This is a genomic window from Pseudomonas sp. AC016 (assembly GCF_979253365.1).
This window is the reverse complement of record NZ_CEEDCC010000002.1, coordinates 1-51,529: the sequence shown is the minus strand read 5'-3', so window position 1 is coordinate 51,529 and position 51,529 is coordinate 1. Positions and strand designations below refer to the sequence as shown.

69 protein-coding genes are annotated in these 51,529 nt (G+C 52.9%); 5 read left to right on the top strand and 64 right to left on the bottom strand.

Annotated features, from left to right (window positions below):
- From AC0IXS_RS27390 to AC0IXS_RS27310, 17 genes are all read right to left on the bottom strand, one after another.
- Positions 1 to 931 (bottom strand): ATPase, T2SS/T4P/T4SS family (locus tag AC0IXS_RS27390; RefSeq protein WP_471826418.1); only part of this gene is annotated, 931 nt, incomplete at its 3' end.
- Positions 931 to 1,494 (bottom strand): type 4 pilus major pilin, encoded by a 564-nt coding sequence (locus AC0IXS_RS27385; protein WP_471826416.1) that lies wholly within the window; start codon positions 1,492 to 1,494, stop codon positions 931 to 933. The genes AC0IXS_RS27390 and AC0IXS_RS27385, both read right to left, overlap by 1 nt.
- A gap of 29 nt (positions 1,495 to 1,523) precedes the next feature.
- Positions 1,524 to 2,636, bottom strand: coding sequence for a type II secretion system F family protein (locus AC0IXS_RS27380; RefSeq protein WP_449124726.1), 1,113 nt, complete (start codon positions 2,634 to 2,636; stop codon positions 1,524 to 1,526).
- Complete coding sequence (locus AC0IXS_RS27375) at positions 2,636 to 4,165, bottom strand: GspE/PulE family protein (protein ID WP_449124725.1); 1,530 nt, start codon at positions 4,163 to 4,165, stop codon at positions 2,636 to 2,638. Before AC0IXS_RS27375 ends, AC0IXS_RS27380 begins: the two co-directional genes overlap by 1 nt.
- A gap of 9 nt (positions 4,166 to 4,174) precedes the next feature.
- Complete coding sequence (gene pilP, locus AC0IXS_RS27370) at positions 4,175 to 4,726, bottom strand: type IV pilus biogenesis protein PilP (protein ID WP_122423040.1); 552 nt, start codon at positions 4,724 to 4,726, stop codon at positions 4,175 to 4,177.
- A complete protein-coding gene (gene pilO2, locus AC0IXS_RS27365) occupies positions 4,716 to 6,026 on the bottom strand; it encodes a type 4b pilus protein PilO2 (RefSeq protein ID WP_471826414.1) in 1,311 nt (436 codons plus the stop codon). Before pilO2 ends, pilP begins: the two co-directional genes overlap by 11 nt.
- Before the next feature lie 3 nt (positions 6,027 to 6,029).
- Positions 6,030 to 7,763 (bottom strand): PilN family type IVB pilus formation outer membrane protein, encoded by a 1,734-nt coding sequence (pilN, locus tag AC0IXS_RS27360; protein ID WP_471826412.1) that lies wholly within the window; start codon positions 7,761 to 7,763, stop codon positions 6,030 to 6,032.
- The gene (locus tag AC0IXS_RS27355) at positions 7,760 to 8,512 is read right to left on the bottom strand and encodes a TcpQ domain-containing protein (RefSeq protein ID WP_471826411.1); all 753 of its coding nucleotides are present in this window, start codon (positions 8,510 to 8,512) and stop codon (positions 7,760 to 7,762) included. The genes pilN and AC0IXS_RS27355 overlap by 4 nt, the downstream gene beginning before the upstream one ends.
- Before the next feature lie 50 nt (positions 8,513 to 8,562).
- Entirely contained in the window at positions 8,563 to 9,519 is a 957-nt protein-coding gene (locus tag AC0IXS_RS27350) for a TrbL/VirB6 family protein (protein ID WP_471826409.1), read from the bottom strand.
- 10 nt (positions 9,520 to 9,529) lie between these two features.
- Positions 9,530 to 9,889, bottom strand: coding sequence for a hypothetical protein (locus tag AC0IXS_RS27345; RefSeq protein WP_471826407.1), 360 nt, complete (start codon positions 9,887 to 9,889; stop codon positions 9,530 to 9,532).
- Positions 9,890 to 9,907: 18 nt separating this feature from the next.
- On the bottom strand, positions 9,908 to 10,585 hold the full coding sequence (gene virB5 / locus AC0IXS_RS27340; RefSeq protein ID WP_449124721.1) for a P-type DNA transfer protein VirB5: 678 nt from the start codon (positions 10,583 to 10,585) through the stop codon (positions 9,908 to 9,910).
- Complete coding sequence (locus tag AC0IXS_RS27335) at positions 10,575 to 13,133, bottom strand: VirB4 family type IV secretion system protein (RefSeq protein WP_471826405.1); 2,559 nt, start codon at positions 13,131 to 13,133, stop codon at positions 10,575 to 10,577. Before AC0IXS_RS27335 ends, virB5 begins: the two co-directional genes overlap by 11 nt.
- Positions 13,036 to 13,470: a VirB3 family type IV secretion system protein gene (locus tag AC0IXS_RS27330; RefSeq protein WP_471826403.1), complete on the bottom strand. Its 435-nt coding sequence runs from the start codon at positions 13,468 to 13,470 to the stop codon at positions 13,036 to 13,038. The genes AC0IXS_RS27335 and AC0IXS_RS27330 overlap by 98 nt, the downstream gene beginning before the upstream one ends.
- A 28-nt stretch (positions 13,471 to 13,498) precedes the next feature.
- Positions 13,499 to 13,819: a conjugal transfer protein gene (locus AC0IXS_RS27325; protein WP_163019859.1), complete on the bottom strand. Its 321-nt coding sequence runs from the start codon at positions 13,817 to 13,819 to the stop codon at positions 13,499 to 13,501.
- Positions 13,809 to 14,495, bottom strand: a complete 687-nt coding sequence (locus tag AC0IXS_RS27320) for a lytic transglycosylase domain-containing protein (protein ID WP_122423094.1) — start codon at positions 14,493 to 14,495, stop codon at positions 13,809 to 13,811. Before AC0IXS_RS27320 ends, AC0IXS_RS27325 begins: the two co-directional genes overlap by 11 nt.
- 3 nt (positions 14,496 to 14,498) lie before the next feature.
- Positions 14,499 to 14,939, bottom strand: a complete 441-nt coding sequence (locus AC0IXS_RS27315) for a hypothetical protein (protein WP_449124719.1) — start codon at positions 14,937 to 14,939, stop codon at positions 14,499 to 14,501.
- A 144-nt stretch (positions 14,940 to 15,083) separates the two neighbouring features.
- Entirely contained in the window at positions 15,084 to 15,665 is a 582-nt protein-coding gene (locus tag AC0IXS_RS27310; protein WP_471826400.1) for a transcription termination/antitermination NusG family protein, read from the bottom strand.
- Between the two features lie 240 nt (positions 15,666 to 15,905).
- On the opposite strand from AC0IXS_RS27310, the gene AC0IXS_RS27305 reads away from it, so the two are divergent.
- Together AC0IXS_RS27305 and AC0IXS_RS27300 are read left to right on the top strand one after the other, a co-directional pair.
- Positions 15,906 to 16,256 carry a helix-turn-helix domain-containing protein gene (locus AC0IXS_RS27305; protein ID WP_122423092.1) on the top strand — a complete coding sequence of 117 codons (351 nt, stop codon included), beginning with the start codon at positions 15,906 to 15,908 and terminating at the stop codon, positions 16,254 to 16,256.
- Between the two features lie 38 nt (positions 16,257 to 16,294).
- On the top strand, positions 16,295 to 16,765 hold the full coding sequence (locus AC0IXS_RS27300) for a DUF6392 family protein (RefSeq protein ID WP_471826398.1): 471 nt from the start codon (positions 16,295 to 16,297) through the stop codon (positions 16,763 to 16,765).
- A 52-nt stretch (positions 16,766 to 16,817) separates the two neighbouring features.
- On the opposite strand, the gene AC0IXS_RS27295 is transcribed toward AC0IXS_RS27300, so the two are convergent.
- The 3 genes from AC0IXS_RS27295 to AC0IXS_RS27285 all read right to left on the bottom strand — a co-directional run bounded on the left by AC0IXS_RS27295 (position 16,818) and on the right by AC0IXS_RS27285 (position 17,803).
- Positions 16,818 to 17,060 carry a hypothetical protein gene (locus tag AC0IXS_RS27295; RefSeq protein ID WP_471826396.1) on the bottom strand — a complete coding sequence of 81 codons (243 nt, stop codon included), beginning with the start codon at positions 17,058 to 17,060 and terminating at the stop codon, positions 16,818 to 16,820.
- A 13-nt stretch (positions 17,061 to 17,073) separates the two neighbouring features.
- A complete protein-coding gene (locus tag AC0IXS_RS27290; protein ID WP_471826394.1) occupies positions 17,074 to 17,283 on the bottom strand; it encodes a hypothetical protein in 210 nt (69 codons plus the stop codon).
- Between the two features lie 106 nt (positions 17,284 to 17,389).
- Entirely contained in the window at positions 17,390 to 17,803 is a 414-nt protein-coding gene (locus AC0IXS_RS27285; protein WP_471826392.1) for a PapB/FocB family fimbrial expression transcriptional regulator, read from the bottom strand.
- Between AC0IXS_RS27285 and AC0IXS_RS27280 the strand changes: the two genes are divergently transcribed.
- Together AC0IXS_RS27280 and AC0IXS_RS27275 are read left to right on the top strand one after the other, a co-directional pair.
- Positions 17,802 to 18,347 carry a GNAT family N-acetyltransferase gene (locus AC0IXS_RS27280; protein WP_471826390.1) on the top strand — a complete coding sequence of 182 codons (546 nt, stop codon included), beginning with the start codon at positions 17,802 to 17,804 and terminating at the stop codon, positions 18,345 to 18,347. The genes AC0IXS_RS27285 and AC0IXS_RS27280 overlap by 2 nt on opposite strands.
- The gene (locus AC0IXS_RS27275; protein WP_017707807.1) at positions 18,344 to 19,303 is read left to right on the top strand and encodes a tyrosine-type recombinase/integrase; all 960 of its coding nucleotides are present in this window, start codon (positions 18,344 to 18,346) and stop codon (positions 19,301 to 19,303) included. The genes AC0IXS_RS27280 and AC0IXS_RS27275 overlap by 4 nt, the downstream gene beginning before the upstream one ends.
- Positions 19,304 to 19,656: 353 nt before the next feature.
- On the opposite strand, the gene AC0IXS_RS27270 is transcribed toward AC0IXS_RS27275, so the two are convergent.
- From AC0IXS_RS27270 to AC0IXS_RS27155, 24 genes are all read right to left on the bottom strand, one after another.
- A complete protein-coding gene (locus AC0IXS_RS27270) occupies positions 19,657 to 20,136 on the bottom strand; it encodes a hypothetical protein (RefSeq protein WP_471826388.1) in 480 nt (159 codons plus the stop codon).
- A gap of 14 nt (positions 20,137 to 20,150) precedes the next feature.
- Positions 20,151 to 20,474: a hypothetical protein gene (locus AC0IXS_RS27265; RefSeq protein ID WP_471826387.1), complete on the bottom strand. Its 324-nt coding sequence runs from the start codon at positions 20,472 to 20,474 to the stop codon at positions 20,151 to 20,153.
- Positions 20,475 to 20,569: 95 nt separating this feature from the next.
- The gene (locus AC0IXS_RS27260; protein ID WP_471826385.1) at positions 20,570 to 20,965 is read right to left on the bottom strand and encodes a hypothetical protein; all 396 of its coding nucleotides are present in this window, start codon (positions 20,963 to 20,965) and stop codon (positions 20,570 to 20,572) included.
- Positions 20,966 to 21,064: 99 nt separating this feature from the next.
- Entirely contained in the window at positions 21,065 to 21,262 is a 198-nt protein-coding gene (locus AC0IXS_RS27255; RefSeq protein WP_471826383.1) for a hypothetical protein, read from the bottom strand.
- Complete coding sequence (locus tag AC0IXS_RS27250) at positions 21,259 to 21,438, bottom strand: hypothetical protein (RefSeq protein ID WP_471826381.1); 180 nt, start codon at positions 21,436 to 21,438, stop codon at positions 21,259 to 21,261. The genes AC0IXS_RS27255 and AC0IXS_RS27250 overlap by 4 nt, the downstream gene beginning before the upstream one ends.
- A 29-nt stretch (positions 21,439 to 21,467) precedes the next feature.
- Entirely contained in the window at positions 21,468 to 21,758 is a 291-nt protein-coding gene (locus AC0IXS_RS27245; RefSeq protein WP_471826379.1) for a hypothetical protein, read from the bottom strand.
- Positions 21,759 to 21,789: 31 nt separating this feature from the next.
- Positions 21,790 to 22,380, bottom strand: a complete 591-nt coding sequence (locus AC0IXS_RS27240; RefSeq protein WP_471826377.1) for a hypothetical protein — start codon at positions 22,378 to 22,380, stop codon at positions 21,790 to 21,792.
- 147 nt (positions 22,381 to 22,527) lie between these two features.
- Positions 22,528 to 22,863, bottom strand: coding sequence for a hypothetical protein (locus AC0IXS_RS27235; RefSeq protein ID WP_471826375.1), 336 nt, complete (start codon positions 22,861 to 22,863; stop codon positions 22,528 to 22,530).
- 31 nt (positions 22,864 to 22,894) lie between these two features.
- Positions 22,895 to 23,167, bottom strand: a complete 273-nt coding sequence (locus AC0IXS_RS27230) for a hypothetical protein (RefSeq protein ID WP_449124752.1) — start codon at positions 23,165 to 23,167, stop codon at positions 22,895 to 22,897.
- Positions 23,168 to 23,320: 153 nt separating this feature from the next.
- Positions 23,321 to 23,518, bottom strand: a complete 198-nt coding sequence (locus AC0IXS_RS27225) for a hypothetical protein (protein ID WP_449124751.1) — start codon at positions 23,516 to 23,518, stop codon at positions 23,321 to 23,323.
- Between the two features lie 93 nt (positions 23,519 to 23,611).
- Positions 23,612 to 23,854 carry a hypothetical protein gene (locus AC0IXS_RS27220; protein WP_471826372.1) on the bottom strand — a complete coding sequence of 81 codons (243 nt, stop codon included), beginning with the start codon at positions 23,852 to 23,854 and terminating at the stop codon, positions 23,612 to 23,614.
- 42 nt (positions 23,855 to 23,896) lie between these two features.
- Positions 23,897 to 24,511 carry a hypothetical protein gene (locus AC0IXS_RS27215; protein WP_471826370.1) on the bottom strand — a complete coding sequence of 205 codons (615 nt, stop codon included), beginning with the start codon at positions 24,509 to 24,511 and terminating at the stop codon, positions 23,897 to 23,899.
- Positions 24,512 to 24,535: 24 nt separating this feature from the next.
- Positions 24,536 to 24,760, bottom strand: a complete 225-nt coding sequence (locus AC0IXS_RS27210; protein ID WP_471826368.1) for a hypothetical protein — start codon at positions 24,758 to 24,760, stop codon at positions 24,536 to 24,538.
- Positions 24,761 to 24,775: 15 nt separating this feature from the next.
- Positions 24,776 to 25,078, bottom strand: coding sequence for a hypothetical protein (locus AC0IXS_RS27205; RefSeq protein WP_471826366.1), 303 nt, complete (start codon positions 25,076 to 25,078; stop codon positions 24,776 to 24,778).
- Positions 25,068 to 25,718 (bottom strand): ParA family protein, encoded by a 651-nt coding sequence (locus AC0IXS_RS27200; RefSeq protein WP_122423077.1) that lies wholly within the window; start codon positions 25,716 to 25,718, stop codon positions 25,068 to 25,070. The genes AC0IXS_RS27205 and AC0IXS_RS27200 overlap by 11 nt, the downstream gene beginning before the upstream one ends.
- Positions 25,719 to 25,823: 105 nt before the next feature.
- Positions 25,824 to 26,048 (bottom strand): hypothetical protein, encoded by a 225-nt coding sequence (locus AC0IXS_RS27195; protein WP_122423076.1) that lies wholly within the window; start codon positions 26,046 to 26,048, stop codon positions 25,824 to 25,826.
- A gap of 349 nt (positions 26,049 to 26,397) precedes the next feature.
- On the bottom strand, positions 26,398 to 26,808 hold the full coding sequence (locus tag AC0IXS_RS27190; protein ID WP_122423075.1) for a hypothetical protein: 411 nt from the start codon (positions 26,806 to 26,808) through the stop codon (positions 26,398 to 26,400).
- A 682-nt stretch (positions 26,809 to 27,490) separates the two neighbouring features.
- Entirely contained in the window at positions 27,491 to 27,721 is a 231-nt protein-coding gene (locus AC0IXS_RS27185) for a hypothetical protein (RefSeq protein WP_471826364.1), read from the bottom strand.
- 17 nt (positions 27,722 to 27,738) lie between these two features.
- Positions 27,739 to 27,978: a hypothetical protein gene (locus tag AC0IXS_RS27180; RefSeq protein WP_471826362.1), complete on the bottom strand. Its 240-nt coding sequence runs from the start codon at positions 27,976 to 27,978 to the stop codon at positions 27,739 to 27,741.
- Positions 27,979 to 27,999: 21 nt separating this feature from the next.
- Positions 28,000 to 28,239: a hypothetical protein gene (locus AC0IXS_RS27175; RefSeq protein ID WP_471826360.1), complete on the bottom strand. Its 240-nt coding sequence runs from the start codon at positions 28,237 to 28,239 to the stop codon at positions 28,000 to 28,002.
- Positions 28,240 to 28,276: 37 nt separating this feature from the next.
- The gene (locus tag AC0IXS_RS27170; RefSeq protein ID WP_122423070.1) at positions 28,277 to 28,516 is read right to left on the bottom strand and encodes a hypothetical protein; all 240 of its coding nucleotides are present in this window, start codon (positions 28,514 to 28,516) and stop codon (positions 28,277 to 28,279) included.
- Positions 28,517 to 28,566: 50 nt separating this feature from the next.
- Positions 28,567 to 28,791, bottom strand: a complete 225-nt coding sequence (locus tag AC0IXS_RS27165) for a hypothetical protein (RefSeq protein WP_122423069.1) — start codon at positions 28,789 to 28,791, stop codon at positions 28,567 to 28,569.
- A 39-nt stretch (positions 28,792 to 28,830) separates the two neighbouring features.
- Positions 28,831 to 29,076, bottom strand: coding sequence for a hypothetical protein (locus AC0IXS_RS27160; protein WP_471826358.1), 246 nt, complete (start codon positions 29,074 to 29,076; stop codon positions 28,831 to 28,833).
- 77 nt (positions 29,077 to 29,153) lie between these two features.
- Complete coding sequence (locus tag AC0IXS_RS27155; protein ID WP_471826356.1) at positions 29,154 to 29,369, bottom strand: hypothetical protein; 216 nt, start codon at positions 29,367 to 29,369, stop codon at positions 29,154 to 29,156.
- A gap of 95 nt (positions 29,370 to 29,464) precedes the next feature.
- On the opposite strand from AC0IXS_RS27155, the gene AC0IXS_RS27150 reads away from it, so the two are divergent.
- Complete coding sequence (locus AC0IXS_RS27150) at positions 29,465 to 29,731, top strand: hypothetical protein (protein ID WP_471826354.1); 267 nt, start codon at positions 29,465 to 29,467, stop codon at positions 29,729 to 29,731.
- Between the two features lie 9 nt (positions 29,732 to 29,740).
- On the opposite strand, the gene AC0IXS_RS27145 is transcribed toward AC0IXS_RS27150, so the two are convergent.
- The 20 genes from AC0IXS_RS27145 to pilV all read right to left on the bottom strand — a co-directional run bounded on the left by AC0IXS_RS27145 (position 29,741) and on the right by pilV (position 51,476).
- Complete coding sequence (locus AC0IXS_RS27145; RefSeq protein ID WP_122423065.1) at positions 29,741 to 30,166, bottom strand: type II toxin-antitoxin system HicB family antitoxin; 426 nt, start codon at positions 30,164 to 30,166, stop codon at positions 29,741 to 29,743.
- A 31-nt stretch (positions 30,167 to 30,197) separates the two neighbouring features.
- Positions 30,198 to 30,380: a type II toxin-antitoxin system HicA family toxin gene (locus tag AC0IXS_RS27140; protein WP_122423064.1), complete on the bottom strand. Its 183-nt coding sequence runs from the start codon at positions 30,378 to 30,380 to the stop codon at positions 30,198 to 30,200.
- 611 nt (positions 30,381 to 30,991) lie between these two features.
- Complete coding sequence (locus AC0IXS_RS27135) at positions 30,992 to 31,756, bottom strand: hypothetical protein (RefSeq protein WP_122423063.1); 765 nt, start codon at positions 31,754 to 31,756, stop codon at positions 30,992 to 30,994.
- A gap of 685 nt (positions 31,757 to 32,441) precedes the next feature.
- Positions 32,442 to 36,665 carry an LPD7 domain-containing protein gene (locus AC0IXS_RS27130; protein ID WP_471826351.1) on the bottom strand — a complete coding sequence of 1,408 codons (4,224 nt, stop codon included), beginning with the start codon at positions 36,663 to 36,665 and terminating at the stop codon, positions 32,442 to 32,444.
- Positions 36,649 to 37,005, bottom strand: coding sequence for a plasmid mobilization protein (locus AC0IXS_RS27125; protein WP_122423057.1), 357 nt, complete (start codon positions 37,003 to 37,005; stop codon positions 36,649 to 36,651). The genes AC0IXS_RS27130 and AC0IXS_RS27125 overlap by 17 nt, the downstream gene beginning before the upstream one ends.
- 775 nt (positions 37,006 to 37,780) lie before the next feature.
- A complete protein-coding gene (locus tag AC0IXS_RS27120; protein WP_122423056.1) occupies positions 37,781 to 38,350 on the bottom strand; it encodes a hypothetical protein in 570 nt (189 codons plus the stop codon).
- Between the two features lie 11 nt (positions 38,351 to 38,361).
- Complete coding sequence (gene stbB, locus AC0IXS_RS27115; RefSeq protein WP_471826348.1) at positions 38,362 to 39,069, bottom strand: StbB family protein; 708 nt, start codon at positions 39,067 to 39,069, stop codon at positions 38,362 to 38,364.
- 279 nt (positions 39,070 to 39,348) lie between these two features.
- On the bottom strand, positions 39,349 to 39,957 hold the full coding sequence (ssb, locus tag AC0IXS_RS27110) for a single-stranded DNA-binding protein (protein ID WP_449124735.1): 609 nt from the start codon (positions 39,955 to 39,957) through the stop codon (positions 39,349 to 39,351).
- A gap of 32 nt (positions 39,958 to 39,989) precedes the next feature.
- A complete protein-coding gene (locus AC0IXS_RS27105; RefSeq protein ID WP_471826346.1) occupies positions 39,990 to 42,134 on the bottom strand; it encodes a type IA DNA topoisomerase in 2,145 nt (714 codons plus the stop codon).
- A gap of 10 nt (positions 42,135 to 42,144) precedes the next feature.
- The gene (locus AC0IXS_RS27100; protein ID WP_122423103.1) at positions 42,145 to 42,417 is read right to left on the bottom strand and encodes a TrbM/KikA/MpfK family conjugal transfer protein; all 273 of its coding nucleotides are present in this window, start codon (positions 42,415 to 42,417) and stop codon (positions 42,145 to 42,147) included.
- A gap of 164 nt (positions 42,418 to 42,581) precedes the next feature.
- The gene (locus AC0IXS_RS27095; RefSeq protein ID WP_471826344.1) at positions 42,582 to 44,186 is read right to left on the bottom strand and encodes a type IV secretory system conjugative DNA transfer family protein; all 1,605 of its coding nucleotides are present in this window, start codon (positions 44,184 to 44,186) and stop codon (positions 42,582 to 42,584) included.
- 89 nt (positions 44,187 to 44,275) lie between these two features.
- Complete coding sequence (locus AC0IXS_RS27090) at positions 44,276 to 44,590, bottom strand: hypothetical protein (RefSeq protein WP_471826343.1); 315 nt, start codon at positions 44,588 to 44,590, stop codon at positions 44,276 to 44,278.
- 60 nt (positions 44,591 to 44,650) lie between these two features.
- Positions 44,651 to 45,052 carry a hypothetical protein gene (locus tag AC0IXS_RS27085; RefSeq protein WP_122423049.1) on the bottom strand — a complete coding sequence of 134 codons (402 nt, stop codon included), beginning with the start codon at positions 45,050 to 45,052 and terminating at the stop codon, positions 44,651 to 44,653.
- A gap of 9 nt (positions 45,053 to 45,061) precedes the next feature.
- Positions 45,062 to 46,111, bottom strand: coding sequence for a P-type DNA transfer ATPase VirB11 (gene virB11, locus AC0IXS_RS27080; protein ID WP_471826341.1), 1,050 nt, complete (start codon positions 46,109 to 46,111; stop codon positions 45,062 to 45,064).
- Between the two features lie 13 nt (positions 46,112 to 46,124).
- On the bottom strand, positions 46,125 to 47,450 hold the full coding sequence (locus tag AC0IXS_RS27075; protein WP_471826339.1) for a TrbI/VirB10 family protein: 1,326 nt from the start codon (positions 47,448 to 47,450) through the stop codon (positions 46,125 to 46,127).
- Positions 47,437 to 48,204 carry a TrbG/VirB9 family P-type conjugative transfer protein gene (locus AC0IXS_RS27070; RefSeq protein ID WP_471826420.1) on the bottom strand — a complete coding sequence of 256 codons (768 nt, stop codon included), beginning with the start codon at positions 48,202 to 48,204 and terminating at the stop codon, positions 47,437 to 47,439. The genes AC0IXS_RS27075 and AC0IXS_RS27070 overlap by 14 nt, the downstream gene beginning before the upstream one ends.
- Positions 48,205 to 48,262: 58 nt before the next feature.
- Complete coding sequence (locus AC0IXS_RS27065; protein WP_423227805.1) at positions 48,263 to 49,057, bottom strand: VirB8 family type IV secretion system protein; 795 nt, start codon at positions 49,055 to 49,057, stop codon at positions 48,263 to 48,265.
- A 113-nt stretch (positions 49,058 to 49,170) separates the two neighbouring features.
- Positions 49,171 to 49,710: a lysozyme family protein gene (locus AC0IXS_RS27060; RefSeq protein ID WP_122423046.1), complete on the bottom strand. Its 540-nt coding sequence runs from the start codon at positions 49,708 to 49,710 to the stop codon at positions 49,171 to 49,173.
- On the bottom strand, positions 49,707 to 50,144 hold the full coding sequence (gene pilM / locus AC0IXS_RS27055) for a type IV pilus biogenesis protein PilM (protein ID WP_449124729.1): 438 nt from the start codon (positions 50,142 to 50,144) through the stop codon (positions 49,707 to 49,709). The genes AC0IXS_RS27060 and pilM overlap by 4 nt, the downstream gene beginning before the upstream one ends.
- 27 nt (positions 50,145 to 50,171) lie before the next feature.
- A complete protein-coding gene (pilV, locus tag AC0IXS_RS27050; protein WP_471826336.1) occupies positions 50,172 to 51,476 on the bottom strand; it encodes a shufflon system plasmid conjugative transfer pilus tip adhesin PilV in 1,305 nt (434 codons plus the stop codon).
- Positions 51,477 to 51,529: the final 53 nt, after the last annotated feature.

The following is a 51,529-nucleotide window of genomic DNA, read 5'->3' as shown; positions in this document are numbered from 1 at the left end:
TACCTTGCTGATCTATTTCCTGCTGCAAACTTGCGATATTCCCTTTCCGAATCTTTTCACGTACCGCGCTATCACCTCTGACTAGTAGTGTCTGGGATGTAAAACGTTTGAACTGAGTTTTGTCATCCTTAACTACCACTGTCAGATCCTGCCAAATGACTCCCAGCAAGCTGTCAGCAAGCAAGTTAGCCGCTGACGGGGTTGCGGCAGTTGCAATAAGTCGTTCTAAGGCTTCAGGGATACCCATCGCGTGGAATGTTGCTGCTATAAGCTCGCCATTGGAACCAGCGCTTAAAACCTGCGAAGCAGTGTCAGAGTCCCGAATTTCACCTAGAAACATGAAGTCCACGCCCGAGCGCAGTCCACGCATTAAATGCTCGTAGAACCCGCCGTTGTGACGTGATGCATTTATCGATATTGCGCGCCCCGTACCGTGCTTTCCGTGAACTGTCGTTTCTATTGGGTCTTCAATCGTAAGTGCTATGCCGCCATGATTTAGCAAACGCTCAACAATCCATGACTCCCCAGTAGAGGTTTTACCTGCACCGAAACCACCACAGAACAAAATCAAGCCAACAGCATTTGGCGCAACAATCGCATCCGCAAAGTGCTTCGGAATACCTAACTCGTGGAATTTCCTTATTCCAGCCTTACGCTGACGTAATACGTATGTTCCTCCGTCTCCTTCAGTTTCGAGGTGCGTCACACGAAACGTCGCATCACCAAACCGGATATTGAATTCCGGCCCTCCGGACTGTTGTTGAGCCGCTGCACACAGCTTACGTATGTCCTGTAACTCGCTGTCCCAGCTTTTCGGTGCGGGCATGTAGGTGTCATTGACACCTGCAAGCCCTTTCACCTCTGCAAAGCTGTCACTTACGTACAGGTCAGTAAACTCACTTGTCGTAATACTGCTCTGCGCATCGTTCATTAGCGACCAGACCATGCCAGAGAGTTCGAGTCAGCGTTGCAACCTGTCGTCGCAGCTGCTGCTGTCACTTCACCTTTGATCGCCGTACCACCGTTGATTCTCAACGAGTTGGTATTGTTTGCTGGCCCCTTGGTTGCCAGAAAGATGCAGTTCGCCGTTGGAACACCGTTGTAGGTAACGGTCCACCCCATGCCTGTCGAAGTAACCGTTACAGAGCCACCCCAGCTGTTGTAAACGACACCAGCATTTTTCTGCATCGTTTCAGGAATGCCGTCGTTCGCCAGTAGAGTAGTGACCAGGTTCGTTCCGCTGGAGCCATAACCGCTGGCTGTTTTAAGCGTCTGCGTTGTTCCAAGGATGCTGGTGATGTTCTCCAGTTCACTTGAGTTGCTCCAAGAGCCGAGCAATTTCGGAAACCATGCCAAACCCGCTACTAGGATCAATATACCAATCAAGATGACAACTACTAGCTCGATAGTACTCGCGCCGCGTTGTAGCTTCAAACCTTGAAACGCTTTCTTTGGCACGAAACTGCTCGCACTAATCACAGTGTTGTTTTTCATAAAAAGTCTCTACGTCTATGGGTTGTGTTTTATTTCTGGATGGTTCTGTTTGAGGTTTGCTCAAAGTTTGACTGCATCTCCTGAACGCCTAGCACTACAAGGCCAAGAACACTGCCCATCATGAGCATTGCTACGGCGAACGCTATTCGCGATACGTTTTGAAGATTTTTAATGCTGTTCTGCAACCAGCGTGCTGAATACTTACTGATGGCTTGGGGGAAGCCCTCCCGCGCTGCGAGCACCTTTACAAAGTCTATTGCACGTTTGTCTGGAAAACTGTGACCTGCGCTTTCCAGCGCAATACCTAAATTGCTTCCAACTATCAGGCCATGCCTAGCGCCCAATATTCGCTCTTTCATCCACGGGTTCGCATATTCTCCAAGCACTTTCAGCGCTTCGTCTGGTGGGATATTCGCTCTCATCATCACCGCCAAATTAAGCAGAAACGTGGAGCCGTGAACGATCCTGTAGGTTGAGTAGAACGGGCCTTTGTCGAATACAGCGCGTACAGGCCCGGTCCATCTAGGCAAGCTGTATGCAAACAATACGATCATGATAAGCAGCACCGCGATGGTGATCAGCCCCCAGTTAGTGACGTACTGTGACAACTGATATAGCAGGTACGAACTGCCTGTGAACTTTTCAGGGTCCGCTACCTGAGCAATCTTAGGGACCAGCTTTTCAGACACGGCCCACAGCAGGACGCTCATGGGTAGCATGAGAAACGATGGGTACATGACAGCCGACTTAACGGCTGAGCTGATTTCCTGCTTGGCCTCGATGACCTTGATCACGTCGTCGAACGCCTGGCTAAATCCTGCAGCACTGCGTTCCCCAGCGGCGATCAGTGATGCTTCTTCGTACGGCACCCAACGCGACAACGCCTGGCTGATTGCCGCACCATCGGTAAGTTGAACCATCAGATCCGCTGACACGATCGCCAGGGCTTCCCTCGAATCAGGATTGCCCTCGCTCCAGATCTTGTTGAGTTCCTTCAGCGCATCGTTAGGACTGATACCGTTTTCAACCAGGTTTTGAAGGCTCTCGTAAAACATGATTCGTTTCTCGCCCATATGGCGCATTTGCCATGCAGCGAAGCCATGCGTTAGACCGCCAGTGAGCCGATTCACCAGATCCATCATTACGCACCCGCCTTGCCGAGTGTCACCTGGTCCTCGTCGAGAGGACACACGTCACGCTCGCCATGACGCGGATCTACCACGCCCTGGTTGATGCGATGCAACAGGTGAGCATTCTTGGTGATGCCCCCCTGTTCGTTGACCCAGTAAACCTGTGCTTCAGGCTTACCGTGTTCGCGCATTTTGCGCATGAACTCAAGGTTAGGCAGGATGATCTCGCCGATCGCGGCCCTGTTTACCACTCCCCGGCCTTCGCAATGACTGCAACCCTCACCGGCAAGATGTACAGCTTCCGGAATGCAAAACTTGTCGACCCGCTCTGCTAGCGTCCGATCTAACAGGTGACGCAGCTCCAGGTACGGGACTTTGCAATGCTCGCACAGGATTCGGGTCAATGACTGATTCACCAGGCCTTTCACCAGCGCAGCGTCATGAAGAAGGTTTGCATGCACGCCGAGGTCACTTAGTCGCTGGAATGAAGCAGCAGCGGAGTTCACATGCAGCGTCGACCACGTACCGTGGCCCGTCAAAGCTGCCTGGAACGCTGCTAATACCGATTCACTATCACGCACCTCACCTACCATGATTACATCGGGATCCTGGCGCATCAGGTTTCGGATGGCTTGTGCCCACGATTCCTGCGGCCCAAGCGGCGTTTGATTCGCCCCTTCGATCCGATATTCAACAGGATCTTCCACAGTCACAAGACTGATGCGGTAGTCCATTGCGCTGAGCAGCATGCTCAACAGGCCTTGCATGTTCGTGGACTTGCCTGACCCCGTAGTGCCGGTCAGATAGACCATGCCGTCGTTGCGATGGATCAGTCTATCGAAAGCCTCGATCTGCGATGGCAACCAGCCCTGTTCTTCGAGAGTCAAACGCTTGCCGCTGTCATACAGCAAGCGCATCACCATGCCAGGGCCATTCAAGCTGGGTCGTGTTGAAATTCGAGCACCAAATAACCCGCATTCGGTCACAAAGTCACTCTTCAACCTGCCGTCTTGAGTTTCACCAGGCCTGTAATTGTGCTTATTCTTTTCGCACATGGTTTCGTAAATAGCAGACATGACGCTTTGGCCGTCGTCACCGGCGAAGTTCTCGATCCGTTCCAAAGACCCGTGCACACGAAAACGGACCTCATGCCCCTTCGGGGTTGCGACTATATGCATGTCGCTCGCACCCGCGCTGGTTGCCTTACGAAGTAGCTCTACGACCTGTTCATGCTTACCTTTGCCGGACGTCACTGTAGGTTGCGTGACCCGGCTTGTAGACTGCAGCTTGTTTGCACCGTACAGCTTCTGCACTTCTTCAGGCGTCACGTACTCAACGCCTGGTCGGGAACCGACTAACCGACTTACTCTGGCGATGTACGCCAGTACATGCGGATCTGCTGCGTAACCGTTCACGACGTGGACGATATTATCGGAGGTAAGACACACGACGCCGCGTAGATGGTCGTCGACCTCCAATCGTTCACCAGGACCACTGAGTGTCGTGACTGGTTGTACTTCAATTACAGCCAAATTGGACATACCACTCTCCTAGCGCAGCGGAATCATTGAGTTAGTAGGAACACCAGGAAGTCTGCCTGCAGCGCCTGTATTGCCAGCTCCTGCTGCTTGGATTGGCGGTGTGGCAAAGCCAAATTGCAGCGGTAGCCGCCGATCACCACGGGTAAGCGTTACGGTATCGATGCCGACTTGCGAAACGTGATAGCCACCCGATATCTGATCCCCTGATTTCGCGCTTACGGTTGTACCGTTGGGATACCGCAATGTCGCAAACAAGCGCCCTGCTGCGCCTGAAATCCCGATGACCGTGGGAAGGTCGGTCACGATCACTGATGTCTCTACAGGTGAGTCTTCAGAACTCGCCGCCTGCAAATCATCGCCCGTCTCTACCATTGCCTTGCGCAACTTGCCTTTTGCCTCGGCGCGCTTCACTTTGGCATCGAGCATCACGGTTTCACTTTGTACCTGCTGCAAATCACCAATTGTTGCCGACGCAGCCGCGCTGGCAGATTCATCAGCTGCAGCGACTACGGGGCAGACAGCAGCGATCAATAGCACGGCCAATGTCTTGTTAACGCGCATAGATGTCTCCTTTCACTGACCAGGCAAGCTGTGTGCCTGTGCGTACAACAGAAATTTCGGTAAGACGAACACCGCGTAGGCCGAGGTCCGAAAACAGGTCCTGCGGTCTATACGTCGACGTCAACGAGAAACTGAATTGCTGCCAGTCGGGCACCGGCGGCGGAGGCGGCGTTTCACCACCAGGCATAGGCGCAGGTGGTGGAACGACGACCGCTACCGTGTTGATCTCAGGCTTCAGATCCAGCCGTTGAAAATGCGACATGAAGTCGGCCTGAAGATGTTCGAAAGGCACCAGCTCGTCATCACCACCAGCGCCCATCTTCATATCGTCACGCAGCCTGGCGCGATCACTGCCAGCGAGCAGCTCTGGCGGATTTGCAAACCTGCCACGGCTCGCATGCACAAGATCGTTGAAGGTTGTTGTACCTGCGCGCTGGTAGACAGATTCCACAGCGATCGGCGTGCAGGATCCTGCTTCAATCATCCAGCCGCCTACCGACAGTGGTAAACCATCGAGCGTCGTCTGACAGCTACCCAAGAAGTCTGCAATGCTCGGCTGATCGGCCCAGGGATGTTCCAAGGCTTGTGCGGTCAGTTCGGCCCCTGCCCTTGCGTTAAGTTCTTCGAGTTCCTTCAACCGTTGCGCTTCCATCTGCTGGGCGATGCGCAGCGCTTCCCTTGCCTGGTAGGCCTGCCATTGCATGTAACCGATGCACAGCACTACAAATACGGCCAGCAGTACACTCAGCTGAATGATTTCGCGCCGCGTCAGCCCGAACGTCAGTTGTTTGAGTGCATATTCCTTGCGGATCACCTCGGGTTTCAGCAGCAGCTCGATGTCGAGAGCCGAACCTCGATGTTCGAAGTCGTCTGGATGAAAGGCTTTGTCGAAAGCCATAACTCGCGTCTGGCTATCCAATTCCTTCAGACGCTGCATGACCGTTAACCGATCGCTGATCAGGTCGTACTCAGGAACGATGAGGCCGTTATGCACGGCGACAAGTGCGTACTGCGCGTTAGGCAGAAGGAAAGCACCAATCCAAGAGTCGACCTTGATCTGGCCAGCCAAGGCTGAAGCCAGGGAAAACATACCCTTGTTGACACCATTTCCCTTTTTAACAAACCCTGCCTGTGCCATCAGGCCTTTGCGAATCGCGACAATATCCATCGATTCGCGCTTGCCTATTTCACGGGCTTCTCGCATGTAGTTTTTGTCTTTCAACGGCTCCCACACCAGGCCAGAGACGAACTGCTTTCCGTTGATCGTTACAACTTGGATGTCGCTTGCATTAGATGACATGGATCACTCCATGATTATCGGTGTAAGCATCAACACGACGACGTCTCTGTTCGTATCCCTGAGTCCGCCACCACCGAACAAGAAGTTCCACGCAGCTCCGGTGCCACGCTTGGAAGCGTTGTCAGTTGTCTGATCGAAACCACTCAGTACCAGAGTCTGACCACTGCGCAATTTCACACTTTGGTCGAAAATCTGTACCTCGTAATCCGGCGTTTGTAGGCTCGCTGTACCGCTGGTGATGGTTTCAAGTACCGGCTCGCTCGTCATGCTTATCGCAACCGTCATCAGCAGCTGCTTATTGGGCATCACCATCGGCACCAGCGACATGTTGAAGCCGGATGTGATCGAGCCAGGTATCAAAGCCGTACTGGACCCTACGTTCGCGGACTGTGTCGTTTGGCTCGCTGCGAGATAGCCCTTGACCTTACCGATCTGCACCGGCGCTGCCTGCAGGTTGAGCGTCGTGACAGAAGGTGCGCGGTACGATGAAACACGACCCTGCTGCGATAGCGCTTGGACGATAGCTTTGGACCCGGCCCAGGGCGAGCCAGCCGTGTCCAAGATGCTGATAGTGCTGCTTACAGCGCTACCATCAATGCCAGGCATAGTGTTGCCCAGCCCGAACCCCCACGTACCTCTCACAGTCTGGTAAACCAGACTCCAATCAATGCCGTATTGGTCACGATCAGAGAGTTTGACAGACACCACCTCAACGTTGATCAACACCTGTTTAGTGATCTTTTCGTTTTCGGTGTCGAGATAGCTTTTAACGCGATCGAGGACGTCCGGTCGGTCCGTAATGCTGAAAACGCCGGTTGCCCTGGAAAACGACATCTGGTCGAGCGTCAACATGCTTTTGACGGTTGCTGATATGTCATCCAGCAGAGCTGACGTCATCGTAGTTACAGTGCTCTGGTTGCTACCTGAGTCACCTGATGCGCCCGAGCTTGATCCACCTGAAGACACGCCTTGTCCCGAACTGGATGCACCAGAGGCGAACGCCATCCCGGATTTTACTGATGAGTTGTAGTTGTAGCCTTTGTTGAAAGCAAAGATCGAGAACTGGCGCGTCTCCAAGTAGAAGACGGTGATCGCGCTCGTAGCGAAATCATAGCGCCAAGAAAGACCCATGCTGCCTGTGACGGTCTCCATCAAACCTGACAGCTTCCCCTGATACTTAGGGTTCGGGACGCGAATAGCCGCAGGCCCCAAGCCCATCCGCATACTTGGCGCGTAAGCTTGAGCCGTTGCGTTGGAACCGCTGTAACCAGGAAACAAATCTGCGTACTGATCACCAGCTGCTGCAGGCGGTACTGCAGGCGGTGGACCGGCATAGGCAGCAGCGCCCTTGTCTGGCGAACGATTGCGGATGTACGACGCACCGTTGTCCAGCGCATCTGGTGAAATGCGTACCGGCACCTTGCATGTCTCACTCACCCATTGCGCGAACCGCTGCAACGACATGTCTTCGTTGAAAGAAATATCGCAGTCCAAGGCCTGTGGTAAGCCCTTCTTCAATACCAGGGGTTGTGTGTTAACCCACTGGTCGTTGCTGAACATGACTGACTTGCTCGATGGCTCAGGCTTGTTCCGGAGGGAGCTTGTCAAAGCACTGAGTTTCGCGGAGGTGCCATCCACGCGATCCATTGTTTCTGTGACGCGTTTTGTTTCGCAGCCTGCCAGGAACACAGAAGCCACGGCAAAGGACAGCACCGCTGCTTGAGAACGGATTTTCATGGCGAAGGCCTCGAACACTGGGTTGCAGGATTGGTATTTTCAGAAATGTTCAGACGCAGCTGGCCACGTCGACCATCAACACAGAACGGGCGCTCTGCGGTGTCATACAACTTGAAAATGTTGATGACTGATTCCTCAAAGCTACCTTCAAACCGAAGCGGTGCCTCGATCGGATAGTCCAGTCCTTGAGCTTGCCAGTCGGCATGGTAGCCAGCCTTCTGACTCCAGCGAGTGATAACTGAACGCAGCGTCTCACCGGCGCGCGCGTCCCATACAGGCTTGGGCACCGGAGGCGGTTTGATAGGCTTGGCTTCCGGAGCGACGACCGTAACAACCGGCGCTGCTGGTACAGCTGGGAACGACTTGGCAGGTGCCGTAGTGGACGTTTCAGGCACCTTAGGAGCGGCGCTGGCATTTGCAGTTACGGACGGAGCGGTAACGGCCTTGGTGGGCTTCTCACCCACTTTGGCTGCGGATGGCTGTACCTGGGGGTTCGGAGCAGGCAGAGAAGCGAGCGGAGGCTTCGCAGCGGACACCGGCGCTTTATCCGCTGTCACGGGCGCCGCTGGCAGCGCTGATGTGCCGCTCGTTGGGGCAGCGATCTGTGAGAACCCACTACTTTGTCGCGGATGCGAAGGAATATTCAGTTCTTCCCACTTCCCGGTAGGTAGCGTCAACTGCGGACTACCCGAGCAGCCTGTAAGCAAGGCAGCGCAAAGCAGCCCGCCCGAAGCAAGTTTGCTATTCATAGATTTGACCTTTGATCGAGGTATATCGCGATGCGGAGAGAGCTGGGAGATTAAGCGCCGATGTTGTTTCTATTACCAACTTTGCTACCGATAAACTTGGCAGCTGCTTTAGTAGCATTGGTGGCGGTACTAAGCCCAGTACCCTTCTTTAGGATGCCGCCCAGTCCGCCTACACCACCAGAACTGCCACCGCCCATAATTGATGCCGCGTAGTTGGGCAACTCAGTCGCAAGCAAAGTAAAGCAGGCGAAGTAAATCAGCATTGAGTAATTGCCCACGAAGCTTGTATCAATAACACCATTCACAATTATGTTGGTATTGATAAAGTTAATCTCAAGCCCAAGAATAACAGCAAACAAAACCTGCGTGAGCATAAACCCAGCTATAAGCGCAACCCAATTGAAAAACCAGTGCCGCGTTCTTTCGAACAACGAAAACGCTATAAACAGCGGGCCAATAGCCAAAATCGCACTGGTAACTACCTTCAAGGTACACAAAGTACCTACGGCAACCATCAGAAACGGTAAACCTCCGACAAGGTAGAATACGACCGCCTGGATACCCAAATAAACCTGGGAAAACGACGTCGTGATAATGTTAAAGCTCATAGCGTTTATGAGTTCAAGAAGAGAATTGACGTAAACACTGATCATAGTGTCCACTTGGTTTACCTGATTCCCGTCTTGGCCTGACATAACACCTCCCATCCATGCAGGGAATCCTGTTACGAACGGGACAATGGTCTTAGCGTACCAGGGAACGTTCCAGGCCAGTCCGGCGATAAAAGCGACCTTAAGAATTTCAAATACAACATCGCGAAATATCCCCGTTATGCCTTGATAAAGCCAGAGGATATTTCGCATAGTAAAATGAATGAGCCAGAACGTTCCGAATATTCCACCTAGTGCAAGCATGACTTTATTCATGCCACCGGACAAAATGTTGATCAATGCCGCATCAACGAAATCGAAAAGCTGCTGAGCTATGTGTAACTCGAATTTTTCCATAGATAATCCGTCATTTGGATTTTACAAACTCTTTATCCTCATACAAGATTTTTCCATCTTGCAGACGCATGGTCACAAGCCCTCCAACCAAACTCAAAACGTTATCCGACTCCGCCTTACCTTCAAGCTTCGATTTGTACTCTTGGGTATCACCCTTCCGTATCACATTGTGTGCCACCTTCGTAACGTCAATGTGGTACATCGCGTTATCGGGCGTGATTTCCAGCACTGTCTGACCCTGCTTCGCGGTTGATTCTTGTGTCGTACTGACCCATCGTCCGGCAAAGGCGGACCCCTTGTTCGCGTCGCATCCCGACAAAAGTGCAGTTGCAAGGACAAAAGACAGTGCAAGCTTGAATTTAAGAGGCATAACGTATCTTCCTTTCGGTCAGTAGGAAGGTATCTTTTTAGTCCTTCCTAGCATGTAGTCCTCAAAGGCTTGTGCCCGTTGAGTGTTTTCAATCTTCTCTTGCTGCTGCTGCAGCATCGCCAGGTTGGTTAGACGTATCTGCTGGTTCTGCTGCTCGATCAGCTCCTGCTGGTAGCGCAGCTGCAGATCCTCTCGTTGCTGCGGTGTTTGTACTACGTTCAACCGCTCGCGCAGGAACTGTGCGTTTCGAACACGCTCAGTACTCGCATCATACATCCGTTCAAGACCACCTGCAGCGTTTAAAAGCCTGTCAAACTTCTGTTGAACAGTAGCATTGTTTGATGTCAGACCGTAACGCTCACGCAAGCCGACAATATCCTGCCCGGTGTTGTAAACCTCGGCCCAGTCGCCCATTGGTAGGACTTGATTCAACTTGGGATTGTTGAGGAAATCCCCAAGCATGTCATTTCCTGTAACAATACTTTTGTAGTTATCGTATTGTTCTTTGACTTGCATGATACCGCTTTTAGCCATCTTCAGCGCATCGGCGGCCTGAGTTGCTTGAGCCACCGCATTTTCACTTAAGATCAGCCCGGTAGCTGCATCAAGCGTTGGAACACCAATTGCCGTAGCGATTAGCGGCGCGGACGTTAATAACGTAGCGACGAAAAGCGCGCTATATAGTTTATTTTTCAAGGGTCACACTCCGAGGATTTTCCAGCGCAGGAAGGCTGTTGTGTTCGGCCATAAAGACAGGCATCCATACTGACGGGTCGTTTGTCTGCAGCGACGAGCATACGGCTTGTGCCTGGAAGTACGCTGGTAGCCAGACTTCAGGGTTATCAGTATTGAGCGCCTGCCGTACATGCTCGGCGATCAGGAACGCTGGCACCCAAATGCGCGGGTCCTTTGTCTTCAGCGCAGCCTTCACACGCGTGGCAACTGCAATGTTCTTTGTGGTACTGGACAGAAGCGGCAGCCAGTATTTCAAGCGGTCATCCAGGACCATTTTCAGCTGAACAGCTTGGTGCCCCTGGAGAACAACCATTTGACGGTCTAGAGGCCGTAGAGCAGCTACCGCGTCAAACACTTTCCCTTTGATACCAAACTTCGCGTAGCCAGCTCGATCAGCCCGTGGATTAGCAAGCCATACCGACGTGATCACCTGCTGAATCACAGCCGGTGCATATTTGGTGTTGATGGCGTCTTCAGGCGACTGCGTGTCCATCATCAACATTTCGCCGCGCATACGACCACTTTTCAAGATCTCCTTGATCTTTTCTGCTGTACTTTCAAACGACAGCGGCACCCAGTATTCAGCCACTATGTTCAACAAAAGCGATCCCGGCGCGCATTGATGCATTTGGCGCTTCATGTAGAACAGGGTATTAAGCAGCACCTCTAATATCTCGGGATTCTTGACCGCATATTCTTTATCAAGTACGCGGGTGCAATCATAAGCCAGACGCTTGTACAGCTTTGCGTCGAACTTGTTTATCGGGCTGTCAAGCACCCACGCGTTACGTCCCTGACGGCCTTTCGCGAGTCGGCACCACTTCACTAACCGGGCGTGCAGGCAGTCACCACCTTTATCAGTGATACCTTGAATCAGCAACGACATGCCACGGCGTTCGCGAACAGAGTGGTTCATGACTGAAGCAATAGCCTTATGGATGTCTTCCTGGTCTTCCTCGCCGTTCTTCTCTTTCCCGCCTGCGCAACAAAGCACATTGTCGAATAGCAACTCACGCAACTCAGTGCAATCATCGAATTGGAATGGATTTATGTCTGTGAATTCACCGGGTTGAATACTGTAATACTGTGTACCAAGCGATTCTAGTAAGTTCTTGAACGACTCGTTGTAGTCGATGCAGAAAATCATGTTATCGAACCGGCTAAGGAAGGTCACTATCACACCTTCTGTTGTTGTCTTGCCAGCACCTGTAGCGCCAGTTACTGCCATATGACCTGGCAACAACTCACCTAAATTGTTTTGACCAGGGGAACTGTCATGCATATTAAGAATGAACAGTCCATCCGTTACGGTCCTTACCGGCACCAGTCCGGTGCCATCGCCGATGGGGTTCCCATGAGCTTTACCCGTTGGGCTTGTATGCATAGAGAATGTACAAGCCAGGTTTTCTGTTGACTTAACCATTGGATACATAGTTTCAGTCACGCCTGGGGATTGGCTGCACCAGGTGTCAACGTTGCTCATCGTTGACCTTCGAAAGGTTGCGTCTCGAATTGAGAAGACGGACGCCATCTTCGATCCGTTATCGATCGCGTCATCAGGGGTATCGCCATACACAATCAGTGATGCGCTGTAACGACCGAAGGCTTTGTCACCCAGTATTATGTCCTGTACTGCGTTTTCGAGTTCTTCTGTTTGTTTGGAATCTTTCTCGACCGCCCCTAGATCCGCGACGTGTTTTTGGAAATCGCTTTTCGCTTTATTCCGATCAATAAACAAAAACGTTTGCACTAAAGTGAATTCGAACTGTGCTTCCACAGCCTCGTCCCACATGCCAGGGAAAGAACCTGCGTTCGGATAATCTCTGAGGTCGTACGTTGTTGCAAACCTACGACCCCCTCGGTTGGGGCGGTTCTCAACAAAATCGTATTGCTCAAAGCTCGTCACGCTGTCAATAGCTGCTTCGCCCAAGCGCGTGTCACTCAAAAGAACGTCTTCTTCATGGCCATTTACCAGAAGACTGACAAATCGACCGACCTGCGAGAAAAGTGCGCCGTGCTTTGTTTCTTCAAGCGCCATTACCGCAGGGTCGAAGTCGGTAAGCATTTTCACCGATGTATCTAACAGCTCTTTCATTCGACGTATACCGTCGTCAACATCACGATATTTGAGAATCAGCGCGAATGAATAACCAACCTCTTTGAACCGACCGTCACGAAAACCGGCCGTGTATTCGTCGACGAAGTCTTGTAATGGCTGCAAAGGAAGGACATACGTGGTGTTGAGTTCAATCCCTGTTTTAGTCGTCCACGTTTGCACCATCAGGTTTTTACCCTCTTTCTTGCCAATGGCCAGAAAGAAAGCGTTCCGAGCATGATAAAGCGCAACAAGATCATCGTCGTCGCGAGTATCGTAAGAAATGCCCTTTACCCGCACCAAACTCAAAAGCCTGTTACCGGGCATTGTTACCATTTGTGGATGTACGTGGTAACGCAGCAGCGGAACTTTTGTTTCGGGCGGTAATACTTTGTTGCGCGAAGCGTTGGGCATAATCTTTACTCCAAGACGGATTTACGGATGTAAGCAGAAGACCCCTGCCGTACTTTTGATTCAGCTTAATACGCCTCCAACCGAAGCGGATCCGTCTCAGATAGTTGTGATCAACTAGGCAGATAAAACGTAGCGCTATGATTGCTGAAAGGAACACAAATGCGAATGCGATACCCCAAACCCAGGAAAAAATAACAGTACCCGCGATGCCCGTAAGCAACGCGGCCATTAACAGACCGATGAGCGGCATAATAGGGATGCTCCACCACATGGCTGGGCGGCTCATTCCGTTGTAACTCTCGAAACGCATTGCCTGAAGCTTTTTATTGCCAGCCATGCAGTTACTCCTGTTAACCCTGTGTTCGTTAGGCAGGCACGCCAGTACCAAACACTTGCCAGGCAGCGGCACCCAATACCATCGTTGAGCCCACTACGACGAGGACACCGACCTGCTGCAGGTAATCCATGAATGTGTGCGAGCGATCACCCGTCGCACGTGCGATCTGCCACTGGATCCCGGACCACATCAAGCACGCCAGGCCAAGCGTTCCGCCAAGCGCGTACAGCGCCAAACGAATCGCAGTTCCCCACTTCTGCAGTTCTGCGTCCCAACCTGCTGCCATAGCAGCTGCAGGCGCAGCGCACAGAACGATAAGCACCAAATTTCGTAGCTTTTTACCAAGCATCACTGCTCTCCTCATTTTCTTGCGGTTGTTCCTGCTGGATAGGCGCAGGTGGCTTCTTCTGAACGGGCGGGTCATACCTTGGGTATTGCCGCATGACGTCCCAGCTCTCGTAAGTCGCTGGAACTGAAGGCTGAGTTTGTACATCGTTACTTTGCAGCTGGCCGCTAGAGTCTGGTATCAGCGCTGGCACTTTTATGCGTGGGTTATCCGCATTCGCAATTACACGCTGTACGTGGCTAGAACCGCCAAACTCTTTTTCAGACTTGAAACCACGCGTAGGATTACCGCTGTAGTAACAAGATATTGTTTTTAGTAATGCTGTCTGGACTGGAAGACCAGGAACATTAGCAGCTGAATAGCAGCTTTCGATTATGGCGGCAGCCATCCTCAAATTCGTACATGGATCAAGTACGACCTCAGGGTGGTTGACATCAAAATGTTGTTTGTTTATCTGGCCCAGACCGACGCTGAAGTTCGCCCCTTCTTTTACCAACCTTTCTATAACGGTCAGCGCTTCAACCCTGCTCTGTGGTTGACTAGGCAAAGTCTGCCCAACAATCCCTATAGCCCAAGGATTGAAAGAAGATTCTGTTTTTACAATTGGCGTCAACAGTGAGGGATGAATCGATGGAGCGCATTGCAGGGCCAGTGCCAGAAAGGCGCTGGGTGTCAACATCAGTTACTCCTTTTCAACGCTCAGCTTGGTTTGCGACCAAGACATTTGCAGGTCGTTGCCGTAGACGTCGACCAGGTGCTGGCAGACCTGCGATGCAGTGACTTGGACACGAATGTCGCTGCTTACTGCTATCGCTAGGTCTGTAAGGGCAGCAAAGCGCTCATACCCTATATGTGCGCTGCTCGTAGTTGCTTTGGGCGAGCCTGGCCCTGGAGCAACTGGTGTTGACCAGCTATTGCGCACCTTTGGGCCGTAGAAGTCGATCAGGCGCTGACACACTTGCGACGGCGTTATCTGATCACCTATTTCTGAGCTGATCTTGATCGCAAGCATCTTGAGCGTCGCAAAGCGCTCAAAGCCTACGTGTACGCTGTTTGTCTTGCCTTCTGGCAGTACCGCGCTTGCAGCTCCTTGCAAGGATGGACCAGGTGTAACTGCACTCATGTTGCCTCCGGTGCGTCGTTTATATGCAGCCACAGAAAAAACACCGCTAAGCAACTTAGCAGTGATCAGTAGTGCAGGTAATAGAAAGTTTCACCAGCCTGAAGACAGGCTGCAGCAACTATAGATGGTGAATCATTGACGCGATTAAATGCGCTCGATCATTGAGTGAGGCATTGTCGCTGGTTCGGTATGCGACAGCTTCTGCAACAACTTCAGTAAGGCTATCTCGCGATTAAGCGTTGACGTAATCGCTGCGATTTCAACCAGCGATGCTTGTACATCCTCAGGAAGATTCCGAAACTCAATACAGTTGACGTTCTTATCCATGCGCAGCAGCAAGGACTGCTTTAACGCTTCGATAAGCGTGTTGCTTGGTTGAGCAAGCGTCGTTCCAAAACGGACAAAGCCTTTCATGCCTCTGAAGTCGGAAATCGTTGTGGTGTGAACCTGCTCGGGGTCAAACCTTAAAAACATGTAACCAGGGAACATCTGCTTTTCAACGATCCTAAAGGACGAGCAATCTTGCCTTTTCTTCATTGACACGCTTGTCGGTAAATAAGCTTCCACGCCCAAATCCGCAAGCCTACGAACGACGACCTCAAGGTGCTTGCCTTTAAGGCAATGCATTGTCAAAAACCAGCTTTTCATCATCGCAGTTCCCAGTTGGGCACAACCTGCCACAAACGCGCCGAAAAAAAGCGCACCTAGATAGCTGTTGGTCGTCAAGATTTGTGTTTTTACTGTACAAAATACCAGTGATGGCACTTCAGCTGGCACTTTACACTATGGATCCAAAATGTCAAGAGGATGAACCAGCGCCGGGATGAACGCAGCGCAGGAGGATCCAGCAAGCGGATGATAGTTTTTTACCACTTAAAAGTAAACAAAAATGGATAAAGTAGGCAGTAGTTTCTACATCACTGGCGTTATCTCCATGAAATACTTTAGATTTCATGGAGAAGCACTGTGCCACTAACCCGTTACATCGGAAGCCGTGTTAAAACCTTCCGGAAGGCCCGCAATCTCACACAGGGAGAGCTAGCCTCGCTGGTGGGGTGCGAGAAAATGACGATCAGCCGGTACGAGCGCGGCGCAGGTCCTCCAAACGTTGAGCACCTGATGAAGCTGGCTATAGCACTCGGCGTCTCTCCGTCCGAGCTGCTGCCACCAACCGACATATCGGAGGCTAGAGAACACCTCCCAAGGTTAAGGGATGAAGCCATTCAAAGGATTTTGTCAATTGGTAACACGGACGCACTAAAGGAGCTAATACGACTGGCTGATTTCTTACTTAATAAGCACGAAAACAAAGAATAGGTGATATGCATAAATATTTTTACCTGGGGAGGTAACAAATGCTTCCAGACTCAACGACTATTGGTCTACTGATTAAAAATCTTGGCTCTCAATTCGCTTCTATGGTAGCGAAGGGCCTATTACCTGACACACCGCCACAAGAGCTGTACGACACTGACAGTGTTGATATTGAACCGGTGCCCGGATTAGAACTTAGTTTTGACCCGGCCACACATAGGTTTCAATCAATACACGTAACCAGATGCGCGGATTCCGAAACAGCTGTATATCGTGGCACGCTTCCAGAACCTTACGGTGACTTAACCACCCGAGCTGAAGTGAGACACGCGCTGGGTGAACCGTATAAAAGTTATGGCGCGATGACGTTTGACGATGTCATACCAAAAAAGATCGGTGGGTGGGATTTTTACGAAACGGACAAGTCGTTACACAACGACTCGCTTATGGAGATTCAGTACACTGTTAACCTGCTCATTGAGAAGATGATTTTTTCTGTAGAATCGGTTTAGTGTAGACAGCCCTGTGAGCACAGGGCTTGTTAGAATAACTTGAACAGGTATGTCAGTCGCCTTCATCGAAATCAAAGCTACGGACACCGATTCTCAAGGCTTCAAGAAATCTCGTATCAGTACCAGCCAGGCCGGGCAGATCTTGATGTTCACTCCGCAAGAGTTCGATAAGATCCCCTAAACTTGCATCGTCTTTCATGCCTACCGCAACGCTTGCCAAGGCAGAGCGCCCTTGCGGATCTAACTTTACGTCCGCAATGGCCTCTAAAATATCGGTTACAGAATCTACATCCATGTCCTGTAGCCTCCTATTTGCTATGTGGGTTACAGGTATCTTGGTCTGCTTCGCGAAACGATTCAACGCATGCCACTGCTATATCTGCGATAAGCAGTAGAACGGTCAGCGCAAGTACAATTGCTCCAGCCTTGGACGCCAGTGCGTTCATGTAGGTCTGGCCAACGTCCAGAAGTGCTACCGCAACAATCAAAGCTAAGACGTGCGCAATAGTCAGTTTCATTACAATCCCTTTCGAATCAAGTTTTAAACAACGCTGCACAGCACAGCGCTACCATTGGCGGTAGTTTACACTTAACGGTAAACATCTGCGAACGATATTTTACTATTTAGTAAAATTTCAGAACGTCGCGGACCTTCCTATCCACACGCTCGATGTCAGATACCTTTCGGCTCATCTGTGATGCGCTTATTCCCGATCCACGGCAGATGTCAGCCTGCGAATAACCTTCCACGAAATAAGAGTGAAGCGCTGACTTCACCCCTTTGCTATCGATCCTGGTGAAGCCAATCAGTTTTTCCAGGTGTTCCGGGTCTACGTAGCCGGGATTCAGATAACGCGTTCCCACGATGTTTGCCTCTACGGTATCGGGTCGAGTTGCTTGCCAACTTGAAATTGTCCCACATTTGCATTTCAAGTGGTGTTTTTTACAGATCGTGCGGTTCGACACGGTTTCAAACGGCCGTCTCGTAAAGAGGTGATAAAATACGTTATCGGCTCTTTCGACCTTAGGCGGGCACATGACGATTTTCAGCAGGATTTGCGGCTTATTCAGTAGACGGCACGGTATTTATGTGGCAGCGCGTCCCGTGACGCTGGTCAACGAGCGCACCGAATGTCTACCAGGTCATTTTGCGTATCCCGGTACCGACTTCATCGATCTGATCCAGGTCGACGGCCAGCGTGTGGGTCACATCGACTACAGCATCAATCCACTGCGCGACCGCCTGTACATCAACATGATCGAGGTCAGTCCCGACCGGCACCGGCAAGGTATTGGCATGGCGGTCCTCTGGCACCTTTGGCAAACACACAGGATCCCTATCGTGCCGCTGTACCAGTACGCCACGTCTGATGACTTCTGGTACGAGGCGCGGACGCGCCTGGGCGCAGCGGGTGGACGGATCGAGCAGCAGCTGCGCGGCGTTGAGCAGATGGAGCTGGAACAGCAGCGCTGGCAACACCTGGTGCCCGAACCTGAACACGAACGCCTGATACGCGAACTAATGGCCTCCCCCGAGTGGCCAGCGATCAAGGCGCGGCACGATGCGGAGCGCAGCGCATGAGCGAGCTGGTGATGGCCGATGGCGCCGGTGAGCGTCGACTGACCGCCCTGCAGTTCCAGGAGCTGGCCACAGTGCCGGCAGCGGTCGAGTGGTTCGCCAATATCCGCAATCCACGCACCCGCCGTGCATACCAGGCGGATCTGCGCGACTTCTGCGGCTTTGTCGGCCTGGCAGGTGCCGAAGAGTTTCGCGTGGTCACGCGAGCGCACGTATTAGCCTGGCGCGCCCAGCTGGAGCGCAGCGCGCTGTCGGGAGCCACGATCCGGCGCAAACTGGCGGCGCTGGCCAGCCTCTTCGACTACCTGCTGAACAACAACGCACTGGCCGGGGGCAACCCGGTGCATGGTGTCGCACGACCGAAGGTGGAAACCAACGAGGGCAAGACACCTGCCCTGGGCGATGACCAGGCCAAGCGGCTGCTCGATGCACCGGACGCCGAATCGCTCCAGGGCGTGCGCGACCGGGCCATTCTGGCGGTGCTGCTGTACCACGGGTTGCGACGCGAAGAGTTGAGTTTGCTGCAGACGGGCGACCTGCAGGAGCGTCGAGGCGTGAAACACCTGCGGATCCACGGCAAGGGCGGCAAGATCCGCTACCTGCCCCTGCATCCAGTCGCAGCTGAGCGGATCTACGTGTACCTGGTGCGTGACGGAGATCGAGCACAGACGCCCGGTGCCCTCTTCCGCTCGTTACGCGGCAAGACGTCCGGTACCGGGATTACCGGCAAGGGGGTGTATGGTGTGGTCAGCAAGTGGGCAAGCGCTGCGCAGATACACGTGGACGGATTGGGCGTCCACGGTCTGCGGGCAACGGCCGCGACGAATGCGCTGGAGCATGACGCCGATATCGCGAAGGTGCAGATCTGGCTGGGTCACGCGAACATCAGCACGACACGGCTGTACGATCGGCGCGGTCAGCGGCCGGAGGATTCCCCGACTTTCAAAGTGAAGTACTGAACGCTTTCCCGGCCATAGGTTGAAAAAATGCGCGGTCAACGCCGGGATAAATTCCGATTACGCACGGTCACGCCACCAAAACCAACCTCCTACGATCGTCAAACCGACGCCAGCCAACACAACAGCACCGTAACCAAATGCATGCGGATCAAGAACCATACCAGCAAGACAAAACGGCAGTCCGGTATACATTAACTTTGAGCTTCGCGACATTTTATCCCCTCTTTATTCATCCATCTGCACGGCTAAGGCATTAGCAAGGCCTACCGCGCCATGCGGCTTGGTGGCAGGTCATGTGCAGCGCGACAAGTCACACTGCCCCTGCCCTGCTTGCGGGTAGTGCTGGAACCACGTCATCCTTTCCAGGCATCAGCGTCGTCCATTGCACCGCGCAGATCTGGCTGAGTCCTCTGAAACTCATCTAGAGCCTCACGTAGGCTTGCTCCTGTACAGCACTGGCCCTCAGCATCTTCAGCATGAAAGAATCGCCAGACACCATCAGCAGTTCTCTCGCCGGTGTACCAGTCGTGTGCTTGCCAGAAGTTCAGCCGCTCGGCGTCTCTCAACAGCTGTTTCAGTTGGTCATTCGAGACTTGCTGAAAAGCTTCCTGAGCCGTTTCGATGCGGAGAGCTATCCAAATCAGCGTGAGTGCTGCTAACCCGGTAGCTATCGAAACGCCCGCCACAAACGCTTCACTGTCTGCAGCGAGAGTTAAGCCGCCATGCGAAATAGCCAAAATTGCCAAAAGGCATGTCAGGTATCTGAGACATACCACAACATTGGATCGCTTCTTCGCGTGCAAAGTGTTCATTAACTCACCATCTGTTTGCATGGGTGTTTTCCTGCTTATTTCGAAGGCCAAGGCGACGGCTTCTTGTAGCCACGCTTACGGCTCGCAGAAACACTGTCGTTTACCAGAAGGTGGGGAATGATAATGCCGACTCCAGCTCCGTGGCCTGGTGGTGCCATAATTACTGGTATGTCGTTGCCATCACCGGTGGATTCGTCACCTGCAGGTAAAAAGCTTTTGCCTTTTCCAGAACCGCAGTTTTCCGCAAAAACAATTGATGTAGTGCAGTTATCCAGAATTGACTTTGCTGAAGACTCAGAGGCAGTCAGAAGATCCGTTACGTCCGTTTTCGCGAATATTTGTTTGATTTTAATTGTCACTACCTAAACCCCTCATCTAATAACTACGTATACAAGGCACATATCGCACTTGCGACAACTGCTGATGAAATTGCGCTTAACGCAAACCGCTGAAACTACATTTTAGAAAAAGACACGGAATACAGCGAGCTTACGGCTTCAACAGATCGGCCAGCAGTGCCCACGGAAAAGGCTTCTGCTTTCTCAAATTTTCCAATGCCAGGTTTTGCAGCTTCCTGGGGATCTGTAATCAGCCAGCCGTAAAGAGTATGTGGCGAGGGTGTGTTGCCCATGCACACTTTCAGCGCAGCCTTGGTTCCGCTCGGGTCTTTAACATCGGAGCTGACACAATCGCCATCTGGAATGGTCAACACAAACTCTTGCGGGCCAGCAGGGGTTTTAGCCGTTACCTGGACTTTCCAGAGCGTGGGTGTTTGATCTGCCTGAGCGGCCAGTGAGACGCTGGCAAGGAGAGTGGCTGCCAACAGGCTGTTAATGCTAGGGACTTTCATGCTTTCTGTTCCTTCTTGGCGTACCGGCCTTCCCGGTGCCTCTACTGGCTTAGCCCAACGTATGACGGCTGGGCTTTTGGTGTACCTGGGCGTTCTCCCTTAACTGGCGATTGGCTCGATGCCGATTCCAAGCTTCGCCGCGCAGCGCATGCAAGCAGGAAAGGTAGCCTCCGCGTTTTTGCTAATGCGGACGAACTTCTCTTTGTCCTCGGTCGACCGCAGGTCGTGACCAGCACGCTGACTCATGCCGCAGTACAGCGAGGTCATTCCGGGGCGCTTCAAATGGACTTTGCTCATCTACCTTTTCCTCTAAATACCGCTCTGTTCGAGATGAGAAACGCTACAACGGCCCCAACAACGGCACCCGGAACGCTGGATACATTGGGTTTAACATCGAACATCAGATTCACCAACACAAGGCCCAGCAGCGCCACGCAGGCGATGTACAACGCAGATCTGGTTAGCTTCTTCATGATCGTTTTCCTTGGTAGCTGCATTCTCTCTACTGACCCGGCCCTGCACTGCCGCGATGCTTGGGGTTCATTGAGCAACGGTCGCGGCCTATACAGCTTGTGGTGAGGCGCTTTTGAATTTCTTCATAGTCGACCTGCATACTAACCGCACGCTTTGTTTTTTTGCCGTAGATAATTAGAGCTATTCCTATAAGAAATAACGAAGCACTGAAACAACAGAGCCAGACCCGTAATTCCTCTATTTTAAAACCCACAATCAGAAGCAAAAGAGCTGGGGTTAGCAGACCTAAACCTGTTCCAATAAGATGTTCGCGCCTCATGAATTTCCCCTCCTTAAAACATCACCGCTATTCAGTCTATCAATACATAATCTTTTTTTACTTCGTCGAGCGACGTGATAAACAATCGGCCGTCAAGTCTGGTGACACAAGCACCTTTTATGACATTACCGACAGTCCCGGCGACGCGGAAAAAACCTTTTGTCGTCTCGATGGTGGTTTCATCACGACCGAGGAAACCGCCAAGGTTTACCTTAACGTCGACAAGATCGCCTAACGGGACCGGCGTTGTTTCGTACAAATGAAGAGCCTCTTCAGCCGCACGATATGCATCAGTTGAGCCTAGAAATCTGCGCTCTATCCGATGCTTGAAAAAGCCCATAACAAAAAAACACAAAGCTACCCATGACGCGCCACCAAACAGCCAAGCTGTAATGGTGTTGAGTGACTGAAACATTCCCTCGACCGGGCTTGGCGTTTGGTTTACAGGGAGCTTCGGAACGATACCTATCGCCTGCAGCCACTCAAGCGGACCAGTGGGCAGGATGCCTACCCAGTAAAGCGCAGGACAGATAAAGCACGCGCATACCATGAAACGTCGAACCTGAATGAGCTTCAGAGCACCTTCTGTCAAAGTGGCTCCAGTGGTTTCGTTTGAATTCACTTTTAATCTCCTATCTGGATGCGAGAACCGCACCCCTCCTACGTCTTCGGCCCCACGTTTGACGGCGGGGCTTGGGGCACAAAACTGGGCTCCTTAATCGAAGCCTTCTACCGGCACATGTCGCGCTGATCAAAGGCTTTAAGTACCTTATTTTATTGATCGTTTCCGTGCGAATGAATCGAATAACGAGACCAGAGCCATACTCCAGATTGCCGCGTTAACAACAATGGAAATCAGACCTATCAACCACATGTATGGCTGAACGTATGGAGCTAACCGGTCTGCTATCTGGAAGGTGGCAGCCATCGCGATACAAGCTGCGGTTGCCAGGATGAAGTACAGCCAGGAAGCGGAATTACTCAACTGGTAGGAATGATGAAGTTTTCCAGCTGCTAGTGCGTTGAGCCCCACGGCAGTAAATACCACTATGCTGCCGACAATCATTTTCTCCAGCGCCAATGGCGCATACTCCTGGAACGGCATGGCTACTCTCCTATCTGGACGGTGGAAAAATTCATGATTGGTTGCATCCCAGTTCTCGCGGGCCAGCAAGCCTTGCGACATAACGAGGCTTGGGCTTACGAGATATGTCGTTGTCTTTGGCACAGATCGCAGCTGATCCGCTTGTGCGTGCCCGCACGTACATGGTGTGGACCAATTTTTGTTTCTTGCCTTGATTCTCGATGAGGTCGACTGCATAGGTCTTCCATTCTTTATCCTTCCAAAAAGCGTGCGCATCAGCTTCGTCACCGAACAGTATGCGTCCTTGTTGCGTAAGCTGTGTCATAGCTGCTCACCACTAATAAAATAACCCCGGTGAAGTTTACCGTTATGTGTAAAGCTGTCAATCGGAATTATCAATTAATAATTAACAACTCTTAGTAAAGAGAACACTTTTTCGTTGCGAAGGCCAAGCCAGCAGCGACCGGCTCGCATGAACTTAATCTGTTGTCTTTGCGGTGTTTTGGATCTCGGCCAAGCTATCTGCGTAAGCCTGGTCCATCACGCTGGGCTTTTTCTTCCACGGCATGCGGTCTGGTTTTGGTGCCGCAGCGTAACGCGTCACAGCTTCAGGATTCAGCTGCAGATGTTTGTCTATTTGCTCCTGCAGCTGCTTTCGCAGTTCATCTTTAGTCATTGTCTACTCCGCACTCCGGCCAATCCGTCGTGCCTCTACTGACTTAGCCCCGCGTTTGACAGCGGGGCTTGTGGTGTAACTGGACGGCTTTGCTCAGGCAGATTGCTGATCGGCGGATACAGCATTCATGGTGGATGCGACGGCTTCACCGGCCTCATTGAGCAGGTAATGGCCGAGCAGCGTCTTAACCATAAACCCGCGCTTCACCAGGGCGTCGCATGTGCGTACGCGGGCTGCCAGAGTTAGAGGGCTATGAACGCCGAAATCATCGTAGTCATCGCCGTTACCCATGCGCTTGAGTACGTTCTCCATCGAGCTGCTGAGCTTCGTTTTCATGGTCGCTACTTTCCTTACCTGCAGGCTGGTGGAGTTGAGATTTTAGCGCGGTAACTCTGCACGCGGTTTGATGCCCAGCTGTGCCAGGCGGTCCAACTGGAACCGCTGCCTAGTCACTGCAACCTGATCGGCTGGATGCCCGGCCGCTGCGCACTGTTCGGCGGCCTGCAGCGATGCACGGTAGATATCAGCGCTCCACTGTTCGCGTCGGGCTTCATCCAGCATTTCGCCTAGACGCAATGCTTTGAGTAGGCCTCGACACTCGCCGTAGAACTCACCCCGAAACTCCGGGCTGATCTGACGCTCAAGGTCGCGGATGGTGTCAGCTAGCAGATCCTGGATGTACCCTTCTAAACCATCCTGCCTACCTGCGGCTGGCTGCTGTTTCTCAGACAATGTCTGCTGGACCTGGGTCCGCTGGGCATATACGCGAAACAAGGCGTGCAGCTGATCATGCTGCTGCTCACTGATCGCCTTGCCAATATGCAAACCCGCGATCACACCATTTGCCTGGGCAGCTTCTAGCGCGAGCTCATGGGCGGTTGCAGACAAGCGTAGGTTGTTGCACAGCAATGTAGCGTGTAACTGTACTACTGGTGGTAGGCCCATGCGCTTGAGCTGGTCGCTCAATGTGATTGGAATAACTTCGCTGGTCATATTTAACCCCTGAAAAGACGCATTCTATTTAGTCCAGTGCTTGAGATGTAAAAACAGGACAAGCGACCACACAAAGCACACGAACAATGGTAGCCCGACGGCATACGACTTTTCGGGCCGGAAGATCACTACGAGGATGGCAACAAAAAGAATGAATACTGCCTGGCTGCAAAGCATCAGCTCCTTGCGTGTGGCTGGGCGGCGGGGGCGATTAGCTGCTGCTTTAAGTTTTTCAAACAGTCCGTTCATACTTTTTCCACCTATCTAGAGCTTGAATCCCTTTTCCTCAAGCGCATCCTTGATGATCGCGCTAACGCTCTTCAGAGCGCCCCCAGCTCGCTTGTTCGCGACTGCGGCGTCTTCCAGCTGCTCGATGATACCCGGAGGCAAGCTTACGGAGATTGGAACTGACTTCCGCTTGTCAGCGGGTTGCGGTTTTACAGCCTCGATCGGGTCGCGACTGATGCGGTCGTATGGCTTGTCGGCCAGTTCGTTCGCAAGGGCTTCAGCCTGGGCTTGAGTCACAGCTTTGCTGGCTGCAGTTTCACTTCTTTTCTTAACGGCCATCTAATACCTCGTTCAGCAGCGAGTTGATTTCGTTGGCGGCATCCTTATTTTTACCCTCTAAAACGGAAATACCGTTGGGAAAAGCGTCCTTGTACGCCTTGCGAGAAAAGCCAACTGAATTAAGCGGTTGCACCTCCGGGAATTCAGAGACGAAATCCAGAAACTCACGCCGTTCTGTCTCTTTCAGCTTTGGATTTGTCGAAGCCATCGTCTGATAGACGTAGGCCTTTAGCGACGGGTTCAGATCCCTGCAACGCATGACCTGCTCCTGCAGCTCTCCCAGCGTATCCAGATCCAACTGGCTGCACTGGTTGGGAGCGATGAGAATGTCCGCCACAACCATGCTTGTGATCAGCTCACGTGAATTTCGACCGGCAACATCAACAACGACGAAATCGTATTTTTCGGCCAGGGCGCGCAGCGTCTCGCTTATGTTTCCGCGCTTCTCCAGAACGGTAAGACGTGGTTGCAGTCCCGCTTGCTCTCGTTCTTCGTTGAATTTTGATCCGCTTCGCTGCGGGTCAGCGTCTACAACACAAACATCGTAACCACGTATGGCAAGACCAACGCCAAGATTTATGTTGGTTGTGGTTTTGCCTACACCGCCTTTGTTACCGCCGATGACAAAAATTTTTCCCATGATTCCCCCAAAATACTAATTATGAAGTAACAACTAGTAATTACGAATTAATAATTGCAGGTAGCGGCCGCTTGGTCAAGAACCAGTCGCAGCCGCGTGATTCGCTTAGCCCCGTGGCTTGGTGCAGTGGTCACGCACCAGGTCAAAGCGTTGTGACTCCTTCGATCCATCGAGTTCGGTGCGCACCAGGAGCAACCAACCTGTGAAAGCGTTCGTCGTGTAAAGCTCCAAGGCAGCGTCGACGTGATTAGCACGCGTCGTGAAAGCATCAACGACCGTAGCCACTCCTTCGTCGTCAATAACAACACCGGACAGCTTATAGGTGGTCATAAGCACGCCTCCTACCATTCCATTGGGCGACAAACCCCAGTGCCGCAGATCTGCAGCAATGCAATGGGATTCGTCGGATCTAACCAGCGCGGTCTGCTTTGGTAGCTGCGCGGTCAATGGATCGGGGAGTGCTTGTTCAGAAAGAGCATGAGTGATTCAGCTACGCACGGGACAGCGACCTCACCGGCGAACTGCTTGAGCCAGTACCTGTACTTCGGGTTCGCCAGGTCGCGCAGCAACAAAGGGCGTGCTGTGATACATTTCGCAGCGAGCATAATTTATCCACCAGGTTGATTGTGTTCACGCTGGGGGTGGTTACAGCCATCCCCGGCATCCCTTCCCGCTTTACCTAACCCATGAACGCCAAGACAGACACAATGTCCTGCGGCGCACGTCCGGTCAGAGTCAAGAAATTGCGCCATATCTCGTAAGGCACACCCTGACTGCCTTCCTTGAATTTCCGGATCCTTCGGTCTGAATCAAGCTTGAGCAGTCCTGCCAATTTCTTGTCCGTGTCGTACGCCTCGAAATGCGCCTGAAAATGCTTGAAGTAAGCACGGACGATCTCAGGACTCGGCGGCTCCCATCCTTCATGCTTTCGAAGCAGGTGCGTGCGCGGATAGATCGACTCGTCAACGTACGTCTGAGGCGGCATGCGCGGCGCGCTAAGGTTCTTCCTCAGTTGTGCGATTGCTTCATCCGTAGCCAACTCAAACACGATGCGTTGCTGCGACTGGATGTCTGGCAAGGGTATTTGCATGATCCCTCCTGGAAAGCCATCATTAATTAGCAATTCACAATTACGAATTGCTAACTGTTAACTATCTCATGTCAGTTTGGTAAACAGGGCCTTGCGGCCCTATCGTTACCGTGGTGACAGTTCGATACGCTGAACGTCTGAAACACGGATGTTGACCAAATTCAGCGTCCCTGTAGCCAACCTTTCCCAGTAGCCTTGCTGATGAACATGCATCAACGCGTAGAAAAGGTAGTCAGGTAGAACGATGTCTGTTCGGTTCACCAGGACACCGATATGTTCAGGATTGAACACCCGCCCTGGCGTACCGCATCGATCAGCTGAACCCCGACGAGTTATCCAGAAATGAGCCTCTGGAAAGTTCGTTCGGATAGTCGCCACATCTGAAAGTCTCATCTCGTTCCTCGTAGGTGGCAACGACTAGCCCCCTCAGGTTCGAGTGGCTCTCTGCGTGCCACCAACAAGGACATAATAGGCCCAAATAGGCCTAACATCAAGCAAATTATTAATTAATAACTAACAAATACCAATTGATAATTATTAACGCGCAACCCGCCGAATCTAGGGCCTTCGGCATGTCAGATCCACAGTTCATGGTTTCCGGCAGGCATAAAAATGGCCCCCACGCTCTCATCAAGCGAGGGGGCCTATTGAACATAGGGCGCGTTATTGGTAACGCGGCGGCCTACCCTTCGTCGACGGCATCCAGGCGGGCGACCTTCAACCGCTCGATTTGTTCGCGGTGCAGCGTCAGGGTTTCCGGCCGGATGCGCTGAATGTCGTACAGCGCCTGTGCGTAGCCCTGGGCGTACTGCGCACTCAGGCGCACACCGACCACGCAATCGGCGTCGTTGATCATGTCCTTGTGCATTTCCAGGTAGCCCGTGATCGGGTCAAACGTATCGGTCGTACTCATTTCGGTGGGGGTTCCTTTCAGTTCAGACGGCGCGTGCGCGACGGTAGCTTTTTGGGGGTTATGTCTTTGGCTTGCTCCGCGACATGCTCGCGGCCCACGTCGATACGCACGTCCAGCGCCGCACCGGCGTACCACACCTCGCTGCCCTGAATGCGTACATGGTGATTGCGCAGCCACTCATAACGCTCGGCTGCCAGGCGCAACGCGGCCAGCTCGTCAGCGTCGATCACCTCGACGGTCGCATGGGTGTCAGCCATCACGCGGTTCCTTTCTATTCGTTATTGGTAGTCGGCCAAGGCTTCTTCCAGTGGTACCGGGAAATCTATGTTCTGCACATCCCACAACACGCTTTCCAGCCAGCCGAGATTGACCTGCCACAACTGATAGGCGCTGATTTCACCCGTTTCAAAAGCCTCCAGCTCGATGGGTTCCATGCCGCACACGTGCTCATAACGAGCCAGAGCTGCGTTTTGCTCGGGCGTCAGCTTCGTGCTGTAAAGCTTCGGTTGGTTGCTCATGATCGGGGCTCCTTTCTATTCGTTATGGGTAACGCGATTATTCGTCCTGGGCGGCGGCGCGCCCTTCCGCAACATTCACCATGCCCTGGGCGTAGCCATGAAACCCCATCAAGGCAACGACATAGGCGTCATGCATGGACTTTTCGGCCTCAAGCTGCGCGGTCATATCGAATCGCTTGTCCGTTTTACGGTCGGCGACGGTCTGTTTATAGCGGGCCCAAGCTTGTTGCACGGGCAAAAGGCCGTGCTTGAGGTCGTCACTGTTGATCATCGGCATGGCCGGGCTCCTGCACAAGAAATTCATAATTAGTAATTCGTAAGTAGCAATTACGAACCGTTGCCTGCACCGCCGCCACTTGCACCGGCCCAGTAATGACTGTCACTTACTGGCTGTTCCGGCCGGTTCGCTTCGCAGGTAGGCCAGTCGTATATCGAGACAACACCGTCCTCAAGAAATAGTGTGAGATCGCCGTTTTCAGCGCGCACTTCATTAAGCAAGGCGGCCATGTCTTTGCACAGCTTGTTAAAACGTCTGTTCTGGCTCGGCGTCATAGCGGTGGGTTCCTTTCTGTTCGTTATTCACTTTGGCGGTCAGTCCAGACCGCGCAGCCCACTCAAGGCATCGGGCGCGTACTGATCACGAAGGCGGCGCAACTCGTCTTTGTCCATGTCTTCAAGGTCGGAACAGTCGGCCTCGGTCAGCCCTTGGCGGCGCAGCAACGCGACGACGTCGCTGACGTCAACCACATAGCGGCATAGGTCAGCGGCGGCGTACAGAATGCCTTGCTCCAGCTGGGTCGGCTTGCGCTCGCTGGGTTTGAGTCGGGTCCTGATCATTCGCAAAACTCCTTCGGACAAATTAATAATTGCGAATTATGAATTAACAATTACTAACTAACAAGCGACGATTTGCTTTATTCGTCCAGGGCAGCGTCATCGACGTTGTCCAGGCGCGACTTGAGCGCAGAGGCTCTAGTCGCCATCAGCTCGGCATCTAGGATCATTTGGCGCATCGCCTGACGAACACCCTCAGGCTCGCCATTCAGCAGATCCTCGTACCCTTCCTCGATCAGCGCGTCACTGACAGAGGCGTAGACTTTGGCCTGTTCGGCCGTTCGGATTTCAACCATGGCAGTACTCCTGCAACACCTTTTGGTCAGATCACCCGGCAACATCACCTGACGTGTGGTAAAAAAGCTGTACATCTATACATACCCGGTGCGTCATGTCTCGATACAAGCCTGTCAGCTCACTGCCGCCATTCCAGCCAGTCACGCTGGCTGAATTGCGCAAGCTGTGGACCCTTTACCCACCTGAACATGAAGTGCGCCGGTTGATTCTTGAAATTCAGCGCTACCGAAACTTGCTCAAGGAAATCGACGACCTTTACGAAACCACACACAAAGCCTGGCGCAACACCGTCGGGGGGAACCTTATGGCACTGCACAGGCTACAAGCCGTCCTGTTCAACGAGCGTTTTAGGATCGGGTAGCGTAGCGTTTCAGGCTGCGTGCTCGATCGTAAGAGTGATGCGACGGCCAAGCTCGGCCAGCGCACGCTCGACCTGCTCGATCTTCGACGTGTGCAGAAAATCTACCAGGCGGTCAACGACCTGGCGGGAGCAGCCCAACCGGCGTGCCAGCTCGGCACGGCTGACACCTTCATCCAACAAGCTGTTCCACAGCATAATCTTGGCAACTGTCAGCGCAGGCAGACGCAAAACCGGTCCTGAGCCTGGCGCAGCTGATGCCTGGGGAATCTTGCGGCGTTGATCGACGTAGAGCGACAAAGCAGACTCCATACCATTCAGAGCCTCGTCCCATGCTTCAGCCAACGTGTCACCTGACGCGTTCATTTCCGGAATGTCCGGGCAGGATAGCCAGACTCCGGTTGGTTCTTGATGCTGTGTCAGCGGGTACTGATACATAAGGCCTCACCTGTTGTGGTGCAGCTAAGCCTCAATCCTTGAGGCCGAGCTGTTTAATGATCGATTTGCGTAACCCTTCGTGCATTTCCTTGCTGCCGTGGTCCGCAAAGATGGTCGCCTTGCCGTTCAAGTAGACCTTGAAGTGGCTGCCCTTGGCCGGTTTGAACTCCGCACCTTGAGCCTGTAACCATCGCCGAAACTCGCTGCACTTCATTTCTTCAGTCCCTTTCGTTTCGGTACGGCATTATGCAACATATCTGATGCACAGGCAACACATATGTTGCTTATATTTCACCGATCGAAGCCCAAAACGCATGCCTTCATTGAAGGCAGATGGCGTACTCCTAATCACCCGATCTGTTCCGTGGTCTGCGCGCACACGCGCCCGGTTGAGGACTGGGGCGACTTGTCGTCCTGGGCCGATTTATCCGGGTCTTAGCGCCCGAAGGGGGGCCGCAGGCCAGGGCAGGGCAGCTTCATCGCCCTGGGCCGCTTAGACAGGCTTGTACGCGGTGCCGAATGCGCAGACCATACGCGCCGTGCCGCAGGCACGACTTGCGCGTGCATTATCAGGAGGTGTTTACACCTCGAAAGTATCTGCTTTTCCTGAAAGGGGTAACTGACGGGGGTATAAAATTCCATTTATTTCAGGACCTTCCGGGATCTCAACGCGACGTGCCTTGATGTGAGCAAAAATGAGCCAAATTTCTGCTCCGCTGCCGGCAACGGAGCCACCAGGCACATAAGCGCCGACACAAAACGCGCATTACCCAAAACGCAGACGTGACAACGCCTCCGCGTGAGCGGATTCGATTTTAACGGGGATTACTGCTGCGCTTTTCTCGCCCTCGATGCGTCCAGCTTCTCAAGCATAGACTTCACGCTACTAGGTCCAGGTGACGCTGCATTCTGCTCTGCGCTGCTCGATCCTGGGCCGCTCTGATCATCAGAGGCACCACCGGCAGCTTCTTTTTCCTGCCACCGCTGCCGCGACGTCTCACGGCGCAGTTGCTCAAGTGAGTAACGCTCCATGTCCCGCAGTCTGCGCTGACCTATTTCACGCAATTCAGCTTCACGGCGTTTTCTGGCTGCGTTCTGAACGCGGTTGTATGTCGGTAGCAGCCCGAGGTCCGACCAGAACAGCTTTGTGAATCGAATGAGTACACGGGTACGCACAAGATGCAGGCCGTTCTCATCACGCTCTTCGAGCCGCACGCGTTCACTGCGCCGGTAAACGTACTTGGCTTGCTCCAACGTAGCGAGAAGGCGACTGAAAGCAGCTTCAGAGTAGTTGGAGTCGTTCGCAATGTTGCGCTGTGTATTGAGGACGAACTGGCCTGTGTCCATGTCCAGAAACCCTATAACGCCGGTCGCGAGATCCAGGCGAACCAGAAGCTGTTCAGCAACTGACGCGAGACCTACAAATTTTTCAAGCCTGGTGCGCCGATCACCGTTGACTGTGTCGAGCTTACGCAAGTACTTGCCTCGATACTCAACGATGTTCGTCAAGCGCTCATGCGCTTTTTTCAAAAGTGGGTTTTTGAGCTGTTTGGGGGAGAGACGGCGAACGTCTGAATAACGGGGGGGCATCTGCCGTGCTTTTCTGCGAAGTGCAGAGTGAGGATCTGCAGGGTTTTTACTGACAGATCTGAGCTTCGGCTTTTGCTGCTTGCGGGAGTTGACACTGGATTCCATGTGAATACGCCAATCTGGCCGACATGAACATTTCGCGTTTTGCAACTTGCAAGAAGTCGCCGCGAAAGCCATAATCAGCTCACGTTGATGAGGAACAGGTCTCCTTCTCTCGAAAAAAGCAAGACCTGTTCTAGTGTTTCCAAAAAGCCCGGTTACCAGCCGGGCTTTTTGGTTTCTGCAATTCGGTTAAGCCACTTTCTTGTCTCCACGCGTAGTCAATACGTCGGGAAAGCCAACGCGATAAGCATCCTCGTGCGCTGACTGCAGGCTTTTGTAGACTTTGTGTCGTGTTCTTCTCGCGACAGTCAAATAGCCGACTGAGCCATCTTTTCTGACAATTTTCAGCTTCCAACCAGGACCGTTTTGCAACGGCTCGACGATGGCAGACCGAAGGTCGCCAGCAAGGAATGACTTGCGCATGTCTGATAGATCGGCCATCACGCCCTCAATCGTTGTGGTGAAAACGAGTGAAGACTAATCCTCAGTGCACGAAATAGCAAATTCGTGCATATCGGGTGACTGGCTGAAGGGGGCAGGGTAGGGCGGTTCGAGAACCGCCCCTGTGGTTGCAGTGGTGGTATTAGTCCATAACCGGGCCACTGTCATCCTGCTGGACCGTCGTCTTGTTAGCCGACGTAGTGATCACCTCTGCAGACCAGCTCCGGCGCTCGACCTGCATTGGTTCCTCAACGCCTGCGTCGTTTGCCACCATGATGGTGACTGGGAGTGTCCCCAAGTCGCGCAACTGAATCGTGTCACCAGGCGTGAATTCCTTTCCATCATTCAGCATTGCGTCTTCCAAACCCACACCCCATGACGTTTTAAGGCCTGTAGGCGTATTCAGGGTCACGAAATAGCTATCGTTGTTTCTGTCATCGTTCTGATAAGGCGCTGGCCCGTGGCTTACCAGCGTCCCTACCTTGGCCTCTACGGGGCCTTTACGATCGGTAGAAGCGCCTACAGGACCGCGCACTGGTGCTGCTTGCTGACCACCATCGGTGTGCAACGCGTCTTCAACTTCATTGACCAGGTCGGAATGTAGGGCAGTGTTCTTATCGAGTTCTTCAATGAGGTCTGGCGAATCCGCGAAAGCCTTGTACAGATCCTCAACCGCACTTTTGAAGGCTTCGCGGTAGTCCTGGTTCTGTAGGTAGCCCCGAACGAGGTCTATGCCGTCTGCAGGTGCTTTGGGGTCAGCGATCAGCCACATTGCATGGTCGCTGCCTCGGTTGGCCATGTGCTGCGCAGAGGCCAACACGTCTGTTTCCGACAAGCCCATGCTTGCACGCCATTTGGCTTCACGATCTGCGTTGAACACACTGCCTATCAGTTCGTCGCTTGCTGCAGGTGCCGATTTCGGTCCGGCCTGGTCTGGAAGTTTAGCGTCCATAGCGACGCGCAGGGCAGGGGTCAGACGCTCGTCCAGACGCTGTGTGACATCCGCAGATCCTTCGAACCGTTTATACAGCTCAACTACTGTGTTTTTGAATGCATCGCGGTAAGCAGGATTGCCCATATACTCGCGAATCAAGCCCAGGCCTTGGGCTGATTTATCGCCGGTTTCGAACATCCAGTTCGCATGATCACGACCCCGGTGTGCCAGGTGAAGATCCGAATCCCGGATATCAGACTCAAATACACCGACGTCCTTCCGCCAGGCGTCTTCACGGCGCACCAGTTCACTTGGTGCAGCAGCTGCAGCAGCGCCTTTAAGCGCCGATTCAGCTGCACGGACAGACTCACGGTGCGGATCTGTGCTCGCAACCCAGACCCCGCCGATCGAGGCGTCGAACCCGTCCGCGAAAACCTTTGCTCCCAAGCTCGCGCTCAGTTGCTCTATCACCGCTTCTTTGGTCCAGCCACCAGGTGGAGCGACAACGGAACTCAGCGGCTTGCCGTCCAAGGTGCTGATGTCGAGTCGTTCGGCAAGTACTGGCTTCAGCTTCTCCATACCCGCATCCGACCATGCGGCCGCGCCTGGATGGGCCGTCGTTTGTCCTGCAGCAATCACTGCATCACTTGAGCCTATCTCAAGCTCAGTTCGACGCGCAGCGAGGCTCTCGTTCATCGATCTGTCAGTAAAATGGATATCAAGGCCATTTTTGGCCGCAGCTTCGATCACCAGGGTCTTGAACTCTGCAGTACCGTTGATGGTAAGTGTGCTGCCGAAGCGCTCCTTGGCCAGCTGCAGCGCGACGGCGACGCCAGCCTCCGTGATACCCGTCCGACGCATTGCGATGGTCTTGCCGGTGTCGACGAACAACGTTTTGTCTGTCTTCTTGTCCAGGTAATGGATGTTCTGACTGAAACGCGCCTTTTTTGTGTACAGGTCCTTCGCAGCCAGCAAACGCTCATCGGCTGCAGCTGGCTTGGGATCGATATAATCGCTCACGCGATCAACTATGCGCTTGACCCGGTCTCTGACTGGCGTAGGTTCTGGCCCTCGAGCGCCGGTGATGGTAAAGCCGGTGTCGTCAACGTCTTCATCGATAAGATCACGAATGTTTGCACTTGCCATTAAGTTAATCCCTTTTCCATTGGTGGATTTCATTACTTCGATATTCGCCTTCATTCGCTCGAATGTAAGCACTGCCGAAAGTTGCGCTTTGTCTTGCCGCGTCAACCGTGTGTCTGCAAACAAAGCGCGTCGAGTTGCAAAATACTGATTGTTAATGCGCTTTATTTGCTGCCGCTGTGACGGCTTCAAGTTGTCCACTGCTGCCTGACGTTTAAGGTACGCAGCGACCGTGGACGCGCTGCGTCCGGCCGTTAGAGACTTTATGGAGATGCGCTTTAATGCCGTTCCACTGCCTGGCGCGATGCTTGAAGAACCAAACAGCCGATCAGTCCGCGAACTGATATCCGTCACCGACGGAATGCGATGCGGATTCCGTGCATGCGGCGGTAACGTGTTTCCCCTGGTTCGCTGTCCGCCTCTGCGTCTCTTACCGGCTGCAGGCGCAGCGCCGCCAGCGCCCGCTGCCTTTCCAGAACGCCCAAACAACCGATCCGTACGCGCCTCGATGTCGGATACCGATGGAATCCGGTGAGGGTTACGCGCATACGGTGGAACAGTATTGCTGCGCGGATTACGTCTGCCAGACCTGCCACGTCCACCAGCTGCAGACCGATTGCCGCCGAACAGCCGATCGGTACGCGCCTCGATGTCGGCCGTCGTCGGCAAATGGCTCAGATCTCGCCCATTGGCCTGAACGCGACCGGCCGTTGGACCATCGCCTTTCGACCGCCGCGGCCGACGTGCTGCAGGAGAACTACTAACCTCATGACTGCCTGCGCCTTGGGCATTGGTTCTGCCAAAGAGCCTGTCTGTGCGAGACGCGATGTCAGACACTGACGGTATTCGTCGTGGGTTCTGCGCGTGTGGTGGCAGATCTAGTCGTCGTGTAGGTCCGCTCCCGACGGCATCCCTGACTCGCTGTCGCGAGTGCCCATCTCTTGGACCAATTTTTCCCGCGCCGCTTGACGCTGCGCCCTGACGTGTGGCGGCAGTTCCTCTTCCGACACCGGCGCTGGTTGGCTCTCTCCCTCGTCCTCTTCCTCGTCGTACAGGTGTTCGCAATCCAGGATCTCTTCCTGGGTCTTCGCGTCCCATGTGAACGCGTGCATCATTGGGCAATAACAACGCACTTGAACTTTGTTCGGCTGACTCGCCTTGCCCACGATCTGCCACAGAGCGTCCGGACACGTCTTGCAGGCCAGCGGCAGATCTGCCAGAACGCTTTCTTCCAACTTCATCAGAACTTCGCTGACGATCTCTCTTCCGTTGCTTAGGATGTACGACATAACGATCTCCGTAAGTTTGATAAAACTGATTTTCTGTACTTGTTAATAGGGCGGCACGTTCTTCTGTTGACGCTGATACGTATACCTGCCGGAAGTCCGGACCAGCTTTACTGATGTATTTAATCTCTCTTGCGCGCTGAGGCCATTCAGCCAGGCGCTGTTGTATGACGTTTTGATCGAGCGGGGCCTTTTTCAGCTCACGATGAACAATGAAGTGATCCTGAAATATCGTTTCTTTTAGGTTTGTTCCTTTCGCGTCGCCATCAAGCTTTACTGAAGCGTACTCATTCGGCTTGCCTTCATTTCGGATACGCGTCTCGCCGTATTCACGCACAAGGGCGTAAAAGTCTTTCCGTGTCCTAATATCACGGTCAATGACCTGCTTAACCAGACCTTGTTTGAACTCCCGATTCTTACCGTAAAAATCATCTCCCTTATAGCGAGACAGTACACTGGCTGCATCAGTGATGTCTGCCCGTACATGATCCCGAGGCGACGCAAGATTATACTTCTTATTTATGTGCTCCTGAAACGCCTCAAGATGTTTTTCGGATTGCTTATAATTAGATCCGCATGGATCAAAGATATTGCCAGATAGCATATTCTTCTTTGGAATGAGAATATGAATATGCGGCTTGCGATCGATCATTTCACCTGTTTTTTTATCCTTGATGGTCTTCATCTTCGGCAGGTGCGCTTCAGCGTAAAAATTAAATTCATCATCCCTGTACGCTGTCATCATGAACTGCTTAAATTCCTGCGTGACCGCATGCAGAGTATCAACTGAAACTTCGTCCTCCCTAAATGCCATCGTGAACGAAAGATAACGGTCCTGACCCTGATCAGGGATACTCTCGTAAATCATCTGTGTAATATCCAGATCACCGTCGAGAATAACGCGCTGATCCAGTTCGTCACGGGAAAACTCCCTACCTGCCTTTGTACCTTCCTCTAAGTACTCTTTCGCACCAGTGTTGTAACCTTTAACCCTGATCAACATGATTGACACCCACAAGTAAAAGGTTTCTTACAGACACTAATGAGTTAAGCGTCTTGAGGTATAATTGTTCGGAAACTATGCCTCTCCTGTAAGCACTATTTAACTTGTGTGCAATCTGATTGAGGTTGTTGCCAGCTTTGTTGGCTATGAACAAAAGACGCTCATGGTCCTTTGATGATTCGATAAAAACCGGCTCCTTGCTGAGCACCAACGCGCTCCAAAATTGAGAAGGCTTGACGCCGGATTTTTGTATCTGTTCCTGGAACGACGCGTGCTGCTCTTCCGTGAGTCGGAAGGCCACGACGCGCTCTTTATTCGATTTCTTAGGGTTTTTGGCCATCGCATCACCTTTATCAACCAACAGCAAAACAGCACAGCAACAGCACAGGCAGTCCCGCTCTGCGGGGTTTCAAAGGGGTTTCCCCTTTGGCACGGACGATGTTTAGAAAAGGCGACAGCTCTTTTGTAAACAATCGTCAACGTGCCTGTACTCGATATCCAGACCTCTACCTACCTCCAGATCGCGGACGCATATAGGACACAAGTAGACAATTTCAGGTCAGCCCAAGACGACATTGACCCAAACAAGGGCCAACATCTAAACTCCGTGGACACGTAATAGACAGATCAAGGCCGAATCCGGGCCAAATCAACAGAGGGAACCATGTCAAAGCCGTCACTCAGCGAAACGTTGCAAGAAATGGCACGCAATCACGCCAGTCGATCAAAAACAGCCAGGCTCAGAGACGTATTCGATGACGTAGAAACCGCGTTGAACGCAGGTGTCAGCAGGGAAGCTGTGCTGCAGGCTTTGAACGACGACGGCATAGCAATGACAAAGCAGACATTCGACAAAGCCTTGTCCCGGATCCGGAAAGAACGACAAGTACAAAAGCCCGTTGGCAATGAACGACCTTCTGTAACGACGCCTGGTGCAGCTCCAATGCCTGCCACACCGTCAGCGTCTGTGAAACCCGTACTGCCCGCAGGTGATGTGAAACCGTGGGTATCACCAGCGGACCTTGCCAAAGCTCGCGATCGACCTGTCGACTTGCAAGAGCTGTCGAAAACGAAGCCTTCCACTACATAGCAAAGCGAACCTGGTCAAACGTGCGTCACCTGGCGGCTTTACGTCTCAACTCAGGAGGCAGCGTTTCAATGAACGCCTTTTGCGCTTTGTACTCCTCGTAGAACCATTTGTTGGTGTCATTGTGATCCTGGGCGGTTATCGCTAACTTCCCAACGACCGCAATCATCAGGATCACGGCAATTGCGAAACCACCGCCCAACAAGTAATTCAACCTTGTTGAGTGCTTATCACGCATTCCGCCTTTCAATCGTGCCAAGCCATCTTCGAACGTCGCAAGGCTGACCTGTGCTTTTTGAATCGATGGCTCGAACGTTTTATCCAACGTTTCGCGAATAGCGTTCGCCAAATCAACGCCTGCTTGAAACTGGACCAGTTTCGCTTGTTCGTTGATAGACGCCTGGGCATTTTCGCTGAGGGTGCGCGCAGTCGTTTCAGCCTCTTCAACAGCGCGTGCGATAATTTCCAGTGAATCAGCCATCGATAATTTTAACAATGATGGTATGGCTTCAACCTGGTCATGCAGTCGGCCAACGTCACCGATCAACTCTACTAGAATGGCATCTCTGGCCGAACGCGGAGGTGGTGTATTGTCCATAATCAAAGTCCTTAAACAAACAGCTGATTGAACACATGATCAAGGTTGCGGCTGACGCCTTTTGCTAACAACCTCAAACCGTACATCTCTGACCAGAGTGCGCGTTCTACTTCGCTACCATCTTTACCTTTCAACAACGACTTGTAGTCCGTGTCATCTTCCAGAATCGCGGCTGAAGAAAGCTTTTTAAGCGACAACGCATCGAACAGCTCACTTTCGTAAATTGCACATTCCGTATTGGCAATGAAAGAACCGGCATGATTACGATAGTTTATTATGTGCGGAAATTCTTCGCTCACGCTGGACGTGACGCGATTGAAGATAACGCGGATCTTATCAGCTGGTACGCCGAGTGCCGACAACGTATCAATCATACGAATGGTCTCTGTCTGTTCTTTGATACCCGACGTCACAGGGACAATAAAATAATCGATGTCTTCGTGAGCGCCGTCAAACTTTGCCAGATTATTCATGAACTCTTCAATGTTGGACGCACCAATGTCAATGATTACATCATCAGCCAACATCAATCTCTTGAAAAGCTCACGAAACGCAGTGCCACGCATGGTTTCGATTTCGATGCCGAGACTGGCAGCAGTTTCATTTATGGACTCCACGCCAATAAACTTGGAGCCTGGTATTCTCGGCGACAGACAGTGAGCTGAAATAGTTGTTTTGCCGATTGTGCCGGTGTAGTTGAGAACTGCGAGAATGGACATAGAATATCTCCGATTGAATAAAATTAGGTTGTTCGTCTGAAAGTTGCGCGCCGTATGTACAGCCTTTAACACCAAGGGCTCTGCCCATTGTCATCCCGCCAACGGCCGCGTGGACCTCAGGAGCGCGGGGTGGTGAAGCAACCCCACACTCCTGCGGTGAGCCTTTTCTGGTCGAGGTAACGTCAAGTGTGCGCTGCGCCCGTGCTTCCGTTCGCCGCAACGATGGAGCCGTTACGACGAGCCGGGAGCGCGGCACCTGACGTGCTGAAATCGGCGGCGTTAGACGAGACGCCAGGCGAAGCGGTAAGGGTCCATGAAGGGCACGTCATCATCGAATTTGTCAAAATCCGCTGCCGGTGCCGGTGGTGCCGCTGACTGACCAGACGCTGCAGCTGCCTGCTGAGATCTGCTACCGCTGCGGCCACGGGTTTTAGGCTTATCCTCTGGTGGACTGGCCTTTTCATCCTTCGGCGCAGCGCTGGCTTGCGGGCCTCGTGCGGAACTCGCCTGTTGCGCGGGTTCCGGTTCCTGGTCGCCATCACGACGCCCGCCCAGCAGTTGCAGGGTGCCTTGCATGTCGACGACGATTTCGGTGGTGTAACGCTTGATACCGTCTTTTTCCCACTCGCGGGTCTGCAGCTTGCCTTCGATGTAGACCTGAGAACCTTTGCGCAGATACTCACCGGCGATTTCAGCGATCTTTCCGAACAGCGAAACGCGGTGCCATTCGGTTTTCTCTACCTTTTGGCCGGTTTGCTTGTCGGTCCACTGGTCGCTGGTCGCCAGGCTGAGATTCGTCACGGCAGTACCGTTCGGCAAGTAACGAGTGTCAGGATCCTGGCCGCAAGTGCCCACCAAAATAACTTTGTTAACTCCACGTGCAGCCATTTCTGATTTCCTTACGTTGATTGATTAAGCGATTAGTAAACGAATTCGACTTTTGCCAAATGATTCAACTTGAGTGCAGCAGTAAATACGTGCTTCTTGTCCTTCTTTTTAAAACCGCTGATCTTCGCTGTCTGGCCCGTGGTGAATAACCTTTCGATCTGTTCGCCGGTAAGTTGCTTACCGCAGATTTCAGGAAAGAACTTGAATTCACATGCCTTGCATCCAATTACCCGCCGGTTGACTGCGAGTTCCTTTCCGCACATGGGGCAGTCCGCGTTCACGACCAGGGGCGGCAGCACTGCCTGGCCTTGCATGCTCCCGAGGTCGACGTTAGCGATCTGTTCCGCAATGAAAACTTCAAGCTCATCCAGGAACGCATCGACGGTCAGTTCTCCCGCCTCGATCATTTCCTGTTGCTCATGCCAGAGCGCGGTCATGTCCGGACTGGTCGCGATGGTCGGGAGTGCAGCGACGAACTCAAGGCCGACCGGCGTTGGCACGAGCTTTTTCTTCTCGATGGTGTATAGGCCGCGATCGAGCAGTAGTTTGAGCATTGCCGCTCGCGTTGCCGGGGTGCCGATGCCGCCGTGTTCGTCTTTTTTGCCCTTGTCACGGTCGATGAGCAGTTTCTTGATGCGCGGATCGATGACGTACTTGGCAACCCTGCGTAGATCCTTCAGTAGCGTGGCTTCCGTATACAACTCAGGCGGCTTGGTCTTCTCCTTAGCCTGTGACGCTGCCCCGCAGTTACCAACGTTGCCCAGCTGCAGGCCCGAGAGAAGTTCGAATGGAGCATCAGTCACGTTTTCATCCGTCGACTTCGCGTCATCGTCGCTACCAGCACCGCCGTCCAGCACAGACCATCCTGCAGCGGTAACAAGCGTTGCACGTGAGGTGAAGGTGTGGCCTCCAATCTCAAACCGCACCTCAGCCCTCTGAGAGAGCTTGGCGGGCATAAATTGCATCAGGTAGCGAGTGACGATCGCCAGGTACACCGACTTTTCGTCCGGAGTGAGCTTTGATACGTCTACCTTCGCAGCCGTCGGAATGATCGCCGTGTGTGCGGTAATTTTGCTGTCGTCAAACGCTCGGCTCTTACGCTCAGATTCCACCTCTGCGAACACAGCCGCCATTCCAGGAAGATTCTGAGATACAGCGTCGATGGTCTGTGGTGCTTCGCCGAACTGCATTTCCGACAAGTAGCTGCAGTCAGATCGGTTGTAGGTAATCGCCTTGTGGTTGTCCCGCAGTGACTGCGTCAACTCCAAGGTCTTGTCCGCGCTGATGCCATGCAGGTTGCTCATATGCACCTGCAGATCCAGAAGCGCGAAAGGCAACTTCGGGCCATCCGACAGATGCTCGACCTCGACATGAATCACGGTCGCCGGAGCCTTCGTGCACTCTTTCAGAATCTTGTCCGCGTACGCCGCATCGATGATGCGACCTTTCGCGTCCACCGGCGCACCTTCAGCAACGACCAGGATCGCTTTCACTTTCCCGGTGCCGATATCGATCGCAGCTGAGACCTTGTGGAAAAACGCTGCACTGTGTCGCCTGTTAGCCAGATAGCGGTTCACGATCAGACCCAGTATGACCGTCTGCACCCGGCCGACAGACAACACACCCTTAAAACCTCTTTCCTGGGCCGCTAGCGTGTACGCACGCGTCATATTGAACCCGTACAGCTGGTCGCCAATGCTGCGCGCCAATGCCTTCTGGTACAGGCCATAGAATTCCTTGTTATCCCGCAGCTGCCCAAGCGCCACGGTTGCAGCACTGGTACTCATGTCGTTGATCAGGATCCGCTGGACTGGCGACTCGTTGTTGAAATACTCCAACACCTCGTCGACCAGTAGCTGTCCTTCGTCATCGATGTCACCGGCATGGACGATCTCTGTTGCCTGATCGATCAGTCGGCCGACCACCTGCAGCTGCTCTTCAGTTTTGGCGATCGGCTGGTATTTGACCGGCCGCAGCTTCATAGGCAGGTCATTTTTGTCCCAATTTGCATAAGCCGGGTTGTGTACCTCCGGAGGGGCCAGCTCCAGTAGGTGGCCAACACACCAGGTCACTGCATCGGTCCCGCAAAGGATGTAGCCTTTTTTACGTGACGCACCGCCCAGCGCGTCTGCGATGACTTTCGCCAGATCTGGTTTTTCTGCGATGAATACGCGCATTGGTTGCTCCTTAGCCCGAGGTCTTTCCGAACTTGTCGTTGATTTCTTTCGTGATGCCCCGATCGGCCTGAGGGCAGCTATCGAGGTACTCATGCCTGGCGTTTGCCGTGTCCGACCAGCGGATCTTTCCTTTCTTCTTCACGACGATTGAGAAGTACTCCTGCTCGGCACTCTTGCATTCGCTGCCGCCACTGTTGCCGGTGAACATGCCGAACATGCACAGGACGGTCTTGCATGGATCCTTTGCCATCGCTGATGAGCTTGTCGCCACAGCGAAGCTCATTACGGCCACCGTGAGGTAAGCGCGCACGCGGGACCTGGCGTTCGCCGATCTCGATCGTGCAGGCGAGTTTTCAGAGGGGTACAGGCGCAGCCTGTCCCCCGCGATTGCGGTGAAGTTCATGTCTTTATTCCTGGAAGCGCTGTTTGAAAGGTGAGTGCTTGCTGTCAGTGTTGCGGGGGATTTACCTGGTCAGAACCTGGTGCTACATCGTTAACTTTTGCAACACCTGGTTTCCAACGACGCTTTGCCTCATTGAGCATATGTCCGGCATGTGGAGCGATTACCGTTGCAACCGTTTCAAGCACTCGGACGGGGACGGTCAACCCATCAATCTTGTCCTTGTCACCGATCGGGATCGGTGGGAGCGGCTGATTTGCCCGCGCTTGAAACGCAGGTTCCTCATACCAGTAGATTTTTCGCGTCCGCATGTTCAAGGCAGGTGTTTGCTTGGTGCCCTGTACGAAAATTATCTGCTCGTCATACGGCAACAGGTTGATTTCTTGCGGTAACAGCAACGGTCTTGCTTGTTCGTTGAAACTGTCGGTCTTGCTTCGATCGTTCATGTCGCGTTTGTTAAACGACTGGTTCTGAACACGCACCGTCGTGTTCCCCAAACGGGCGCTGTATTCCTCGGCAAGCTTGATGTCGCCAGTCGCATACACGATCTCGATGTGGAACGCCTTCATGATCCCGTTGCCAGCCTCGGTGCCGTACGTTCGGTCACTGCGTAACTGGTCCTTGCCCTGGAAAATGATGATGTATCTGAGTCCAGCACCCCGCGTGAGTGCCGGCGCAATCTCCATCACTTCAATACGCCCCATGACCGCGATTTCATCCAGCACGAAAAGGACCTGGTGTTTGAGTCGAAGCGAGCCGTCAGCACAGTGGCCGCCGTCCTCAGGCATTACCTCAGTGTTCTGCTGGATAGCCTGGCTGAAGAATAGGTTCATCAGCGGACCAAACTTCTTGATCGCGTTGTTAGTCACGCAAAAGTAAATGCTGGTCTTCTCGACTCGCAACAACGAAAAATCGATGTCATCGCCGGACAGCGCCCAAGCCACGGTTTTTTCAGCGTAGATAGACAGCACGTCACGCACGATGTCAGAGGTCGTCGACCAGCCGCTGCTTTTGTTCTTCGACGCTTCGACAACACCGTTGAGTTCACGCAGCGTCTCTGATGAAAGCGCTCGATCGCCGGTGGTGCGTTCCTTGATAACCTGTTCTGCCCAAGCGCCGATGCCGGTGCCAAGTGAGCCAATCTCGTAGGCCTGCGGCAACGAGAAGGGCATTTCAGGCGTTTCCATCAAGTACAGCAAGATCGCGCCGAACACGTTCGATGCCTTGGTGTACCACTCCTGATTCTTCGGGTTTTCGGAGACATACAGAACGCTGGCCAACGTTCGAATTGCCCCCAGTCGATACAGCGGATCCTTGCTTAACCTTGAAAGCGGATTCCATCGATGCGTTTCAAGGCGCTCCGGCGAAAACCTGAGAACTTTCTGGCCTGCCGCAGCCCGGAAACCCGCAGTCGCCTTCCAACACTCGAATTTTGGATCGTTCACCACCACCGAGTCCGGATAACTGAGCAGATTCGGTATCACAACTGAGACAGTCTTACCGCTACCAGGTGGTGCAGCCAGCATGACAAAGGACTGACCATATGACGCGAGAAACGAATCCTTTGTAGGGTGCTTGCCAATCAGGATGGCTGGTAGGTCATCAACCCGCTTCTGCGGCCATTTGGGACTAAACGCAGCACTGGCCCCCATTACTGCCCCTCCCGGCTTTCATGCCGCCACTTCAGAATTTCAGGATCAAGCTCGAACGGTATGAGCACGGAACACCCCTTACTGAAAGATTAATGAATCAAATTCGGAAACGCGTCAGTAACAGCCCCTGCTGACGCCAGGAAAAGCGCAGCTAGCTGTCTCGCCTCGTTCATATCCACGACGCTGAAACAGGTGCTGTCAAAGTCTGCAAGTCGGCCGGGTTTATCCGGTTGACCAGTTAGGAAGGTGAGCTGCATGTCACCTCCAATTTCGCCGATCATTTCAACCGCCAAGTATTCAGCGGATGACTTCTTGTAGGCCCACGTCAGTGCAGTTATTTCGCCTCGCATCCGCGTACGGGCGCGAATTGACATATTCATCACCCACGCATCGACGTCGGACACTGTTATGCCAGATGCTTTCATAGATTAGGTCTGCGATTTCGTGTTGATTAGAACCGGTGATTACCGCTGTTTACGGCGTTCTTTCGCATCTTTCTTCCGCTGTTTCGGCGACCGCATGTCCTTGTACTCACCGTCATACTTGAATAGCCGCAGCTCGGATTCATTCGCGAACCTGGCATCACCATGCAAGCTTGTAATCGGCTTGAGTCGCAGAAAAATCGACAACAGCACAAAGCCCGTAGGTAGGAACGTCAACGCTGCAGTGACACACCAAGCCCACGGCAGATAAAGCAGTCTCCGATCGGTAAAAGGCAGCTTTCTAGCGTCCCACAACGTGTGATAGGACATGGAGCCTATATCGCCGCCTGTTAACTTCAGAAATAAGGCAGCGCCTGCGTATAAGCCACCTACAAAGAACGCAGCCATCAAGACAATGACCATCAGGATTAAACGCCACCACATAGACCCCTCCTACGACATCTGATGCCGGTTGCGATTGAGTAACGCCAGTTTGTGATCCGGCTCGTAATGCACCTCAAGGATGTGGTGCTTTTCCATGTAAACGACGACATCAAATGAGGTGCGAACCAGACGTTCGATGTAGTCGTAGTCCAAGCCTTTCCCTACCTCCGACTGCTTTATCAGCCCGCAGACGCGTGCGTAACCTGCTTCGCTGTCGTTCGCATGCGCCGTGGTCACTGTCCCCTTTGTGCCGGTGTTGAGGATCTCGATAAAGTGCCAAACCTCATCGCCGGTTAACTCTGCCAAGAACAGATGATCAGGTTTCATCCGAAGCGAACTTGCCACAAGCGCCTTTGGCTTTACGATGTCACCGTAGAACAGGTGGACGTGGTTGGGATGGTACGGCAGTTGTAACTCGGTCACTTCTTGAATAGTGATCATTCGACGCTTGGGTGGGTACAGATCCATAAGCGTCTTGCCGTATGTCGTTTTGCCGGAACCAGGCCCGCCGAAAATGATGATGTTCTGACGATTCTCCACCGCCATAGTCATGAACTCATGCCACTCATGCGATGTGTGCGCTTGTTTCATTTTCTGCTGCCAGGCTTCGAGCTTTAGTTTTGGCGCGGCCACCGCCTGTGCTTTGTCATACAGCCCATTCTTGATGTAGTCGGTATGAGCCCAACGCTGCAGCGATGGCTTGCGAAACGTCATCGACAACGTTCCTCGCATAGCGGCCGGTGCCATCACCAACTGGCCGCGCTCACCACCAGGCAGTTCTACGGTATGGATCGGACTCTTGGAGTTGAGCTTGCGATTGTTTAACGCTGCCAAACTGTTCGCCAAGTCAACACATAGCCCGAAATCGAGCCAAGGTGCGGGTCGGTGAACCCAACCCTCGGGGCCATCTATCCAGATCTCCTTGGGCTTGTTGATTGCAACGTCTGTTGTACCCTTCATACTCAAGCATTCAGTGACACCTGCCTGGTCAAGAAAGTCCAACGCTAAGGTGTCCTCCCTCAGGGCCAGATCCTCGTTAGGCTCAAAAACCTCTGACATGACTGTATGTCTCCTAGCGGTTTATGTAGACGGATGAAAAGTCGACGTCGCGGGCGACGATTACCGTAATAACGGTCCCAGGTGAAACATGGCCTGTGTCTTGAATATTGATGGTGCTGTCGAGCGCCTTAGACGCCATGTTCTCAACGTTCTGTTCGCTGTTGTTCACGGTGTAGCCACCAGATCCAGAGCTTTTCTGAGTGGCGTTGGAAAGCGCCTCCATGCCATCCTGGAAGATCGATAGCATCACCGCGCCGCCAAATCGTTCTTTCCAGTGACGGTTTATCCAGCCCTCAGTACCGCTTGCACCCATAGGCCCCGCGCCAAGGCTATTAAGCTGCGCGCTCACACCCCACTGGGTATCCAGTGATGTCCAGGAGGTGAACACACGCATCTGGCCTGGTCCGACTTGGATGGTCTGTTCGCCGCTCAGCTGCGCGCCCGCTTCCGCAAGCACGGTAGACCCGTCGGCTGAATAGAGTGGCTCGGTTAGTCTGCAATCAACCAAACCCGGCTGTTCAGTCACTATCTCTGTGTACAACACACAGCGCGTCGGTGTGTTATGAGCAAGCAGATACTTCCTCGGCGGCCCCATATAGGCCCGCGTTGGTGTGAAGCTAGTACCTGAAAGGTTGCTCAAGCTGCCACGGCTGTTTGAAGCGCTATCGCCGGTCAAGCCGCCACCTTGACCACCGCGCTGTTCGTCCAGGATCTCGGCCAACCGCTTCGAGTTTTCGCTTTCACCTGACCTGGGTCCTTGACTGCCAGAGCTTCCACCATCACCGGCGTATGCAGCGGCATCATTGAGTTCAGGTTTGATGAGCAACCCGCTGGCCATTTTGCGGAGGTGTGACGGCTTGACCACAGGTTGACTGCCACCTGATGGAGCGGCGCTTGGCGTGCTCTTACCTTGATTGCCAGCTGCTGCATCAATTTCGGCCTGGGCAGCCAACTTTGCCGCTGCTGCCTTTCTCGCGTCTTCTTCGGCCAACTGCCGTGCTTTCTCCTCCTGCAGTTCTTTCATGACGTTGTCACTTTCGGTGGACACCTCGAGGGTTGCGTCACGTTTTGCTGCTGACTCATCGATCTCAGTGGTGCCCTCATTCATCTTGGAAATGACAACCGCCCAAATCACGACTAACGCAACGATGAACAACAACACCATTCCGCCAATCATGAAATACATGGTGCGTGTACTGTCACCTTCACCGCGAGGTTTACCCGAGCGCAGATCGAATGACCCTCGTGCCTTTTTACTGTCCGATTGATCTGCTGAAAGCCCGCCGATGCTACCGGCATCTTCAGGGCGCGCCGGATCGATATCGTCATTCGTTTGCATTTATAAGCTCCCGAGTCTCTCCAGTGGTTGTACCGCTGAAGTTGTATTCCGTCTGCTGCAGACTGGTGCGCGCCTCCATGACCAGCTTGTTCAACCGAAACCGGAACAGCTCACTCACACCGTGGATGACGGCAATGTTTTGCTCGTCGTGTTTTGCCGCCAAGGTCTCCGTACCATCTGGCAGGACCATGTAGATAGCGGGCCGAGGCGCGTTAGTCGCAAAGCGGAAACACGTGAAAGTCCCGTTGTCCCATGCCTCGGTCGGAGACAGCTGCACGTCGCCACGGCGCTGATAGTCACGCTTGACTGACCGGCCTTCGCAAGGGTTCGCTGGAACGTTACGAGCAGCGACTGGTTTTTTTGGCGCTTCTGGATATTTAAATCTGAGCGCGTAAGTAGTTTCAGCAGCGCTGTTAACCAGCTTCAATTCGATCAAATACGTATTGAGATTCGTGTTGACGATCAAGTTTGTGTTCGGCTCGTCAGTGGTCAATGGCTTGATCGTTACCAGATTACCGCGCTTGTTAGTGGCGATTTTCCATGCATCGGGATCACCGGACACTATCAGTCCTTCATCCCGCATAACAGTTTCGTTCGGTGGAAACTGCAGCAACGAGCCACGGCCAATGGATGCCTGAATGCGGTAGACCTGGTCCGGCGAATAAGCCGCAGTTTGAATACGCTTATCCAGCGCTGATGGTGCGCCCAATGTTTCAGCTACACCGCCAGTGCAATAGCACAGAGACGCAAACATTAGAACTACAGAACTAAAAGCCGCCTTTGCAGGAATGACAGTTTGCTTACGGGATTGGCTAGTCATGGCTTCTACCAACCTCCTGAGCCGGTGTGTAAGACCGCACGCCAAAGCCCTTCGGGTTCAACCAAAGATCGCCGCGCTTCTTTGCGGGATTCTTATAGTCGTACGACATTGTCGAAACCCAAATAGCAGGTTTTATCTGCGGATCAGGCATACCGTTACGGTCAAGTACTGTTTTGGTCATTCGGACCTGCGCTGTACCGGAACCCTCCTCACGCTTGAGGAAAATGATGTTGTTGATCTCCGTCCTGATCTGGCGATTATTGCCGAGAACGTTCATGTAACCTTTCGACGATAGTTGAAAGTTCTTGTACTCCTTGAACGTTTCTTCGTAGGACATCAACTCAACCATTGAATAGAACGCGTTGTTATCCGAGAAATTATAGTTCTCGCGAAACTTCACGTAAGCTCCCAGCCAAAACTCATCGTCGAGTTGCTCAGTCGATATCGTTGCGCTTGTGGGTGCGACTACATCAAGGTATGCCGAATTTTTGTCTACTCGGAGAAGATACGGCTCAACCGTTTTCAGGGGTGTCAACAGCAGCACAGCCAGCACCGACATGAATGTGATGACACCCATGAATCCTACAAGCATGTAAGCACGACGCGTCTTCTTATTCGCCTCGCTTGCAACATTGGATTCAAACCAACGCGCTGCATGGGTATAAGCTTGTTCCACAAGACTGATTTCTTGCGCCGTTGCAGCATCTACAGACGTGCGAGCTGCAAGCTGTCTTTCCTGTTCAACAACGTCTTCCATTCTTTTGCGTTTTAACGAAAACATCGACATAGTAAACCTCACACGAAAATTGTCACATGCACAAGCTCGCACCACACGATGTAATCATCATGTAGCGACAGCTGCGGGTATTAAACAGACGCGCTTGCGTCGATCTGGAATAATTAGTTAGAGCCGATTATCTGGTTGTATCTCTTTGTAAACTCGCTTCTGTAGCGGCGGGCAGGTTCACCGCCAGCCGGACGGTGGTAGCAGCCTGCTGCCCTGGTCCAATCTCCTTCTTTTTCGTAGCACTTGCGTAATTCGAACGCCGCGCTGTTGAGATTGGCTGAAGGCGACAACGCCTCACAGGGACTCTGGTAATGCTGTGACCCTACCCAGCCCCAGTTCTGCTGAGTGAGCCCGATATCAACGCCATACTTACCATGCTTAGCTAAACCGGCCAGCGCAGCCTCGCAGGCCTCGCCCTGGGTCGCGAAATAAAACCCCTGTCCTTTTATGTTTAAGGTCCAAGGCCAAGGGTAGAAACCGATCTTGATGCGAAAATTACTTTCAATCTTTGCCACCGCGTAAAGCACTTCGGGCGGAATGCCCTGTTGAAGCGCAGCACGTTGATAAGCTGGGGGCGGCTCCTCAGCATACGAATACGTAGCCAAAAGCGAGCATTGCAACAACAACGCAGGACCGATCAGATGTTTCTTCATTGGACGATAACCACCGATGATTGGGGTATTTGAGCAGGCAGCAAAATTGCTGTCTGCCCTTTGCCTGGCGTGTTCAACACGCCACCTTCGTTGGTTCCAACGTTAATTGATCCAGTAACGTCCGATACTGCCCACACAAGGCCTGGTACGACAACGGTGTAATAGACGTAGCTTTTCCCCAAAGCGACGTAATTGTTCAAGTATGGCGACCTGTTAAACCAGCCAGGCAACCCCAAAGAAAGGTCTGCTATCGATCCGCTGGCAGCAGGATTGTTTTGGGCGTAAAGGGAAACAAAATTGCGATACACCAGCATATTTCCAGCGATAGCGTCGGATTCCGATTTAGCAGACACCCGGCTTTGATCGAGACTTTCAGTTCCTGACAGAGCGGCTATGACAAAAAAAAGTGCTAAAAGGAATCCGAGCATTGGCATAACAGTTGTGCCTCATTCTTATGACGTTCAAAACTCGCAACAGAAGATGGTCGCGTAATCATTTTGTCCGATCACGATTCCGTTTGTACTACTGAATCGCTGACCACTACCTGTAGTGTCCCAACCAATCTTGGTGTAGCCGACTGGACATGCATATGTCGTGACATCGTCCAGTTGATATCCGTTGATCGTCTCTGCCATGCATTTTGGCGTGGACCCGCCTAATTTCTTCCAGCGTGCGTCTTTGCAGGAAAGAATTATGCCCTGCTGTGACCGGCCAACAAGCCCATTTGGAGCGCACACCCCGTCTTCTTGAGCAATACCGTCAAGCTGCAGATATTCACCTACTTGAGTGCGACCGTCAGAGGTCAACTTGCCTGCGCGCATTTCACCGCCAGTCAAGATGCCCTTGTCCGACAGCGATCTGAGCCATTGCGGATCTGACATGTACCAGCCCCCGCCGTGCTTCTCGAAGTACAGGCCTCCGTCACCGCGTGATCTGAACCATCCCCCTGTATACGTATCGTTACCTACGTCGGCATTTCCTCGAACTGTCGCGTTCTGCGCCGTCACTGTCCCCCCGACCACGGCATCAGTTACCACGTTTGCTGTCTGCGCGTTAAGGCTGGTTGTGTTCACAGTGCCAGCACTCACTGTGCCCGCATTAACTGTGCCCGCGTTGTTGAGGTCATTGCCTTTCATGTTGATTGCGGTGTTCATCTCATTCAGTTCGGGATGACCTGGCACAGCATTTCGGTAGAGGTAATCATTTACCAACGCACCGTCTTGGAAGAACAGCGCTGATGCCAGATGTCCACCACCAGGGGAACCACCGTACTGCGACAGAGCAGTAGACCAGCCGCCGAAACTTCCGCTGGCCACGCCAGGATCGAGCGTGGACACGTACCCACCTTGAGCCCCTATGCGCTTGGCGATGTCGATCATGTGTAGCTCTTTGATGGCATCACCGTTAAACGTCACCACAAGGGTCTGTAGCTTGTTTGGCGTGGGCCTCAATGCAAGGACGCGGTAGTCCTGACCGTACGCATTTTTGTCAGCAAACCCGGTTGGCAAATATCCGGTATTGCGCAGCATCCCTACAGTGATCACAGCTGGTGACGCGGGTCCAGCTGCTGCAGCTACCGCGCTGTAGTTGTCCTTGATGTACTGGGTCGCAGCGCCTGAAACAATAACCATCTGATCAGCTGCAGCCAGATTGGCCTGCCGGTCGATGTAACGACCGTAGTACGTTGCGGCAACCACCGATGCCAACGTGCTGACGATGAGTACAACAACGACTTCGATAACCGTAAAACCCTTTTGATGCTTCACAATGGAAGTCCTCAGTTACAGCGTCTAATTTTGGTTTCCCCAAATACCACGTT

Coding starts and splice junctions, on each gene's coding strand:
- AC0IXS_RS27295 (WP_471826396.1), bottom strand. CDS start 17,060: ATGGATGTAGATTCTGTAACCGATATTTTAGAGGCCATTGCGGACGTA.
- pilO2 (WP_471826414.1), bottom strand. CDS start 6,026: ATGTCATCTAATGCAAGCGACATCCAAGTTGTAACGATCAACGGAAAG.
- AC0IXS_RS27175 (WP_471826360.1), bottom strand. CDS start 28,239: ATGAGCAACCAACCGAAGCTTTACAGCACGAAGCTGACGCCCGAGCAA.
- AC0IXS_RS27070 (WP_471826420.1), bottom strand. CDS start 48,204: ATGTTTGCGTCTCTGTGCTATTGCACTGGCGGTGTAGCTGAAACATTG.
- AC0IXS_RS27170 (WP_122423070.1), bottom strand. CDS start 28,516: ATGCCGATGATCAACAGTGACGACCTCAAGCACGGCCTTTTGCCCGTG.
- AC0IXS_RS27135 (WP_122423063.1), bottom strand. CDS start 31,756: ATGCCCCCCCGTTATTCAGACGTTCGCCGTCTCTCCCCCAAACAGCTC.
- AC0IXS_RS27380 (WP_449124726.1), bottom strand. CDS start 2,636: ATGATGGATCTGGTGAATCGGCTCACTGGCGGTCTAACGCATGGCTTC.
- AC0IXS_RS27190 (WP_122423075.1), bottom strand. CDS start 26,808: ATGCAAATACCCTTGCCAGACATCCAGTCGCAGCAACGCATCGTGTTT.
- ssb (WP_449124735.1), bottom strand. CDS start 39,957: ATGGCTGCACGTGGAGTTAACAAAGTTATTTTGGTGGGCACTTGCGGC.
- AC0IXS_RS27255 (WP_471826383.1), bottom strand. CDS start 21,262: ATGAGCAAAGTCCATTTGAAGCGCCCCGGAATGACCTCGCTGTACTGC.
- AC0IXS_RS27130 (WP_471826351.1), bottom strand. CDS start 36,665: ATGTTGATCAGGGTTAAAGGTTACAACACTGGTGCGAAAGAGTACTTA.
- AC0IXS_RS27095 (WP_471826344.1), bottom strand. CDS start 44,186: ATGGGGGCCAGTGCTGCGTTTAGTCCCAAATGGCCGCAGAAGCGGGTT.
- AC0IXS_RS27330 (WP_471826403.1), bottom strand. CDS start 13,470: ATGGCTGGCAATAAAAAGCTTCAGGCAATGCGTTTCGAGAGTTACAAC.
- AC0IXS_RS27140 (WP_122423064.1), bottom strand. CDS start 30,380: ATGAAGTGCAGCGAGTTTCGGCGATGGTTACAGGCTCAAGGTGCGGAG.
- AC0IXS_RS27300 (WP_471826398.1), top strand. CDS start 16,295: ATGCTTCCAGACTCAACGACTATTGGTCTACTGATTAAAAATCTTGGC.
- AC0IXS_RS27215 (WP_471826370.1), bottom strand. CDS start 24,511: ATGACCAGCGAAGTTATTCCAATCACATTGAGCGACCAGCTCAAGCGC.
- AC0IXS_RS27155 (WP_471826356.1), bottom strand. CDS start 29,369: ATGGTTGAAATCCGAACGGCCGAACAGGCCAAAGTCTACGCCTCTGTC.
- AC0IXS_RS27335 (WP_471826405.1), bottom strand. CDS start 13,133: ATGCCCAACGCTTCGCGCAACAAAGTATTACCGCCCGAAACAAAAGTT.
- AC0IXS_RS27315 (WP_449124719.1), bottom strand. CDS start 14,939: ATGAGTGCAGTTACACCTGGTCCATCCTTGCAAGGAGCTGCAAGCGCG.
- AC0IXS_RS27205 (WP_471826366.1), bottom strand. CDS start 25,078: ATGGCCGTTAAGAAAAGAAGTGAAACTGCAGCCAGCAAAGCTGTGACT.
- pilP (WP_122423040.1), bottom strand. CDS start 4,726: ATGCGCGTTAACAAGACATTGGCCGTGCTATTGATCGCTGCTGTCTGC.
- AC0IXS_RS27275 (WP_017707807.1), top strand. CDS start 18,344: ATGAGCGAGCTGGTGATGGCCGATGGCGCCGGTGAGCGTCGACTGACC.
- AC0IXS_RS27290 (WP_471826394.1), bottom strand. CDS start 17,283: ATGAAACTGACTATTGCGCACGTCTTAGCTTTGATTGTTGCGGTAGCA.
- AC0IXS_RS27225 (WP_449124751.1), bottom strand. CDS start 23,518: ATGACTAAAGATGAACTGCGAAAGCAGCTGCAGGAGCAAATAGACAAA.
- AC0IXS_RS27210 (WP_471826368.1), bottom strand. CDS start 24,760: ATGAACGGACTGTTTGAAAAACTTAAAGCAGCAGCTAATCGCCCCCGC.
- AC0IXS_RS27220 (WP_471826372.1), bottom strand. CDS start 23,854: ATGAAAACGAAGCTCAGCAGCTCGATGGAGAACGTACTCAAGCGCATG.
- AC0IXS_RS27280 (WP_471826390.1), top strand. CDS start 17,802: ATGACGATTTTCAGCAGGATTTGCGGCTTATTCAGTAGACGGCACGGT.
- AC0IXS_RS27145 (WP_122423065.1), bottom strand. CDS start 30,166: ATGTATCAGTACCCGCTGACACAGCATCAAGAACCAACCGGAGTCTGG.
- AC0IXS_RS27105 (WP_471826346.1), bottom strand. CDS start 42,134: ATGCGCGTATTCATCGCAGAAAAACCAGATCTGGCGAAAGTCATCGCA.
- AC0IXS_RS27345 (WP_471826407.1), bottom strand. CDS start 9,889: ATGCCTCTTAAATTCAAGCTTGCACTGTCTTTTGTCCTTGCAACTGCA.
- AC0IXS_RS27285 (WP_471826392.1), bottom strand. CDS start 17,803: ATGTGCCCGCCTAAGGTCGAAAGAGCCGATAACGTATTTTATCACCTC.
- AC0IXS_RS27375 (WP_449124725.1), bottom strand. CDS start 4,165: ATGTCCAATTTGGCTGTAATTGAAGTACAACCAGTCACGACACTCAGT.
- virB11 (WP_471826341.1), bottom strand. CDS start 46,111: ATGTCAGAGGTTTTTGAGCCTAACGAGGATCTGGCCCTGAGGGAGGAC.
- AC0IXS_RS27150 (WP_471826354.1), top strand. CDS start 29,465: ATGTCTCGATACAAGCCTGTCAGCTCACTGCCGCCATTCCAGCCAGTC.
- pilN (WP_471826412.1), bottom strand. CDS start 7,763: ATGAAAATCCGTTCTCAAGCAGCGGTGCTGTCCTTTGCCGTGGCTTCT.
- AC0IXS_RS27270 (WP_471826388.1), bottom strand. CDS start 20,136: ATGCAAACAGATGGTGAGTTAATGAACACTTTGCACGCGAAGAAGCGA.
- AC0IXS_RS27180 (WP_471826362.1), bottom strand. CDS start 27,978: ATGGCTGACACCCATGCGACCGTCGAGGTGATCGACGCTGACGAGCTG.
- AC0IXS_RS27120 (WP_122423056.1), bottom strand. CDS start 38,350: ATGGACAATACACCACCTCCGCGTTCGGCCAGAGATGCCATTCTAGTA.
- AC0IXS_RS27235 (WP_471826375.1), bottom strand. CDS start 22,863: ATGCCGTTCCAGGAGTATGCGCCATTGGCGCTGGAGAAAATGATTGTC.
- AC0IXS_RS27100 (WP_122423103.1), bottom strand. CDS start 42,417: ATGAGCTTCGCTGTGGCGACAAGCTCATCAGCGATGGCAAAGGATCCA.
- pilM (WP_449124729.1), bottom strand. CDS start 50,144: ATGCCAATGCTCGGATTCCTTTTAGCACTTTTTTTTGTCATAGCCGCT.
- AC0IXS_RS27350 (WP_471826409.1), bottom strand. CDS start 9,519: ATGGAAAAATTCGAGTTACACATAGCTCAGCAGCTTTTCGATTTCGTT.
- AC0IXS_RS27085 (WP_122423049.1), bottom strand. CDS start 45,052: ATGTGGTGGCGTTTAATCCTGATGGTCATTGTCTTGATGGCTGCGTTC.
- AC0IXS_RS27165 (WP_122423069.1), bottom strand. CDS start 28,791: ATGACGCCGAGCCAGAACAGACGTTTTAACAAGCTGTGCAAAGACATG.
- stbB (WP_471826348.1), bottom strand. CDS start 39,069: ATGTCCATTCTCGCAGTTCTCAACTACACCGGCACAATCGGCAAAACA.
- AC0IXS_RS27325 (WP_163019859.1), bottom strand. CDS start 13,819: ATGCTTGGTAAAAAGCTACGAAATTTGGTGCTTATCGTTCTGTGCGCT.
- AC0IXS_RS27355 (WP_471826411.1), bottom strand. CDS start 8,512: ATGAATAGCAAACTTGCTTCGGGCGGGCTGCTTTGCGCTGCCTTGCTT.
- AC0IXS_RS27125 (WP_122423057.1), bottom strand. CDS start 37,005: ATGGCCAAAAACCCTAAGAAATCGAATAAAGAGCGCGTCGTGGCCTTC.
- AC0IXS_RS27200 (WP_122423077.1), bottom strand. CDS start 25,718: ATGGGAAAAATTTTTGTCATCGGCGGTAACAAAGGCGGTGTAGGCAAA.
- AC0IXS_RS27185 (WP_471826364.1), bottom strand. CDS start 27,721: ATGAGTACGACCGATACGTTTGACCCGATCACGGGCTACCTGGAAATG.
- AC0IXS_RS27250 (WP_471826381.1), bottom strand. CDS start 21,438: ATGAAGAAGCTAACCAGATCTGCGTTGTACATCGCCTGCGTGGCGCTG.
- AC0IXS_RS27065 (WP_423227805.1), bottom strand. CDS start 49,057: ATGTCGATGTTTTCGTTAAAACGCAAAAGAATGGAAGACGTTGTTGAA.
- AC0IXS_RS27260 (WP_471826385.1), bottom strand. CDS start 20,965: ATGAAAGTCCCTAGCATTAACAGCCTGTTGGCAGCCACTCTCCTTGCC.
- AC0IXS_RS27320 (WP_122423094.1), bottom strand. CDS start 14,495: ATGTTGACACCCAGCGCCTTTCTGGCACTGGCCCTGCAATGCGCTCCA.
- AC0IXS_RS27060 (WP_122423046.1), bottom strand. CDS start 49,710: ATGAAGAAACATCTGATCGGTCCTGCGTTGTTGTTGCAATGCTCGCTT.
- AC0IXS_RS27195 (WP_122423076.1), bottom strand. CDS start 26,048: ATGACCACCTATAAGCTGTCCGGTGTTGTTATTGACGACGAAGGAGTG.
- AC0IXS_RS27230 (WP_449124752.1), bottom strand. CDS start 23,167: ATGACACAGCTTACGCAACAAGGACGCATACTGTTCGGTGACGAAGCT.
- AC0IXS_RS27160 (WP_471826358.1), bottom strand. CDS start 29,076: ATGATCAGGACCCGACTCAAACCCAGCGAGCGCAAGCCGACCCAGCTG.
- AC0IXS_RS27385 (WP_471826416.1), bottom strand. CDS start 1,494: ATGAAAAACAACACTGTGATTAGTGCGAGCAGTTTCGTGCCAAAGAAA.
- AC0IXS_RS27075 (WP_471826339.1), bottom strand. CDS start 47,450: ATGCAAACGAATGACGATATCGATCCGGCGCGCCCTGAAGATGCCGGT.
- AC0IXS_RS27245 (WP_471826379.1), bottom strand. CDS start 21,758: ATGAGGCGCGAACATCTTATTGGAACAGGTTTAGGTCTGCTAACCCCA.